At 72.4% G+C, this 55200-nt stretch carries 55 protein-coding genes and 1 pseudogene (1 of these 56 only partly in view); 26 read left to right on the forward strand and 30 right to left on the reverse strand.

What is annotated here, in order from left to right; all coding sequences use genetic code 11:
- A protein-coding gene (locus tag PV682_RS10890) for a DUF4032 domain-containing protein (protein WP_319726662.1) crosses the window boundary here: on the forward strand, positions 1–969 show its 3' portion. It extends 267 nt beyond the left edge of the window; only the last 969 of its 1236 coding nucleotides appear in the window; its start codon lies beyond the left edge, outside the window; it ends in the stop codon at positions 967–969.
- 12 nt (positions 970–981) lie between these two features.
- Here PV682_RS10890 and PV682_RS10895 read toward each other — a convergent pair whose 3' ends face one another.
- On the reverse strand, positions 982–1836 hold the full coding sequence (locus tag PV682_RS10895; protein WP_319726664.1) for a universal stress protein: 855 nt from the start codon (positions 1834–1836) through the stop codon (positions 982–984).
- 132 nt (positions 1837–1968) lie between these two features.
- Here PV682_RS10895 and PV682_RS10900 point away from each other — a divergent pair, with 132 nt between their 5' ends.
- From PV682_RS10900 to PV682_RS10930, 7 genes are all read left to right on the forward strand, one after another.
- Positions 1969–3645 (forward strand): FAD-dependent oxidoreductase, encoded by a 1677-nt coding sequence (locus PV682_RS10900; RefSeq protein WP_319726667.1) that lies wholly within the window; start codon positions 1969–1971, stop codon positions 3643–3645.
- Positions 3642–5084 (forward strand): ATP-binding protein, encoded by a 1443-nt coding sequence (locus PV682_RS10905; protein WP_319726670.1) that lies wholly within the window; start codon positions 3642–3644, stop codon positions 5082–5084. The genes PV682_RS10900 and PV682_RS10905 overlap by 4 nt, the downstream gene beginning before the upstream one ends.
- A complete protein-coding gene (locus tag PV682_RS10910; protein ID WP_319726672.1) occupies positions 5081–5434 on the forward strand; it encodes a UBP-type zinc finger domain-containing protein in 354 nt (117 codons plus the stop codon). The genes PV682_RS10905 and PV682_RS10910 overlap by 4 nt, the downstream gene beginning before the upstream one ends.
- Positions 5435–5600: 166 nt before the next feature.
- A complete protein-coding gene (locus tag PV682_RS10915) occupies positions 5601–6779 on the forward strand; it encodes a serine hydrolase domain-containing protein (protein ID WP_407705648.1) in 1179 nt (392 codons plus the stop codon).
- Between the two features lie 64 nt (positions 6780–6843).
- On the forward strand, positions 6844–8508 hold the full coding sequence (locus PV682_RS10920) for a CAP domain-containing protein (protein ID WP_319726677.1): 1665 nt from the start codon (positions 6844–6846) through the stop codon (positions 8506–8508).
- A 154-nt stretch (positions 8509–8662) separates the two neighbouring features.
- Entirely contained in the window at positions 8663–10270 is a 1608-nt protein-coding gene (locus PV682_RS10925) for a serine/threonine protein kinase (RefSeq protein ID WP_319726680.1), read from the forward strand.
- Between the two features lie 132 nt (positions 10271–10402).
- On the forward strand, positions 10403–11437 hold the full coding sequence (locus tag PV682_RS10930; RefSeq protein WP_407705643.1) for a hypothetical protein: 1035 nt from the start codon (positions 10403–10405) through the stop codon (positions 11435–11437).
- A gap of 3 nt (positions 11438–11440) precedes the next feature.
- Here PV682_RS10930 and PV682_RS10935 read toward each other — a convergent pair whose 3' ends face one another.
- Complete coding sequence (locus tag PV682_RS10935) at positions 11441–12424, reverse strand: aldo/keto reductase (RefSeq protein ID WP_319726683.1); 984 nt, start codon at positions 12422–12424, stop codon at positions 11441–11443.
- 148 nt (positions 12425–12572) lie between these two features.
- Here PV682_RS10935 and PV682_RS10940 point away from each other — a divergent pair, with 148 nt between their 5' ends.
- Entirely contained in the window at positions 12573–14246 is a 1674-nt protein-coding gene (locus PV682_RS10940) for a cholesterol oxidase substrate-binding domain-containing protein (protein ID WP_319726685.1), read from the forward strand.
- Here PV682_RS10940 and PV682_RS10945 read toward each other — a convergent pair.
- The 5 genes from PV682_RS10945 to PV682_RS10965 all read right to left on the reverse strand — a co-directional run bounded on the left by PV682_RS10945 (position 14212) and on the right by PV682_RS10965 (position 19177).
- The gene (locus PV682_RS10945; protein ID WP_407705644.1) at positions 14212–14856 is read right to left on the reverse strand and encodes a TetR/AcrR family transcriptional regulator; all 645 of its coding nucleotides are present in this window, start codon (positions 14854–14856) and stop codon (positions 14212–14214) included. The two genes, PV682_RS10940 and PV682_RS10945, sit on opposite strands and share 35 nt — an antisense overlap.
- Positions 14853–16322 (reverse strand): MFS transporter, encoded by a 1470-nt coding sequence (locus PV682_RS10950; RefSeq protein WP_319726688.1) that lies wholly within the window; start codon positions 16320–16322, stop codon positions 14853–14855. Before PV682_RS10950 ends, PV682_RS10945 begins: the two co-directional genes overlap by 4 nt.
- A 75-nt stretch (positions 16323–16397) precedes the next feature.
- Positions 16398–17582, reverse strand: a complete 1185-nt coding sequence (locus PV682_RS10955; protein WP_407705645.1) for an FAD-dependent monooxygenase — start codon at positions 17580–17582, stop codon at positions 16398–16400.
- Positions 17583–17675: 93 nt separating this feature from the next.
- Positions 17676–18383, reverse strand: coding sequence for a ribonuclease H family protein (locus tag PV682_RS10960; protein ID WP_319726692.1), 708 nt, complete (start codon positions 18381–18383; stop codon positions 17676–17678).
- A complete protein-coding gene (locus PV682_RS10965; protein ID WP_319726695.1) occupies positions 18380–19177 on the reverse strand; it encodes a VOC family protein in 798 nt (265 codons plus the stop codon). Before PV682_RS10965 ends, PV682_RS10960 begins: the two co-directional genes overlap by 4 nt.
- A gap of 310 nt (positions 19178–19487) precedes the next feature.
- Between PV682_RS10965 and PV682_RS10970 the strand changes: the two genes are divergently transcribed.
- From PV682_RS10970 to PV682_RS10980, 3 genes are all read left to right on the forward strand, one after another.
- The gene (locus PV682_RS10970) at positions 19488–20885 is read left to right on the forward strand and encodes a family 2B encapsulin nanocompartment shell protein (protein ID WP_319726696.1); all 1398 of its coding nucleotides are present in this window, start codon (positions 19488–19490) and stop codon (positions 20883–20885) included.
- Complete coding sequence (locus PV682_RS10975; RefSeq protein ID WP_319726698.1) at positions 20882–21916, forward strand: family 2 encapsulin nanocompartment cargo protein terpene cyclase; 1035 nt, start codon at positions 20882–20884, stop codon at positions 21914–21916. The genes PV682_RS10970 and PV682_RS10975 overlap by 4 nt, the downstream gene beginning before the upstream one ends.
- Positions 21917–21981: 65 nt before the next feature.
- On the forward strand, positions 21982–22860 hold the full coding sequence (locus PV682_RS10980) for a geranyl diphosphate 2-C-methyltransferase (RefSeq protein ID WP_319726700.1): 879 nt from the start codon (positions 21982–21984) through the stop codon (positions 22858–22860).
- Positions 22861–22927: 67 nt separating this feature from the next.
- Here the strand turns inward: PV682_RS10980 and PV682_RS10985 are convergent, their stop codons facing one another.
- Positions 22928–23410: a VOC family protein gene (locus PV682_RS10985; protein WP_319726702.1), complete on the reverse strand. Its 483-nt coding sequence runs from the start codon at positions 23408–23410 to the stop codon at positions 22928–22930.
- A gap of 127 nt (positions 23411–23537) precedes the next feature.
- Between PV682_RS10985 and PV682_RS10990 the strand changes: the two genes are divergently transcribed.
- From PV682_RS10990 to PV682_RS11000, 3 genes are all read left to right on the forward strand, one after another.
- Entirely contained in the window at positions 23538–24719 is a 1182-nt protein-coding gene (locus PV682_RS10990; RefSeq protein ID WP_319726704.1) for an epoxide hydrolase family protein, read from the forward strand.
- Positions 24720–24832: 113 nt separating this feature from the next.
- Positions 24833–25459, forward strand: a complete 627-nt coding sequence (locus PV682_RS10995; RefSeq protein ID WP_055720844.1) for an ATP-dependent Clp protease proteolytic subunit — start codon at positions 24833–24835, stop codon at positions 25457–25459.
- 2 nt (positions 25460–25461) lie between these two features.
- The gene (locus PV682_RS11000; protein ID WP_319726710.1) at positions 25462–26052 is read left to right on the forward strand and encodes a ClpP family protease; all 591 of its coding nucleotides are present in this window, start codon (positions 25462–25464) and stop codon (positions 26050–26052) included.
- Between the two features lie 15 nt (positions 26053–26067).
- Here the strand turns inward: PV682_RS11000 and PV682_RS11005 are convergent, their stop codons facing one another.
- A complete protein-coding gene (locus PV682_RS11005) occupies positions 26068–26427 on the reverse strand; it encodes a helix-turn-helix domain-containing protein (protein ID WP_319726712.1) in 360 nt (119 codons plus the stop codon).
- A gap of 134 nt (positions 26428–26561) precedes the next feature.
- On the opposite strand from PV682_RS11005, the gene PV682_RS11010 reads away from it, so the two are divergent.
- Both PV682_RS11010 and PV682_RS11015 read left to right on the forward strand, forming a co-directional pair.
- Entirely contained in the window at positions 26562–27341 is a 780-nt protein-coding gene (locus PV682_RS11010) for a class I SAM-dependent methyltransferase (RefSeq protein ID WP_319726714.1), read from the forward strand.
- A gap of 105 nt (positions 27342–27446) precedes the next feature.
- Positions 27447–28319 carry an RNA polymerase sigma factor SigF gene (locus tag PV682_RS11015; RefSeq protein ID WP_319726717.1) on the forward strand — a complete coding sequence of 291 codons (873 nt, stop codon included), beginning with the start codon at positions 27447–27449 and terminating at the stop codon, positions 28317–28319.
- 24 nt (positions 28320–28343) lie between these two features.
- On the opposite strand, the gene PV682_RS11020 is transcribed toward PV682_RS11015, so the two are convergent.
- Together PV682_RS11020 and PV682_RS11025 are read right to left on the reverse strand one after the other, a co-directional pair.
- Entirely contained in the window at positions 28344–28742 is a 399-nt protein-coding gene (locus tag PV682_RS11020) for an ATP-binding protein (protein WP_319726720.1), read from the reverse strand.
- Positions 28743–28882: 140 nt separating this feature from the next.
- Positions 28883–30097, reverse strand: a complete 1215-nt coding sequence (locus PV682_RS11025) for a DUF6777 domain-containing protein (RefSeq protein WP_319726722.1) — start codon at positions 30095–30097, stop codon at positions 28883–28885.
- Between the two features lie 133 nt (positions 30098–30230).
- On the opposite strand from PV682_RS11025, the gene PV682_RS11030 reads away from it, so the two are divergent.
- Positions 30231–31505 (forward strand): streptophobe family protein, encoded by a 1275-nt coding sequence (locus PV682_RS11030; RefSeq protein ID WP_319726724.1) that lies wholly within the window; start codon positions 30231–30233, stop codon positions 31503–31505.
- Here PV682_RS11030 and PV682_RS11035 read toward each other — a convergent pair.
- From PV682_RS11035 to PV682_RS11050, 4 genes are all read right to left on the reverse strand, one after another.
- Complete coding sequence (locus PV682_RS11035) at positions 31441–32343, reverse strand: serine/threonine-protein kinase (RefSeq protein ID WP_319726726.1); 903 nt, start codon at positions 32341–32343, stop codon at positions 31441–31443. The genes PV682_RS11030 and PV682_RS11035 overlap by 65 nt on opposite strands.
- Complete coding sequence (locus PV682_RS11040; RefSeq protein WP_319726976.1) at positions 32333–32878, reverse strand: hypothetical protein; 546 nt, start codon at positions 32876–32878, stop codon at positions 32333–32335. Before PV682_RS11040 ends, PV682_RS11035 begins: the two co-directional genes overlap by 11 nt.
- Positions 32879–32953: 75 nt before the next feature.
- Complete coding sequence (locus PV682_RS11045) at positions 32954–35227, reverse strand: ABC transporter ATP-binding protein/permease (protein ID WP_319726729.1); 2274 nt, start codon at positions 35225–35227, stop codon at positions 32954–32956.
- Between the two features lie 53 nt (positions 35228–35280).
- Complete coding sequence (locus PV682_RS11050; protein WP_319726731.1) at positions 35281–35691, reverse strand: hypothetical protein; 411 nt, start codon at positions 35689–35691, stop codon at positions 35281–35283.
- A gap of 299 nt (positions 35692–35990) precedes the next feature.
- On the opposite strand from PV682_RS11050, the gene PV682_RS11055 reads away from it, so the two are divergent.
- Positions 35991–36374: a nuclear transport factor 2 family protein gene (locus PV682_RS11055; RefSeq protein ID WP_319726733.1), complete on the forward strand. Its 384-nt coding sequence runs from the start codon at positions 35991–35993 to the stop codon at positions 36372–36374.
- A gap of 64 nt (positions 36375–36438) precedes the next feature.
- Positions 36439–36723: a DUF1905 domain-containing protein gene (locus tag PV682_RS11060; protein WP_063799555.1), complete on the forward strand. Its 285-nt coding sequence runs from the start codon at positions 36439–36441 to the stop codon at positions 36721–36723.
- On the opposite strand, the gene mgrA is transcribed toward PV682_RS11060, so the two are convergent.
- Positions 36713–37708, reverse strand: coding sequence for an L-glyceraldehyde 3-phosphate reductase (gene mgrA, locus PV682_RS11065; protein ID WP_319726738.1), 996 nt, complete (start codon positions 37706–37708; stop codon positions 36713–36715). The two genes, PV682_RS11060 and mgrA, sit on opposite strands and share 11 nt — an antisense overlap.
- Positions 37709–37841: 133 nt before the next feature.
- On the opposite strand from mgrA, the gene PV682_RS11070 reads away from it, so the two are divergent.
- A complete protein-coding gene (locus PV682_RS11070) occupies positions 37842–38726 on the forward strand; it encodes a LysR family transcriptional regulator (RefSeq protein WP_319726739.1) in 885 nt (294 codons plus the stop codon).
- A 25-nt stretch (positions 38727–38751) separates the two neighbouring features.
- Complete coding sequence (locus PV682_RS11075; RefSeq protein WP_055723659.1) at positions 38752–39267, forward strand: mycothiol transferase; 516 nt, start codon at positions 38752–38754, stop codon at positions 39265–39267.
- On the opposite strand, the gene PV682_RS11080 is transcribed toward PV682_RS11075, so the two are convergent.
- Together PV682_RS11080 and PV682_RS11085 are read right to left on the reverse strand one after the other, a co-directional pair.
- Entirely contained in the window at positions 39249–40328 is a 1080-nt protein-coding gene (locus PV682_RS11080; RefSeq protein WP_319726741.1) for an adenosine deaminase, read from the reverse strand. The two genes, PV682_RS11075 and PV682_RS11080, sit on opposite strands and share 19 nt — an antisense overlap.
- Before the next feature lie 448 nt (positions 40329–40776).
- The gene (locus tag PV682_RS11085) at positions 40777–41169 is read right to left on the reverse strand and encodes a VOC family protein (protein WP_319726743.1); all 393 of its coding nucleotides are present in this window, start codon (positions 41167–41169) and stop codon (positions 40777–40779) included.
- A 434-nt stretch (positions 41170–41603) separates the two neighbouring features.
- Between PV682_RS11085 and PV682_RS11090 the strand changes: the two genes are divergently transcribed.
- Complete coding sequence (locus PV682_RS11090) at positions 41604–42098, forward strand: pyridoxamine 5'-phosphate oxidase family protein (RefSeq protein WP_319726745.1); 495 nt, start codon at positions 41604–41606, stop codon at positions 42096–42098.
- Here the strand turns inward: PV682_RS11090 and PV682_RS11095 are convergent.
- From PV682_RS11095 to PV682_RS11110, 4 genes are all read right to left on the reverse strand, one after another.
- Positions 42065–42571: a GNAT family N-acetyltransferase gene (locus tag PV682_RS11095; RefSeq protein WP_319726747.1), complete on the reverse strand. Its 507-nt coding sequence runs from the start codon at positions 42569–42571 to the stop codon at positions 42065–42067. The genes PV682_RS11090 and PV682_RS11095 overlap by 34 nt on opposite strands.
- An 11-nt stretch (positions 42572–42582) precedes the next feature.
- Complete coding sequence (locus PV682_RS11100) at positions 42583–43491, reverse strand: aldo/keto reductase (protein ID WP_319726749.1); 909 nt, start codon at positions 43489–43491, stop codon at positions 42583–42585.
- Positions 43492–43531: 40 nt separating this feature from the next.
- Complete coding sequence (locus PV682_RS11105; protein ID WP_319726751.1) at positions 43532–44845, reverse strand: aldehyde dehydrogenase family protein; 1314 nt, start codon at positions 44843–44845, stop codon at positions 43532–43534.
- Between the two features lie 120 nt (positions 44846–44965).
- Entirely contained in the window at positions 44966–45403 is a 438-nt protein-coding gene (locus PV682_RS11110) for a MarR family winged helix-turn-helix transcriptional regulator (protein WP_319726754.1), read from the reverse strand.
- 77 nt (positions 45404–45480) lie between these two features.
- Here PV682_RS11110 and PV682_RS11115 point away from each other — a divergent pair, with 77 nt between their 5' ends.
- The gene (locus PV682_RS11115; RefSeq protein WP_319726756.1) at positions 45481–46548 is read left to right on the forward strand and encodes a substrate-binding domain-containing protein; all 1068 of its coding nucleotides are present in this window, start codon (positions 45481–45483) and stop codon (positions 46546–46548) included.
- A 16-nt stretch (positions 46549–46564) separates the two neighbouring features.
- Here PV682_RS11115 and PV682_RS11120 read toward each other — a convergent pair whose 3' ends face one another.
- From PV682_RS11120 to PV682_RS44295, 6 genes are all read right to left on the reverse strand, one after another.
- Positions 46565–47710, reverse strand: coding sequence for an LLM class flavin-dependent oxidoreductase (locus PV682_RS11120; RefSeq protein WP_319726758.1), 1146 nt, complete (start codon positions 47708–47710; stop codon positions 46565–46567).
- Between the two features lie 21 nt (positions 47711–47731).
- Entirely contained in the window at positions 47732–48916 is a 1185-nt protein-coding gene (locus tag PV682_RS11125) for an SfnB family sulfur acquisition oxidoreductase (RefSeq protein WP_319726760.1), read from the reverse strand.
- A complete protein-coding gene (gene ssuE, locus PV682_RS11130) occupies positions 48916–49470 on the reverse strand; it encodes an NADPH-dependent FMN reductase (protein WP_319726762.1) in 555 nt (184 codons plus the stop codon). The genes PV682_RS11125 and ssuE overlap by 1 nt, the downstream gene beginning before the upstream one ends.
- Positions 49471–49559: 89 nt before the next feature.
- On the reverse strand, positions 49560–50765 hold the full coding sequence (locus PV682_RS11135) for an acyl-CoA dehydrogenase family protein (RefSeq protein WP_319726764.1): 1206 nt from the start codon (positions 50763–50765) through the stop codon (positions 49560–49562).
- Positions 50766–50799: 34 nt separating this feature from the next.
- Positions 50800–51888 carry a dimethylsulfone monooxygenase SfnG gene (sfnG, locus tag PV682_RS11140; protein ID WP_319726766.1) on the reverse strand — a complete coding sequence of 363 codons (1089 nt, stop codon included), beginning with the start codon at positions 51886–51888 and terminating at the stop codon, positions 50800–50802.
- Positions 51889–52004: 116 nt separating this feature from the next.
- Complete coding sequence (locus PV682_RS44295) at positions 52005–52088, reverse strand: putative leader peptide (RefSeq protein WP_350284076.1); 84 nt, start codon at positions 52086–52088, stop codon at positions 52005–52007.
- 138 nt (positions 52089–52226) lie between these two features.
- Here PV682_RS44295 and PV682_RS11145 point away from each other — a divergent pair, with 138 nt between their 5' ends.
- Both PV682_RS11145 and PV682_RS11150 read left to right on the forward strand, forming a co-directional pair.
- Positions 52227–53132 carry a LysR family transcriptional regulator gene (locus PV682_RS11145; protein WP_319726768.1) on the forward strand — a complete coding sequence of 302 codons (906 nt, stop codon included), beginning with the start codon at positions 52227–52229 and terminating at the stop codon, positions 53130–53132.
- 58 nt (positions 53133–53190) lie between these two features.
- Positions 53191–53628: an SPW repeat protein gene (locus tag PV682_RS11150; RefSeq protein ID WP_319726770.1), complete on the forward strand. Its 438-nt coding sequence runs from the start codon at positions 53191–53193 to the stop codon at positions 53626–53628.
- Positions 53629–53652: 24 nt separating this feature from the next.
- On the opposite strand, the gene PV682_RS11155 is transcribed toward PV682_RS11150, so the two are convergent.
- Both PV682_RS11155 and PV682_RS11160 read right to left on the reverse strand, forming a co-directional pair.
- Positions 53653–53991, reverse strand: coding sequence for an SRPBCC domain-containing protein (locus PV682_RS11155; protein WP_319726773.1), 339 nt, complete (start codon positions 53989–53991; stop codon positions 53653–53655).
- Between the two features lie 158 nt (positions 53992–54149).
- Positions 54150–55091: pseudogene (locus tag PV682_RS11160) on the reverse strand (hydrolase); the annotation flags it as partial.
- Positions 55092–55200 lie beyond the last annotated feature (109 nt).

The raw sequence follows: 55200 nt of genomic DNA on the forward strand, positions 1-55200 counted from the left end.
ACGGGCCGTACGACCGAGGCGGGCGAGCCCCTGGAGTCGGTGCTGGTGACCCGGCACCTGGGCGGCTCGCAGCCGTACCGGTCGATGTTCGAGACGACGATGCGCCCCGCGACGATGCACCGGCTGATGGACGCCCTCGCGGTGCTCCTGGTGCGCCTGCACCTGGCCGGGTTCGCGTGGGGCGACTGCTCGCTGTCCAACACCCTGTTCCGGCGCGACGCGGGCGCGTACGCGGCGTACCTGGTGGACGCGGAGACCGGCGACCTGCACCCGCAGCTGTCCCCGGGGCAGCGGGAGTACGACGTGGACCTCGCGCGCGTGAACATCAGCGGGGAGCTGCTCGACCTGGAGGCGTCGGGCGCCCTGCACCCGTCGATCGACGCGATCGAGTTCGGGCAGGAGATCTACCGGCGCTACTGCGAGCTGTGGGAGGAGCTGACCCGCACCTCGGTGTACCCGGCGGGCAAGTACCACTACATCGAGCGGCGCATCCGGCGGCTGAACGAGCTGGGTTTCGACGTCGCCGAGATGCAGATCGAGCACTCCTCCAACGGCGACACGGTCACGTTCGTGCCGAAGGTCGTGGACGCCGGCCACCACCAGCGCCAGCTGCTGCGGCTGACGGGCCTCGACACGGAGGAGAACCAGGCCAGGCGGCTGCTGAGCGACCTGGAGTCGTGGATGGCCACCCAGGACGACTACGCGCCCGGCGACCCCCTGGCGGCCCGCCCCGAGGTGCTGGCGCACCGCTGGGTGCGGGACGTGTTCCGGCCGACCGTGCGCGAGGTGCCGCTGGAGGCGCGCGGCCAGATGGACCCGGCGGAGATCTACCACGAGCTGCTGGAGCACCGCTGGTACCTGTCCGAGCGCGCCCAGCACGACATCGGTCTCGAAGAGGCCGTCAAGGACTACATCGCGAACATCCTCCCCAAGGCGCGCGAGACCCTGGAGCCGACGATCCCCGAATGACCCGGGTGGGCCTCAGGCGTGCGGCACCACCGCCACCGGGCAGGGCGCGTGGTGCAGCACGCCGTGCGCGACGGACCCGATGCGCGCGCCGACGGCCGTACGCCGCGCCCGGCGCCCGACGACGACCAGCTGGGCCTCCCCGGCCGCCGCGAGGAGCACCTGTCCGGCGCTGCCCATCTCGATGTGCTCGACGACGGGCACCTTCGGGAACCGCTCACGCCAGGGGCGTACGGCGTCGGCGAGGGCCTTCTGCTCGAACGGTTCGGGTCCGCCGGCCTCGTCGAGAAGCATGATCGAGCCGGGGCTGTAGGCGAACACCGGGGGCAGCGTCCAGGCGCGGACGACCCGTACGCGCGCGCCGCGCGCCTCGGCCGTGCGGAACGCGAACTCCAGCGCGCCCGCGCTGTCCTCGGGCTCGCCCTCCTGGCCCACGACGATGTCGCGCCCGGCGGCCTCGTGCGCGGCGTCGTCTCCGGCGCGCACCAGGACGACGGGGTGGGCGGCGTCGGCGACGACCTGCTGGCCGACGGAGCCGAGGAGGAACCCGACGACGGCGCCGTGTCCGCGCGAGCCGAGCACCAGGAGGTCCTCGGCGCCCGTGAGCGTCTCGACGACGGGGCCTTCGACGGCCTCCCAGGTCACCGGGAGGCCGGGGTGGCGCGCGGTGATCTCCCGGGCGGCCCCGGCGACGGCGTCACGCGCCCAGCCCTCCTGCGTGGCGTGGTCGACGGTGGCGTCCGGATGGACCTCCCAGGCGTGCACGATCCTGAGCGCCGCGTCCTGCCGTACGGCCTCGCGGGCCGCCCAGGACAGGGCGGCGCGGCTCTCGTCCGTGCCGTCGAAGCCTGCCGTGATCGGGGCCGTCATGGCGCCGCCTTTCCCGGTCGTGGCCCCGCGGGGTGCCCGCGCGGCCGAGCGCTTGTTCCCCTCCGACCCTACGATGGCCGGTGTCGCCCAGGGCCGCACGCCCTGGACCTGAGCACTCGGGGTGGAAAACGTATGACACAGGCCGCCGAAACAGCGCGGACCGTCATCCTGACCGTGGACGACGACCCGGGGGTCTCCCGCGCCGTCGCCCGCGATCTGAGGCGCCGCTACGGCGCCGGGCACCGCATCGTGCGCGCCGAGTCCGGCGAGTCGGCGCTGGAGGCGCTGCGGGAGCTGAAGCTGCGCGGCGACCTGGTCGCGGTGATCCTCGCGGACTACCGGATGCCGCAGATGAACGGCATCGAGTTCCTGGAGCAGGCGCTGGACGTGTACCCGGGCGCGCGCCGGGTGCTCCTGACGGCGTACGCGGACACGAACGCGGCGATCGACGCGATCAACGTGGTCGATCTGGACCACTACCTGCTGAAGCCGTGGGACCCGCCGGAGGAGAAGCTCTACCCGGTCCTGGACGACCTGCTGGAGGCGTGGCGGCGCAGCGACCACCGGCCGGTGCCGACGACGAAGGTGGTCGGGCACCGCTGGTCGGCGCGCTCCTCGCAGGTGCGCGAGTTCCTGGCCCGCAACCAGGTGCCCTACCGGTGGTACTCCTCGGACGAGCCGGAGGGCCGGCGCCTGCTCGCGGCGGCCGGCGCGGACGACGAGCGGCTCCCGCTGGTGATCACCGCGGAGGGCGCTCCGCTGGTCGAGCCGGACGACGCGGAGCTGGCCGCGCGCGTGGGCCTGGCGACGACGCCGACGGCCGACTTCTACGACCTGGTGGTGATCGGCGGCGGCCCGGCGGGGCTCGGGTCGGCGGTGTACGGGGCGTCGGAGGGGCTGCGGACGGTGCTCGTGGAGCGGTCGGCGACCGGCGGTCAGGCGGGGCAGAGCTCGCGCATCGAGAACTACCTGGGCTTCCCGGACGGGGTGTCCGGCGGTCAGCTCACCGAGCGGGCGCGCCGTCAGGCGGCGAAGTTCGGGGCGGAGATCCTCACCGCGCGCGAGGTGACGGGCCTGGAGGTGAACGGCTCCGCGCGGGTGGTGCGGTTCGCGGACGGCTCGTCGGTCGCCGCGCACAGCGTGATCCTCGCGACGGGCGTGTCGTACCGGCAGCTGGAGTGCGCCGGGGCTCAGGAGCTGACGGGGCGCGGGGTGTTCTACGGGTCGGCGCTGACGGAGGCGCCGTCCTGCGAGGGGCACGACGTGTACATCGTGGGCGGCGCGAACTCGGCCGGGCAGGCGGCGATGTACCTGGCCAAGGGCGCGAAGTCGGTGACGCTGCTGGTGCGCGGTCCCGACCTGTCGGCGTCGATGTCGCACTACCTGATCCAGCAGATCGAGCAGGCGCCGAACATCTCGGTGCGCCCGCACACGGTCGTCGAGTCGGCTCACGGCACCGACCACCTGGAGCAGCTCACCCTGCGGGACGCGGTGACCGGGGCGAGTGAACTGGTCGACGCGCAGTGGCTGTTCGTGTTCATCGGGGCGGCGCCGCTGACGGACTGGCTCGACGAGACGGTGCTGCGCGACGGGCGCGGCTTCATCCTGGCCGGGCCGGACCTGACGCCGGACGGGCGGCCCCCGGCGGGCTGGGAGCTGGACCGGCCGCCGTACCACCTGGAGACCAGCGTGCCCGGTGTGTTCGTCGCCGGGGACGCGCGCGCGGAGTCCGCGAAGCGGGTCGCGTCCGCCGTAGGAGAGGGAGCCATGGCCGTGATGCTCGTCCACCGGTACCTGGAGCAGTCGTGAGCGGGGTCGTGCTGCCCTGCGACCCGGCGGAGATCGGGTCGCTGTTCCTGTTCGAGGAGCTGACCCCGGAGCAGCTCGGGCGGCTGTGCGCGGTGGGCCGGGTCGAGAAGTTCGAGCCGGGCCCGGTGTACACCGAGGGTGAGCCGGCGACCTGCTTCTACGTGATGATCCAGGGCACCGTCGTGCTGTCGCGGCGGGTCGGCGGGGACGACGTGGAGATCAACCGGACCTCGCAGCGCGGCGTGTACTCGGGGTCGATGCAGGCGGTCCTCGGGGAGCGGGTGCCGCAGGTGTACGCCGGGTCGATGCGGGTGACCGAACCGTCCCGGTTCTTCGTGCTGCCGTCCGAGGCGTTCGCGGCGATGATGCGGGACTGGTTCCCGATGGCCGTGCACATGCTGGAGGGCATGTTCTTCGGCTCCCGCAACACGCAGCGGACGGTGGCGCAGCGGGAGCGGCTCCTCGCGCTGGGCTCGCTGTCGGCGGGCCTCACGCACGAGCTGAACAACCCGGCGGCGGCTGCCGTGCGCGCGACGGCGGCGCTGCGGGAGCGGGTGGCGAAGATGCGGCACAAGCTCGCCGTGATCGCCTCGGGGCCCTACGACCGCGAGGCGCTGACGCGGCTGATCGAGATCCAGGAGCGGACGGCCGAGCGGGTCGGCAAGGCGCCCGCGCTGAGCCCGATCGAGGCGTCCGACCGGGAGGACGTGATCGCCGACTGGCTCGACGAGCGCGGTGTGGCCGAGGGGTGGCGGCTCGCGCCGACCTTCGTGCAGGCCGGGCTCGACGTGGACTGGCTGGAGCAGGTTGCGGCGGCGGTCGGCGAGGAGATCCTCCCCGGGGCGGTGGGCTGGCTCAACTACACGGTCGAGACCGAGCTGCTGATGTCCGAGATCGAGGACTCCACCAGCCGCGTCTCGCATCTGGTCGACGCGGCGAAGCAGTACTCGCAGCTCGACCGCGCCCCTTACCGGGACGTCGACGTCCATGAGCTTCTCGACAGCACCCTCCTCATGCTCTCCGGCAAACTCGGCCGGACCATCGCCGTTGTGAAGGACTACGACCGGACACTCCCGGAAGTTCCCGCGTATCCGGCGGAACTCAACCAGGTGTGGACGAACCTCATCGACAACGCCGTCCACGCGATGGACGGCGAGGGCACCCTGACGATCCGCACCGCGCGCGAGGGCGAGCGGTTGCTCGTGGAGTTCCGCGACACCGGCAGCGGGGTACCCGCCGACATCCGCGACCGGATCTTCGACCCGTTCTTCACGACCAAGCCGGTCGGCGAGGGCACCGGACTCGGTCTCGACATCTCGTGGCGGATCGTCGTCAACAAGCACCACGGCAGCCTGCACGTGGACTCCGTCCCCGGGGACACCCGGTTCCAGGTGCTGCTGCCGCTGACCGCACCGCTCCCCGAGGAGGACCCGACATGACCGAACTCGCCGGTGTCGACCCGGCCGTGCCGCCCAGCGGACCGGGATGCGTGGACTGCGACGCGGCGGGCGGGTGGTGGTTCCACCTGCGCCGGTGCGCGCAATGCGGGCACGTCGGCTGCTGCGACTCCTCGCCCGCGCAGCACGCGACGGGCCACTACAAGGCGACCGGGCATCCCGTGGTGCGCAGCTACGAGCCCGGGGAGGGCTGGTTCTGGGACTACGCGCGCGACGAACTCCACGAGACGGGGCCCGAGCTGGCGCCGCCGGTGAGCCGCCCCGAGGACCAGGCGGTGCCGGGTCCGGCGGGGCGGGTGCCCGCGGACTGGGCCCGCTCCCTGCACCGGTGAGATAACCCGCCGAATCCGCCCGCGCGCGGGTCATCGGTTTCCTCGCCCTCCGGGGCAATACTGAGGTGCGTCAGCGACGCACGCTGTGTGACGGCACGTCACCTGTGCGTCGGCCTCGGAGTGGTGAGGAAGCGGAGGAAGCTTGACGCGCTCGAAGTGGAGACGGCTGGCCGGTGGAGCGCTCACGGGAGCCGTGTTCCTGTCCCTGCTGAACAGCCCCGCGCACGCGGCGGCGGCACCGGGACCCGACATGACGGGTCTGCGCAACGTCCTGAACACCGCCCGCGGCCAGGGGGCGCCCGGCGCCCTGGCCCGCGTCGACGACCGGGGCACGGTCCGTCAGGTCGCCGTCGGCGTCGCCGACCGGGGGACGAAACGGGCGCTCAGTACCGCCGACCGGTTCCGGATCGGCAGCGTCACCAAGGTGTTCTCGGCGGTCGTCCTGCTCCAGCTCGTCGACGAACGCAAGCTGCGGCTCGACGCGCCGGTCAACCAGTACCTGCCGAAGCTGCTGCCGGACAACCGGATCACCGTCCGGCACGTCCTGAGCCACCGCAGCGGCCTGTACGACTACAGCAACGACATGTTCGCGAGCTCCGTCTCCGGGTTCGAGGCGGTCCGCACGAAGGTCTTCACCTACCGTCAGCTCGTCGCCCGTTCCCTGCGCCACCCGCGCACCACGAAACCGGGCGGCCCCTACCGGTACTCCAACACGAACTTCGTGGTCGCCGGAATGCTGATCGAGAAGCTCACCGGGCATTCCGTCGCGGCGGAGTACCAGAAGCGGATCGTCAAGCCGCTGAAGCTGACCGACACCGTGTACGTCCACCCCGGCACCGCGATCCCCGGCCGCCACACGCGCGGGTACCTCACCCCCGACAAGGCGGGCGCGTCCCTCGTCGACGCGACCCGGCAGACCGTGTCCTGGGCGCAGAGCGCGGGCGCGATGATCTCCAGCGCGAAGGACCTCGACACGTTCCTGTCGGCCCTCATGCGCGGCAAGCTGATGTCGGCCGCGCAGCTCGCGCAGATGCAGAAGTGGGTCCCGGCCGGCACCGGCCAGGCGTACGGCCTCGGCCTGCGCCGGCGGACCCTGTCCTGCGGCGTGTCGGTGTACGGGCACACGGGCGCCGTCCAGGGCTACTACAGCTACGCGTTCACCACGAAGGACGGCCGCCGCAGCCTCGCCGCCCTCGCGAACGTCTCCAACAGCGCGCGCGTGCACTCCACGATGCTGCGCACCCTGGAGTCCGCGTTCTGCGGCAAGCGCGCCCAGTCCCGCGTCTCCCCCGCACCGGTCCCCGAGCGGTACGACGACCTGGCGCCGGACATCGTGCTGGACTGACCGGCGGGAACCGCCACGCCGGACCGCCCGTTGGAGGGGTACGGAACGACAGCGGGGCGGCACGATGAGCGAACTGGTACCCGGGGGCAACACGGCCCTCCCGAGCGGCGCGTGGACCTTCCGGGTACCGGGCCCTTTCGACGTCAGCGCCCTGATCACCGACGACGGCGGCAAGGTCCGCGGCGACGCGGACTTCGTCTTCTTCAACCAGCCGACGGCCCCCGGAGCCCGCCTCCAGGGCGACTGCCTGACCCTGGACCCGACGGGGCTGCGGAGCGGGGCCACGCGCGTGACGCTGGTCGTCAGCCCGGCGGACCCGAGCGCCCTCCTGGCCCGCCTCCCCTCCCCCACCCTCCAGGTCACCGACCCCCGAGGCCGCGTCCTGACCCGCTTCACCCCGGCACCCGTGCGCACGGAGACGGTCCTGCTGCTCGCGGAGGTCTACCGCAGGGCGGACGCCTGGAAGGTGCGCGCGCTGGGCCAGGGGTACGCGGACGGGCTGGCCGGTCTGGCGCGGGACTTCGGGGTGGACGTCTCGGACGACGGCGCGGCGGACCACACGCAGGCGGTCACCGGGACCGGCACAGCGGCCGGGAGCACCGAGCGGCGGAGCCTCACCGGCCCCGGCGGCCTCCTGGCCCGCGCGTCGGAGGCGATCGGCGCCCAACGGCGCGGCGGCGGCCTACGCGTCCCGGGCAACGGGCTGCTGCGCACCGGCCAGGGAACCACCGGAGCCCGCCCCACACCCCCGACGCCCGCGACCGGCGGCACCGGCCCGGCACCGTCCCCCTCGACCGACAGCGCACACCCCGGGCCCACAACACGCCCACCCGGCGGCGTACACCCGGGACCCCCGACACCCCCACCCGGCAGCGCACGCTCCGGCCCCCCGACACCCCTGCCCGGAAGCACACACCCAGCACCGACACGCCCCACACCCCGCCCAGCCTCCGCCCACGCCCCCTCCCCCGACCCCGACGGCTTCCTCGCCCTCGTCAACCCCGCCCGCGCCCGCGCCGGTTCACCCCCCGTCGTCCTGGACGCCCGCCTCGTCTCCGCCGCCCGCGCGCACGCCGCCGCCATGGCCGGCGCCGGGAAGCTCGGGGTCGAGGGGCGGGACGGCGTGTCCGTGTTCCAGCGGGTCACCGCGGCCGGGTTCACGTACCTCGCGGTCGGCGAGCACCTGGTGTCCGGGCCCCGGACGCACGCCGAGTTCGTCGAGTACTGCCTGAGCGGCGGGGACACCCGCAGGACGGTCCAGGACCCGGCGTTCACGCACGCGGGTGTGGCGCGGGTCGACGCGTACTGGACCGCCGTATGGGCGAGCCCCCTCACCCCGGCCGGGCTCGACCGGGTGGAGGCGGAGGTGCTCGAACTCACCAACCGCGAGCGGATCCGCGCGGGCCTCGGGCCGCTCGCCCCCGACGGCCCCCTCGCGCGTGCGGCGCGCGCGTACTGCGTCGACATGGCGGCCCGCGCGTTCTACTCGCACACGTCTCCGGAGGGCACTCAGCCCTGGGACCGCGCCAAGGCGGCGGGGTCGGCGAAACGGTCCATCGGGGAGAACATCGCCTGCGGCCAGCGTTCGGCCGCCGAGGTGGTGGAGGGCTGGATGAACAGTCCGGGACATCGGGCCAACATCCTGAAGGCGGATTTCACCCACCTCGGTGTCGGCTTCGCGGGCGGCGGCCCCGCGGGCACGTACTGGACGCAGCTATTCGGCGCCTGAATCCCCTTTCCTCGCACATACGTTTCCCCGCGCACGCCGCCGCTTTTGAATGAAAGACAGATTCCCCCCGGAAATCGCGGATCGTTTGAACGCACCGCGCCCCGCGCGCCGTACCACTGGGAAAGGGAGAGAAACTCCGGGGGTTCAGCGAGGGATGACCATGGTCAAGGCGCACGTCTCCACGCACGAGTTGATCGCCGGCAGATACCTCCTCCTCGATGTCGTCCAACGGGAGACGAACCGCGTCAGCTGGTACGGCCAGGACGCGCAGGACGGCAGGCCCTGCCTGGTCACGCGGATCGGTCTGCCGGAGGGGACGGCGCCGGAGGACGGGCGGGGTGCCGCGCGCGGGGTGCGGCGGATGGCGGCGACGATGACCCGGCTGTGCCCGGGACGGATCGCGGCGGTGCTCGACGCGGTCGCGGAGGACGGCTCGCTGTGGACGGTCACCGAGTGGATCGACGGGCTGCCGCTGGGGCAGCTGATCGAACAGCAGGGCTCGTTCCACCCCGCGCGGGCGGCGGCGATCGTCCTGGAGGTCCTGGACGTCCTGGAGGCGGCGCACGGCGAGGGCATCACGCACGGCGAGCTGAGCCCGGGCCAGATCTTCGTCCGGGACCGCGGCCCCGTCGTCCTCACCGGCTTCGGCCTGGTCGGCGCGACGCTCGCGCCCCGGGTCGCGGCCCCCTCGTACGCCTCGCCCGAGCAGGCCCGCGACGAGCGGATCGGCCCGGCGGCGGACCTGTGGGCGCTGGGCGCGATCCTGTACACGCTGCTGGAGGGGCGGCCCCCGTTCCGGGACCGCGACCGGCCCGACGCGACCCTGCGGGGCGTGGACCGGCTGCCGTTGCGCGCGCCCCTGCGTGCCGGTCAGCTCGCCGGGACCGTCCAGGGCCTGCTGCGCAAGGACTCCCGGGAACGGCTGACGCGGACGGTGCTGCGGCAGTCCCTGACCCGGACGCTGGACGAGAACCCGCACCTCACCCCGGCGCCCCGGCTGCGGCGCGCGTACGCCGTACTGCACACCGCGCCCGCGTGGCGCGGCCGGGCGATGGCGGCGGGCACGGCGCTCGCGGTCGTGACGGTGGCCGTCGCGGCGCTCGCGGCGACGCACCAGCTGCCCGGCACGCAGGACGCGGGGACGGACACGCGGCCCCGGCCCTCGGCGACCGCGCCGGCGCCGCCCGGCGGCGGGGCCGGGCAGAGCGCCCCGCCCGCGCCCTCCCCGACCCCCACGGCCCCCGCCTCGCCGTCCACGCCCCCGTCCGCGTCGGCACCCCCCTCCGCGCCCGCCTCTCCGGACCCCGGGTTCGAGAGGTACCGCGCGCCCGAGGGCTTCACGATCGAGCTGCCGGAGGGGTGGAAGCGGCAGGAGACCTCGAAGCAGGGCGACCTGGCGTACCGGATCACCTTCGGCGCGAAGGGCGACGGCCGTACGCTCGCCGTCACCTACAGCACGCAGCTCGGCCCCGATCCGGTCGCGGTGTGGCGCGACACGGTCGAGCCGGTGCTGCGCGAGCAGGAGGGGTTCCGGCGGATCGGGGAGATCCGGGCGACGACGTACCAGGGGTTCGACGCGGCCGACATGGAGTGGGCCGTGAAGGACGGGCACGGCATGGCGCTGCGGACCTTCGGGCGGGGGTTCCTGACCGGTGGGCACTCCGGGTTCTCGCTGCGCTGGACGACGCCGGAGGCGGACTGGGAGAAGACGGCCAACGTGGAGGCGCTGAAGACGTTCTTCCGGACGTTCCGCCCGAACTGAACGGATGTTCCGGCCGAGGTGAGGTGACGTTTCAGCCGGGCCGGGCGGGCGCGCGCGGGTCTTGCCAAAGCCGTATCAACGGGTCGATATAGGCTGCCGGTCTGCACGTTCCGTTCTCTTGAGGAGTCTTCCGTGACCCTGGCGATCGACCCGTCCGAGATGCCCGCCGAGGTGGAGTTCGCCCCGCTCGCCGATGCCGTGGTGCGGGACGCGCGGGAGTTCGGCGCGTACGCGCGGACCGGCGGGTGGGCCTTCGGCCTGAAGGTGGCGCGCAGTGTGCGGCCCGGCGGTCAGGCCGCGGGCGAGAGCGACAAGGTGTCGGCGAAGGAGTTCGCCGAGCTGGCCGAGTGCTCGCCCGAGCGCGTGATGCGCTACTACAAGGCGTGGGACAAGGCCGCCGACGACGGCCTCGTACCGCAGTTCGAGGAGCTGGAGCCCGGCCAGGACATCCAGCTCCCGGACGCGGACGTCTGGCTGAGCTACTACGTCTCCCGTTCCAGCGCGACCTCCGAGCGCGGCACGGCGATCTCCGAGGCGGCCGAGGCGGAGGGCATCCGGCCGACGAAGGCCCTGGAGGTCGCCGAGAACCCGACCGCCCTGCGCGCCGCGATCCTCGCCGACCCGTCCACCGCGCGCGCGGCCCGCGCCGCCCTCCTGGACCGCATCAAGGAGGACCCGACGCTCCAGGCCGAGCTGGCCCGGGACGTCGTGCGGACCGACGACCTGAAGAAGGCCGTCGCCACCGAGAGCCGCTCCGCCGACCGGATCGGGTACGTCCGGCAGATCGCCGAGTCCGGCCAGGTGAAGACCCCGGCCGGGCAGATGATCGACGCGCCGGTCGCGCTGCGCGAGGAGGCCGAGCGGCACCTGTCCCTCATCGACGAGCTGAACGACGACGAGGACGCCGGCGAGTGGGCGACCGAGGCGTACGACACGATGAAGAACCTCGTCGTGGAGGCCGTCGAGGCCGATCCCGAACTGCGGGTCCAGGAGCGGCGCACGAAGTTCTACAGCAGCCTCCAGCGGGCCACGAAGGTCTTCGAGGAGCTGACGTTCGACGACGCGCAGGACTTCTACGAGGACGACATGGTCAAGCAGCTGGAGGAGTTGCAGGAGGCGATCGGAAGCTGCATCGCCTCCCTGCGCAAGGCCCGCGCCGCCGAGTAGCCGCTACCAGCGGTTCTCGACCTGGTCCTTGATCCGGCGGTCGTACAGGTCGCGGATCGAGGCCAGGGTGGCGGCGTCCAGGTCGGGCAGGTCCGCGGCGCTCGCGTTGGCGCGGGCCTGTCCGGGGGTGCGGGCGCCGGGGATGACGGTGGTGACGCCGGGCTGCTGGAGGATCCAGCGCAGGGCGAGCTGGGCGGGGGTGAAGCCCTCGGGGGCCAGGCCCGCGAACTCGACGGCGGCCTCGACGCCGGTCGCGTAGTCGACGCCGGAGAAGGTCTCGCCCTGGTCGAAGGACTCGCCGTGCCGGTTGTAGGTGCGGTGGTCGTTGGCCGGGAAGACGGTGTCCTTGGTGTACTTCCCGGACAGCAGGCCGGAGGCGAGCGGTACGCGCGCGATGATCGCGACGCCCGCCTTCTCGGCGGCCGGGAGGACCTCGGCGAGGGGCTTGAGGCGGAACGGGTTGAGGATGATCTGGACGCTCGCGACACCGGGCCGGGCGATCGCGGTGAGCGCCTCCGCGCACGTCTCGACGCTGACGCCGTAGTGCGCGATGCGCTCCTCCGCGACCAGGGTGTCGAGGGCGTCGAAGACCTCGTCGGTGGAGTGGACGGGGGTGGGCGGGCAGTGCAGCTGGACCAGGTCGAGCCGGTCGACGCCCAGGTTGCGGCGTGAACGGTCGTTCCAGGCACGGAAGTTGTCGAGGACGTAGTTCTCGGGGAGCTGCTCGACGCGGCGGCCCATCTTGGTGGCGACGAAGATGTCGAGCTCCGGGCGGGAGCGCAGGTACGTCGCGATGGTCTGCTCGCTGAGGCCGTCGCCGTAGACGTCGGCGGTGTCGAAGAAGGTGACGCCGGACTCGACGGCCGCGTCCAGGACCGCGAGGGCCTCCTTCTCGTCGACGTCGCCCCAGTCGGCGCCGAGCTGCCAGGTACCGAGGCCGATGACGGATGCGGACCGTCCGGCCCGTGTGAATGCGCGCTGCTCCATGGGCGCAGTCTGTCATCAGGGCCGGTCGGGGCGGAAACGGGGGCGTCGCGTGGAGAAACGGGTGCGCCGCGCGAAGATCCGTCACTCGTACGGGTGATCCGTTCGACCAGACGGCCGATATGCGGACGTATGCGCTTACCGTGATCTTGTGACCGAACACCTCGCGCATCTCCCCAGCCGCCGCGGTTTCCTCGGCGGTGCCGCCGCCGTCCTGGTGCTCCTGGCCGCCGACCCGGCAGCCGCCGCCTCGGAGCTGCCCGGCTTCCCGCCCGGGGTGGACGTGCGCCGCACCGCCTACCGCAACTGGGACGGCACGATCGTCGCCGCCGGCCTGTGGGCCTGCGTCCCCGAGTCCCCCGCGCAGGCGGTCGCCGCCGTCAACTGGGCGCACGCGCAGGGCTGGACGGTCCGCGCGCGGGGCGCCTCGCACGGCTGGGCGCCGCTGACGCTCGCCGAGGACACCCCGGCGGACGCGAAGATCCTGCTCCTCGACACCTCCCGCTTCACCGGCCTCGCCCTCGACTCCCCCGCCTCCGTCCGCGCGGGGACCGGCGTCCGCATGGAGACGCTGCTGGGGTTCCTGGAGGACCACGGCCTCGGTGTGACGGCCGCGCCGGCTCCCGGGGATCTGACGCTCGGCGGGGTCCTCGCGATCGACGGGCACGGGACGGCCGTACCGGCGACCGGTGAGACGCGGCTGAAGGGGCGGACGTACGGGTCGCTCAGCAACCGGGTGCTGTCGCTGACGGCGGTCGTGTGGGACGGGACGGCGTACGCGCTGCGGACCGTCGGCCGTGACGAGGCGGACTGCGCCGCGCTGCTGACGCATCTGGGGCGGGCGCTCGTCGTCGAGGTCGTGCTGCGGGTGGAGGCGAACAGCAACCTGCGGTGCGTGAGCCGGACGGACATCCCGGCGAAGGAGCTGTTCGGGGAGGGCGGGCGGACGTTCGCGGACTTCGTGGACTCCGCCGGGCGCGTGGAGGCGATCTGGTTCGCGTTCACCGAGTTCCCGTGGCTCAAGACGTGGAGCGTGGAGCCGGTCAGGCCGCTGCTGTCGCGGCGCGTGGACGCCCCGTACAACTACCCCTTCTCCGACACCCTCCCGACCCTCGTCGCCGACCTCGCCGGGCGGCTGGTCGCGGACGCGGCCTGGTACCTGGCGCCGGTGCTGGGCAACGCGCAGCTCGACGCGGCGGTCCTGGGGCTCACGGCGACGGCGTCGGCGGACCTGTGGGGGCCGTCGAAGAACACGCTGCTGTACGTCCGGCCGACGACCCTGCGGGTGCACGCGAACGGGTACGCGATCGTCACCGCACGGGATCAGGTGCAGCGCGTGGTGCGGGAGTTCGCGGACTTCTACCGGGGGCAGCTCGACGCGTACGCCGCGCGGGGGAAGTTCCCGGTCAACGGGGCCGTCGAGATCCGCGTGACCGGCCTCGACGACCCCGCCGACGCCGAGCACGCGGGCGCGCGGGCGCCGTCGCTCTCCGCGCTGGCTCCGGTCCCCGGCCGGCCCGACTGGGACACGGCCGTCTGGCTGGACATCCTGACGCTGCCGGGGACGCCGCACGCCGAGGAGTTCTACCGGGAGCAGGAGCGGTTCCTGCTGTCCTCGTTCGACGGGACGAACGCCCTGGCGCGGGTCGAGTGGTCCAAGGGCTGGGGGTACACGGACAGCGAGGCGTGGGCCGACCCCGAGGTGCTGGGGACGGCGATCCCCGCGTCGTACGGCGCCGGGTGGGGCGAGGCCGCCGGGACGCTCCAGCGGCTCGATCCGCACGGGGTGTTCAGGGCGCCCCTGCACCAGCGGCTGTTCCCGTGAGGTGCGCCTGGACGGTCGGGCCGTAGCGGGCGACGATCTCCTCGACCGGGGTGGCCCGGACGGCGGCGCCGCGTGCGATGCCGTTCATCACGCCGAGGCCCAGGAGGGTCGCCAGGGCGAGTTCCGCGCGCAGGGCCGCGTCCGGGCCGGGGAGGCGGGCGGCGAGGCGGTCGGTGACCTGGGCGCGGAAGTTGGCGCGCAGGACGTCGCCGTCCTCGCCCTGGTAGGAGGCGAAGACGATCCTGAGGACCGGGTCGGCACCGCGCTCGCGCTGGCTCGTGACGACATGGCGGACCAGGTGCGGGCCGAGGTCCGCCAGGGGCGCGTCGAGCAGGGCCTCCACATCGGCCTCGAAGGACATCACGCGCGCGAAGAGGGCGTCCTTGTTGCCGAAGTACTTGAGGACCAGGGGCGCGCTGACGCCCGCGCGTTCGGCGACGGCCTTGAGCGTGATGTCGGTGTGCGAGCGGCGGGCCATGAGGTGGCGGGCGGCGCGGAGGATGGCGGCGCGGGTGGCTTCGGCGTCGCGGCGGGGGGCGGTGGGCGGCCCGGTGGGGCCGCCGGGGCCGTCCACCGTCTCCGGTGCGGGTGTGGTCGTCACGCCCCTCATGCTCCCTCCCGGACCTCGTCCAACGCCGGCCGGGTCCCGCGTGGCCCGGGGTCGGACTTCTCGTCCCCCGGGATCGTCAGCGCCACCGCACTCGCCCCCAGCGCCACCGCGCCCGCGATCCCGAACGCCAGCAGATACCCGTGCAGCGTCGGCACGGGCACCCCGCCGACCGGCCCCGTGTGCCGGACCAGCACGGCCGCGACCGCCGCGCTCGACACCGCCTGCCCGATGGTCCGCATCAGGACGTTCACCCCGTTCGCGGACGCCGTCTGGTTCGCCGGGACCGCCCGCAGGATCAGGGAGGGCAGCGCCGAGTACGCGAGCGTCGTACCGACCGACACGACCGCGGCGCCGGTCATGATCATCCACAGGGAGTGGCTGTCGGCGATGCGTACGGCGTACCCGCAGGCGATGACCGCCGCGCCGAGGGCGAGCGTGAGCCGGGGTCCGCGGGCCGCCGAGACGCGGGCGGAGAGGGGTGAGATCAGCAGCATGATGATGCCGCCGGGCAGCAGGACGAGGCCGGTCTCGACGATGGTGAGGCCGAGCCCGTACCCGGTGGCCTCCGGCGCCTGGACGAGCTGGGCGGTCACCAGGGAGTTGGCGTAGAACGCGAACCCGGTGAGCAGCGCGGCGACATGGGAGAGGCCCACGCTGGGGCGGGTCACGAGCCGCAGGTCCACCAGGGGCCGCTCGCCCCGCAGTTGCTGCCACCACCACAGCGCGAGGATCACCGCGGCGGCGGCGAACAGACCGACGACGCGTCCGCTCCCCCACCCCCACTGACCGCCCTGCGACACGCCGAGCAGCAGGCACACGAGCCCCGCCGCGAGCCCGAGCGCGCCGGTCACGTCGAACCGCCCCGGCTCGCGCACCGGCGACTGCGGCACCGCCCACCGGATCAGGACGACGCCGAGCGCGCCGAGGGCCGCGGTGACCCAGAACATGACGTGCCAGTCGGCGTACTGGATGACGACGGCGGCGGCCGGCAGGCCCAGCGCGGCGCCGATGCCGACGGTGGAACTCATCAGGGCGACGGCCGATCCCCGCTTCTCCACCGGGAGTTCGTCGCGCAGGACGCTGATCGAGAGCGGGACGACCGCGGAGGCGGCGCCCTGGAGAGCGCGCGCCGCGATGAGGACGCCGATCTGCGAGGTGAGCGCGCAGATCACCGAGCCGATCGTGAGGAGCGCGAACGACAGGAGCAGGACGCGCCGCTTGCCGTACATGTCGCCGGCGCGGCCGAGGACGGGGGTGAGGACGGCGCCGGAGAGGAGGGAGGCGGTGACCATCCAGGAGACGGCGGCCGGGGAGGAGTGCGTCAGCCGGGGCAGGTCGGGCAGGAGGGGGATCACGACCGTCTGCATGACCGCCATGAGGATGCCGCCGAAGGCCAGGACCGGGATGGTGAACCGGTTGCGCGGACCGTCCGGCCTGGTGACGGGTATCGGGACGGGCGAGGCCATGGGGGCTCCAGCGGCGAAAAAATATGGTGAATGGCGATTCACCGTAGGGGTGAATCGCCATTCACCGCAAGCGGTTCACTTTCGGGACGTCAGCACCCGCGCGTGCACGCTCCGCGCCACCACCGGCCCCAGCCACCGCTTGAACCGGCGCAGCGCCTCCAGCGACCCCGCCGCCCGGTCCAGCCGGTAGTACAGCTGCGGCGGCACATACGGCAGCAGCGGTGAGTGCCGCTGCCCCAGCAGCGCGAACATCTGCTCCGGCGGCAGATCGATGTACCGCGCGAGGTTCTCGTACCACTGGGCGCTGTACCGGGCGGCGCTCTGCGTCGACAGGAGCGCCGCCTTGCGCTCCCCCTCGTACGCGGCGAGCGCGGAGGGCAGGTCGTCCGCGGAGCCGAGGGCGTCGGCGAGCGCCATCGCGTCCTCCAGCGCGAGGGTCGTCCCCGCGCCGATGGAGTAGTGCGTGGTGTGCGCGGCGTCGCCGAGCAGGACGACGTTGCCGTGATGCCAGGTCCGGTTGGTGAGCGTGCGGAAAGCGGGCCAGGGGCCGGGCTCGCGGCCGATCAGCCCGTGCCCGTCGAGGATGTGCGCGAACAGCTTCTCCAGCACGGGAAGGCAGTCGTCGCCGTCGAGGCCGAGGCCGGCGACCGTCTCGGGGGCGCACTCGATGACGCAGGTGCTGTGGCCGTCGTCGTAGGGATAGCCGTAGCACCACACCCAGCCGTGTTCGGTCTCGACGAACGCGAAGGTGAAGGTGGGGAAGACCCGGGTGGTGCCGAGCCAGACGTAGGCGTTGCGGCCGTCGACGAGTTCGGCGCCGAAGTCGGAGGCGTGCCGGGTGCGCAGAGCGCTGTGGACGCCGTCTGCCGCGACGACGAGATCGGCGTCGGGCGGGGCGTCGACCTCGGACTCGAACTCCAGGCGGACCCCGAGTTCGCGGGCGCGGGCGGCGAGGATCTCCAGCATGCGGTGCCGCCCGATGCCGTGCCCCTCGTCGCCGGGCTGGCGGGTCGCGGTGCCGCGGATGTGGGCGACGCCCTCGGTCCAGCGGACGGACGCGGCGTCGATCTCGCGGGCGGACTCGGGGTCGTACCGGTGGAGTTTTTCGAGGAGTTCACGCCAGTACGTGACGCCCCAGCCGTAGGTCGAGCCCTCCGCGTTGCGTTCGTGGACGGTGATGTCGTACGACGGGTTCCGTCGCTTGAGCAGGATCGAGAGATACAGGCCGGCGGGCCCGCCACCGACGCAGGCGACCTTCACGCACACCTCTGAAATTGACCGAACGTGGGCAAGTGACGACGCAGGGTAGCAGCCGGTGGGCGTCGTTCAGCGCACGTGCGACACGGGGTGCGGTCAGCCGGTAGCCTCCGCGCGGCACTCCGGGTGCCCCCACCCCTGGGCGTTCTTCGCGATGTCCTCGCCCGCGGCGTAGGAGCGTCCGCACAGGCAGCGGCCGGGGAACTTGGCCTTGATGGTGCGGGAGGAGGAACCCGCCGGCTTGCGCGCGGCCGGCTTCCCGCCGCGCCGCGCCCCGCCGCCACCGGACGACGGCGTCATCGAGGACGGCGGCGGCTCCGGCGAGCCGAACTCGCTGCCCGCGGCCTCCTGCACGACCGCCGCCTGGCTCGCGGCGCGGTCCGCGAAGTCGTTCAGCGGGTCCCCGTCGACCTGGTGCGCGGCGACGTACCGGAACTCGACGGTGCGCCCCCCGAGCAGCTCGTCGATGCGGACGACGAGCTCCTGGTTGGCGACGGGCTTGCCGCCTGACGTCTTCCAGCCGTTGCGCTTCCAGCCGGGCAGCCAGGTGGTGACCGCCTTCATCGCGTACTGCGAGTCCATCCGCACCTCAAGCGGCACGGCGGGGTCGGTGGCGGTCAGCAGCCGTTCCAGCGCGGTGAGTTCGGCGACGTTGTTGGTGGCCCTGCCGAGCGGCCCCGCCTCCCAGCGGGCCGGGGTCGCGGCGTCGTCGGAGACCACCCACGCCCAGGCCGCAGGTCCAGGATTGCCCTTCGAAGCACCGTCGCACGCGGCCACCAGTCGTTCACGCATGGACTCGATCATGCCACGTCGGTGAGCGCCGGCCGCTCCCCCTCCGTCGTCGTCACGTCGATCACGGAGAAGCTCGCGCCCTGGGGGTCGCTGAGTGCCGCGAACCGCCCGAAAGCCATGGTCATCGGCCCGAACCGGAGGATGCCGCCGGCGTCGACGGCGCGTTTCACGGCGGCGTCGCAGTCGTCGACGGTGAAGTAGACGTTGACGTACGACGGGATCTGCGGCGGGAACTCCTCGCCCATCCTCATGCGGCCCATGACCATGTCGTCGCCGAGCTGGTAGATACGGAAGTCGACGGCGTCGTCGGCCACCTCCTTGACCCGGTAGCCGAAGACGGCCGGGAAGAACGCGTCCGCCTTCTCGGGCTCGCGCGTGAAGACCTCGGCCCAGCAGTAGGCGCCGGGCACGGCGACCGCCTCGAACCCCTCGTGGGTCCCGGCCTGCCAGACCCCGAAGACGGCGCCGCCCGGGTCGCGCGCCAGGCACATGCTGCCGAAGTCGCCCACCCGCATGGGCTCCATCAGCACCTCCCCGCCGTGCTCGCGGATCTTCGCGGCGGTCGCGGCGACGTCCGCCGAGGCGAGGTACAGGCACCACTGGGAGGCGCCCTCCTGCCCGGGCATGGGCGGTACGACGGCGGCGACCGCCTTGCCGTCCACGTACGCCTGCGTGTAGTTGCCGAACTCCGACGCCGCCTCGCCGAAGGTCCAGCCGAGGACGTCGCCGTAGAAGAGCTTCGCGGCCTCGTTGTCCCAGAACATCGCGTCCGCCCAGCAGGGCGTTCCCTCGGGCTGTACGGCCATGACCGCGCCCCTTCCGATCGGCCGGCAGGTCTGCTCCCCACGCTAGCCACGCGCCCGCCGGACCGCGCGGCGAACGCTGTCGACAAGACCTCTAACACAGAACCGGACGTTCCACATATTCCCCTTGAGGGTGACGCGGGTGCGCGGGGGATCACGCTTTCTGCCTCCGCTGATCCGCCCGTGCGACCGCCATGCGAAGGCGCCACCCCCGAACGCCGGTGCGCGGTCCTGACACGACCGGGTTGGCTGCTGGTACGCATCCGGCCGGCGACGGCGGGAGCCTGCTCTGTCCAGATCGACGGGAGTGAATGTGTCCACACCGGACGGTGTCACCACCGCCCCGCTCACCAGCCTCGGCACCCGCGCCGCGCGCCAGCTCGCCACGGTCACCAAGTCCGAACCGCAGATGCGGGGCATCAGCTCGCGCTGGCTGATCCGCTCACTGCCCTGGATCGACGTGCGGGGCGGCACCTACCGCGTCAACCGGCGGCTCCAGCTGACGGTGGGGCGGGGCAGGGTCCGGTTCGAGCACAACGGCGCGGACGACGTCCGGATCATCCCCGAGACCCTCACCGAACTCCCCCCGCTGCGCGGCTACGGCGACGTCGAGGTGCTGCGGGAGCTGGCAGGCCGGTTCACCGCGCGCGAGGTGCGCGCGGGCGAGGTGCTGTGCGAGGCGGGGCAGCCGGTCGCCGAGGCGTACGTGGTGGCGCACGGCCGGTTCACCCGGTTCACGGCGGGGGCGTACGGCGAGGAGGAGGTCGTCGGCGTCGTCTCCGGGGGCGACCAGCTGGGCGACTTCGCGACGCCGGACCCGCTGTGGAGCACGTCGGTGCGCGCGGACACGGCCGGCGTGGTGCTGACGGTTCCGTGGGACGCCGTACGGGAGCTGACCGCGCGGGTGCCGTCGCTGGCGGCGCACTTCGAGGCGTACGCGGCGAGAGGGCGGCTGCCGGTGAACCGCACGGGCGAGGCGGAGATCCCGCTCCAGGCGGGGCACACCGGGGAGCCGACGATCGGCGCCGGGTTCGTGGACTACGAACTGGCGCCCCGCGAGTACGAGTTGTCGCTGACGCAGACGATCCTGAAGGTCCACACCCGGGTCGCCGACCTCTACAACGAGCCCATGGACCAGACCCAGCAGCAGCTGCGGCTGACAGTGGAGGAGATCCGGGAGCGCCAGGAGTGGGAGCTGGTCAACAACCGGGAGTTCGGGCTCCTGCACAACACGGACTACGACCAGCGCATCCCCACCTCCAGCGGGCCGCCCACGCCGGACGACCTGGACGAACTGCTGTCGATGAGACGCAAGACGACGCTGTTCCTGGCGCATCCCAAGGCGATCGCAGCGTTCTTCCGGCAGCTGAACCGGCGCGGTCTGATGCCGGCCCCGGCCGAGGTGAACGGGCATCACGTGCCCGCGTGGCGGGGGGTGCCGATCTTCCCGTGCGGGAAGATCCCGGTCGGCGCGGACCTGACGACCAGCATCATCGCGCTGCGCACCGGCGAGGCCGACCAGGGCGTCGTCGGCCTCTACCAGACCGGCATCCCGGAGGAGTACCAGCCGGGCCTGAACGTGCGGTTCATGGGCATCGACGAGCAGGCGATCATCCGCTACCTCGTCACCGCGTACTACTCGATGGCGGTGCTCACGCCGGACGCGGTCGGGATCCTGGAGAACGTACAGATCGGACGGACGTCGGAATGACCTACGCGATCCCGGGGCCCCCCGCCCCCTTCCGGCCCCTGAACGCGAAACGGACCGGTGTCGTGCCCGGTCTCACGTACCGCCAGGTCGAGCCCGCCGACCCGGTGAAGGCGGCGGAGGTGGACCGCCGGCTGGAGGAGTGGGCGAACGAGCTGGAGTTGTTCCCGCCGGAGTGGCACGGCGACTTCTCCGGCTTCCAGTTCGGGCGGGCCGTCGTCCTCCAGCACCCGAACGCCCTCGACATGGAGCGGCTGGTGGCGGCCGGGAAGCTGCTGCTCGCCGAGAACATCGTCGACGACTGCTACTGCGAGGAGGCCGAGGGCCGGGGCGGCTCGGCGGCCGGGCTCGGCGGGCGGCTCGTCATCGCGCAGTCGGCCCTGGACCCCTTCCACGGACCGGCGGACCTCACCGAGGAGTGGCATACGGGGATGCAGGCGGACAGCCCGCTGCGCTCCTACTTCTGGGCCATGAAGGACTACGCGGCGCTCTCCACGCCGAGCCAGGCGGACCGGTTCGTGCACGACATGGCACGCCTGCACCTCGGCTACCTCGGCGAGGCCGCGTGGGCGCAGACCGGGTACATGCCGAAGGTCTGGGAGTACCTGGTGATGCGCCAGTTCAACAACTTCCGGCCCTGCCTGTCGATCGTGGACGCGGTCGACGGGTACGAGCTGCCGGAGCAGATCTACGCGCGGCCCGAGATCCAGCGGATCACCGCGCTCGCGTCGAACGCGACGACCCTCGTCAACGACCTGTACTCCTTCACCAAGGAGCTGGCCACCGACCCCGAGCACCTCAACCTCCCGCAGGTCATCGCCGCGAACGACAAGCGGGGCCTGAAGGCCGCCTATCTCAAGGCGGTCGAGATCCACAACAGGATCATGGAGGAGTTCGAGGCGGAGTCGGCCCTGCTGGGTGCCCTGTCGCCGCTCGCGGAGCGCTATGCGCGCAGCCTGGACGACTGGGTGGCGGGCAACCACGAGTGGCACGCCACCAACACCCACCGCTACCACCTGCCCGACTACTGGTGAGACCCGGTCGGCTCGGGCCGGCCGGCGCAGCACGATCTGTTCACCGCACGACATAGGAGCAACCGTTGACCACTGCCCACGACGCCGGACCCCGTCTCGCCTCGGTGCCCGCCCAGTCCGTCTACCAGAGCCGGATCGCGGACTACTGGAACGCCGAGGAGAACCCGGTCAACCTCGACCTGGGCCGGATCGACGACCTGTACCACCACCACTACGGCATCGGCGACGCCGACTGGAGCGTCCTCGACGACCCCGATCCCGTCCAGCGCCGCGAACGCCTCACCGCCGAGCTGCACCGCCTGGAACACGCGCAGGCCGAGCTGCTGGCCTCCAAGCTGGGGCCGCTGACGGCCGAGGACCGGGTCTTCGACGCGGGCTGCGGGCGCGGCGGCGGCAGCGTCACCGCGCACTTGAGGTACGGCTGCGGCGCGGACGGCGTCACGCTCTCCGCGAAGCAGGCCGAGTTCGCCAACGCGCAGGCCCGCAAGCGCGGCATCGACGACAAGGTCGTCTACCACACCCGCAACATGCTGGACACCGGCTTCGAGACGGGCGCGTACGCGGCGTCCTGGAACAACGAGTCGACGATGTACGTCGAGCTGGAGCTGCTGTTCGCCGAGCACGCGCGGCTGCTGCGCCGGGGCGGCCGGTACGTCACGATCACCGGCTGCTACAACGACACGTACGGGCAGGCGTCGCGCGAGGTGTCGCTGATCAACGCGCACTACATCTGCGACATCCACCCCCGCTCGGAGTACTTCCGGGCGATGGCGAAGAACCGGCTCGTGCCGGTCCATGTCGAGGACCTGACGGAGGCGGCGCTCCCCTACTGGGAGCTGCGCGCGCAGGCCGACCACCTGGTCACCGGAATCGAGGAAACGTTCCTGACGGCGTACCGCAACGGCAGCTTCCAGTACCTGATGATCGTCGCCGACCGCGTCTGACGTACCGCGCGGGGCCCCGGCCGGGCCGTACGGTCCGGGCCGGGGCTTCGCCGTGCCGTGCGCCGGGTCACTCCCCGTCGGCCGCCTTCTCCAGGGCGGCGATGTCGAGCTTGCCCATCTTCATCATGGCCGCCATGGCGCGGGCGGCGCGGCCCTCGTCGGAGCCCTGGAAGATCTCCATGAAGCGGGTGGGGACGACCTGCCAGGACACCCCGAACCTGTCCTTCAGCCACCCGCAGGGGCCGGGCTCGCCGCCGCCCTCGGTCAGCTTGTTCCAGTAGTGGTCGACCTCCTCCTGGTCCTCGCACAGGATCTGGAAGGAGATCGACTCGTTGAACGTGAACTGGGGTCCGCCGTTGAGGGCCACGAACCTCTGCCCGTTCGCGGTGAACTCCGCGGTCAGCACGCTGCCGGCGGGCTGCGGGGCGCCCTCGGGGTAGCGGGAGACCTTGCCGATGCTGGAGTTCTTGAAGACCGAGACGTAGTAGTGCGCCGCTTCCTCCGCCTGGTCGTCGAACCAGAGGCAGGTGGTGAATCCGTCGGTGGTCATGGGTGCTCCCCAAAGTCGTGGACGACACGGTCATGGGTTTCGACCGGACCGCCGCCGCGAACTCATCGCTCCCCGGCGAAAAATATTCGCCGGATTCCCCCGGGCACCCCGAACTAGCATCCCGGTCATGACCATCCACCCGTTCCGCATCGCTGTCCCGCAGGCCGATCTGGACGACCTCCACGCCCGCCTCGACCGCGTCCGCTGGCCCGACCAGATCCCGGGCTCGGCCTGGTCGTACGGCGTTCCGGTGGACTACCTGCGGGAGCTGGTCCACCACTGGCGGCACGTGTACGACTGGCGGGCGGCCGAGGCGCGGCTCAACGAGTGGCCGCAGTTCACGACCGTGATCGACGGGACGCGCGTCCACTTCGCGCACGTCCGCTCCCCCGAGCCCGGCGCGACCCCGCTGATCCTCACGCACGGCTGGCCCGGCTCGTTCGTGGAGTTCCTGGACGTCGTCGGCCCGCTCACCGACCCGGTGGCGTACGGCGGTGACGCGGCCGACGCCTTCCATGTCGTCGTCCCGAGCATCCCGGGGTTCGGGTTCTCCGGGCCGACCACCGAGAGCGGCTGGGAGGCGGGGCGGATCGCGGACGCGTGGGCCGAGCTGATGACGCGCCTCGGGTACGAGCGGTTCGGGGCGCAGGGCGGTGACTGGGGGGCGGCGATCTCCCGGGAGCTGGGGCGCGCGCACCCCGAGCGGCTCGTCGGCGTCCACCTGAACCTGCTGCCGGGAGCGCAGGCGGCGACGGAACCGACGAAGGAGGAGCTGGCCGCGCTGAGCCCGGCCGAGCGGGAGCGGACGCTCACCTCCTGGCGGGGGTGGTCGGCGTGGCTGGCCGACGCGTCCGCGTACGCCGCGCTCCAGGCGACCCGCCCGCAGACCCTGTCGTACGCGCTCACGGACTCGCCGGTCGGCCAGCTCGCGTGGATCGTCGAGAAGTTCCGGGAGTGGACGGACGCGCGGGAGCCGCCCGAGGAGGCGGTCTCGCGGGACCACATGCTGACGAACGTGATGGTCTACTGGCTGACCGGCACGGCGAACTCCGCGTCCCGCGTGTACTACGAGCGGGCCCACACCACGACGGGCCGTGTCGCCCGGCCCACCGCGTTCTCGACCGTGCCCACCGGGCTCGCGGTCTTCCCGGGGGACCCGCAGATCCCGCTGCGGCACCGGGCCGCGCGCACGGACACGGTCGTGCGGTGGACGGAGTTCGACCGGGGCGGGCACTTCGCGGCGATGGAGGAGCCGGATCTGCTGGTCGGGGATGTGCGGGCGTTCTTCCGAGAGCTGCGGGAGGGCTGACTCTGCTCTCGGCAGAGCCGCTCTGCCCAGGGCAGAGAAACGGCTGAGCAGGCCTGTTCCCGGTCAAGAGTGGAGTCACCGGAACCGGAACCCACCTCAGCGAGGGAGAGGCCATGACTCCACCCATCAGGCTCGCCGACGGCGACACCCAGCCCACCCGTTTCGACGACCACCTCGCCAATCAGCTCCTCGCGCAGCGCATGGTGTTCCTCGGAACACAGGTCGACGAGGTGTCCGCGCAGCGCGTGTGCACGCAGCTCCTCGTCCTCGCCGCCGAGGACCCGCGCACGGACATCGTGCTGTGCATCAACAGCCCCGGCGGCGAGGTCCATTCGGGTCTCGCGATCCACGACACGATGCAGCTCGTCCCGAACGACGTGGCGACGCTCGCCATGGGGTTCGCGGCCAGCATGGGCCAGTTCCTGCTGACCGTGGGGGCGCCCGGGAAGCGGTACGCGCTGCCGCACGCCCGCGTGATGATGCACCAGCCGTCCGCCGGGATCGGCGGCACGACCGCCGACATCGAGATCCAGGCGGAGAACCTGGAGTACACCAAGCGCACGATCGAACGCCTCACGGCCGAGCGCACCGGCCAGCCCCAGGAGACGGTCTCCCGCGACGGCGACCGCGACCGCTGGTTCACGGCCGAGGAGGCCAGGGAGTACGGCATGGTCGACCGGATCGTCAGCTCGCTGGCGGACCTGCGCCCGGCGGCCCCGGCACGACGGATGGGACTGTGACCATGGGCAGCTACACGATTCCGTACGTCGTCGAGCGCACCCCGCAGGGCGAGCGGTCGTACGACATCTACAGCCGGCTGCTGTCGGAGCGGATCATCTTCCTCAGCACGGAGATCGACGACGGTGTCGCCAACGTGGTGATCGCGCAGCTCCTGCACCTGGAGTCGGCGTCCCCGGAGAACGAGATCGCGCTGTACATCAACTCGCCCGGGGGTTCGTTCACGTCGCTGATGGCGATCTACGACACGATGTCGTACGTCAAGGCCCCCGTCTCCACGTTCTGCGTCGGCCAGGCCGCGTCGACGGCGGCCGTGCTGCTGGCCGGCGGGGATCCGGGGCGCCGGTTCGTGCTGGAGCACGCGCGGGTCCTGCTGGGCCAGCCCGCGAGCGGGGGGCAGCGCGGGATGGTGTCGGACCTCGCGCTCCAGGCGAAGGAGATGGTCCGCATCCGCTCCCAGGTCGAGGAGGTCCTCGCCCGGCACACCGGCCACGACACGGCGACGCTGCACGCCGACATGGACCGCGACAAGGTGTTCACGGCCCAGGAGGCGGTGGCGTACGGGCTGGCGGACGAGGTCCTCAGCCGCCGATGAGCCCGTTCTGAAGAATCACGCGGCCAGGCAGAGGCCGTTGTAGGACGCGGACGGCACGGTCGCCGCGCGGCGGTGCACGGGGGTGCGGCGCGCGGTGACCCTGACCAGCTCGTCCTGGGTCAGGGAGAGCAGGTCGCCGAGGGACAGGCCCAGCGCGTGCGCGGCGGCGGCGAGGACCTCGGAGGAGGCTTCCTTGCGGCCCCGCTCGACCTCGGAGAGGTACGGCATGGAGATCCGGGCCGCGTCGGCGACGTCCTTGAGGGTGCGCTCCTGCGCCTGGCGCTCGCGCCGCAGGACGTCTCCGACCAGGTCCCGCCAGAGGGGCTCGCGGGCCGGGGCCAGGGGGATCACTCGGGCCTCGTCGTGGTTGCTCACCTTCCCAGCCTAGGAGGAGGGCGGTCGCGGGGCCCGGCGTTCCGCCGACGGCGGAAAACCGGAGGCGGGAGCGCGGGGCGCGGCGGCAGACTGCGGGGTCCTTCCCACAGGCCCGAACCCCGAAAGGCAGATCCATGCTGCGCGAGACCTTCGACACCGTGGCGGAGCGCTACGACCGGGTGCGTCCCCGTTACCCCTCGGCGCTGGTCGACACGATCGTCACGCGGGCCGGTCTCGGCCCAAACCGGCGGGTCCTCGAAATCGGGCCGGGGACGGGCCAGTTGACGGTTCCGCTCGCCGCGACCGGCTGCCGGCTGACCGCCGTGGAACTCGGCGCCTCCCTCGCCGCCGTGGCCCGCCGCAACCTCGCGGACCGGCCGCGGGCCGAGGTGGTGGTCGCCGACTTCGACACCTGGGAGCCGCCCGCAGCGTCCTTCGATCTGGTGACGTGCGCGACCGCGTTCCACTGGCTCGACCCGGCGACGCGGGTCGCCCGGACGGCGGCGGCGCTGAAACCGGGCGGACTGCTCGCCGTGGTGGTGACCGACCATGTCGCGGGCGGCACCACCGAGTTCTTCCACGACTCGCAGCCCCACTACGAGCGCTGGGACCCCTCGACCCCGCCGGGCCTCCTCCTCAAGGACGCCGCCGAAGTCGGCGCGGACATCACGGAGTTCGAGCGCGAACCGGGCTACGAGGAGGTGACCGTACGCCGGTTCACCCAGGACGTGACGTACACCGCCGACGGCTATCTGGAGGTGCTGCTGACCTACTCCGGGCACCTCGCGCTCGACGAACCGTCACGCGACGGGCTGTTCGCGGCGCTGCGCGAGCTGATCGACACGCGGTACGGGGGCACGGTCACCAAACGCTATCTCCACGAACTCGTCACCGCTCGGCGCACGTTGGGGTGAGCGGGGGCGCATGTGCCGCGCGGCTGCGGGTAGGCGCCCCGAGAGTGCCTCGTGGCTTTCGCCCGCCCCGGGGACCGGCACCACGTGAAGCGCGAGGGAGAGGGCATGCGTACCGCCGTGATCGGCTCGCAAGCAGAACCGGCCGTCCAGCAGGCGTCCGGCACGACCGCGACCGCCGGGCTCCCGGGGATCGAGGACCCCCGCGGCGTGGCACCGCGCGACGCGCGTGAACTGTCCCGGCAGTTCCTGCGCCGACTGAACGAGCTGGAGGAGGGCACCCACGCCTACCAGTACGCCCGCAACACGCTGATCGAGATGAACATGTCGCTGGTCCGGTTCGCGGCCGGCCGCTTCCGGGGACGCGGCGACGACATGGAGGACATCGTCCAGACCGGGATGATCGGGCTGATCAAGGCGATCGACCGGTTCGAGCCCGAACGCGAGGTGGAGTTCACGTCGTTCGCGCTGCCGTACATCGTCGGCGAGATCAAGCGGTTCTTCCGGGACACCACCTGGGCGGTCCATGTGCCGCGCAGGCTCCAGGAGTTGCGCGTCGAGCTGGCCAAGGCGCGCGACGAGCTGGCCGGGCGCCTGGACCGGGAGCCGACGGTGGCGGAGCTGGCGACGCTGATGAACATCGGCGAGGACGAGGTGGTCGAGGCGCAGATCGCCGCCAACGGCTACACGTCGTCCTCGCTGGACGCGGCGCTCACCGGGGACGGCTCCGAGCACGGGGAGGCGGTCCTGGCCGACTTCATCGGTGTCGAGGAGCACGCGCTGCGGCTCGTGGAGGACTTCCACACGCTGGCGCCGCTCATGGCCGAACTGAGCGAGCGCGACCGGCGGATCCTGCATCTGCGGTTCGTGCGGGAGGCGACGCAGGCGGAGATCGGCGCCGAGCTGGGGTGCTCGCAGATGCACGTCTCCCGGCTGATCAAGCGGATCATCACGCGGCTGCGGGAGGGCATGCTGGCCTAGCGTCCAGCCGCCGGCCGCCAGCCTCTAGCCGAACGGGATGACGGCCCGGACGCGTTTCCCGACGGGGACGCGTTCGGCGCTGACCTCCCTGGCCAGGGCGTGGACGATCTCCAGGCCGTGGCGGCCGACGCGCTCGGGGTCGCGGGGGAAGCGCAGCGGGAGCGCGTCGCTGCTGTCGTACACGCAGACCGCGACGGACTCCTCGGTGCCCTCCAGCTCCAGGATGTAGGGGCCGTTGCTGTGCCGGTCGGCGTTGGTGACCAGCTCGCTGACCACGAGCATCACCTCGTTCACCGCGCCCTCGTCGATGGCTGCGCACCACTCGGTTCTCAGCTGGTCCACGAAGCGCGCCGCGAAGGCGCGGGCCTCGCCGATGCAGCCGGGGTCCCCCGTGTAGTGCGCCGCCCGCCGAAGCGGTTCCACCGGTACGTCGAAACCAGTAGGTATCACTGCCCCGTCCAGATGCTCGGTCGTTCTCGTCCTCACGCGTCTCCCTGTCAGGCCCAACGGGGCAAACGCCGCTGCATCTGTGCTCGTACCCCGTGCCGGGCCGGGCAGTCCCCTCATACGCCAGGGGAAGGCGGGGGCTCCCCGGGACCGGGGGACGGCATGCCGGACGAGGGTCCGGTGGGGCTGGGGGTGGCGGTGAGCGCGGTGGGCCCGGCCGGGGACGCGGACAGGGGCGACAAGGAGGTGGAGGGGCTCGCCGCGCTGGGCGAGGGGGACGAGGGGGAGGCCGAGGGGCTCGCGGGGCTGGGGGACTCCGAGGACGGGGAGGGCGAGGGGGAACTCGGGCTCGGGCTGGGGCTCTCGCTGGGACTGGGGCTGGGTGTCACCGACGGGGAGGGCGAGGGGGTCGGTGTGGGCGTGGGTGTGGGGGTCGGGGTCGCGGGCGGTGTCGTCGGCCGGTCCCCGTGCCCCGAGTCGCCCCGGGGGCGCGCGATCCACCCGTGGTCGTGGTGGTCGTACAGCACGAAGATGTTGATGACCGTCACCGAGGGCGCCACCACGACGACGTTCGAGGACCGGTACGCCGGCCAGGAGTCGCCGGTGGGGCGGGGCGCGCCGGACTGGGCCTGGGCCCGGGTGAGGGGGTTGCCGCAGGCGCAGCGCACACGCGGGACGCCGTAGCCGTCGACGAGGACTGCGGTACCGGTCTGGAGGACGGACTGGTAGCTGGTCGCGGCGCCGTCGCGGAAGCCGTGGTTGGTGACGCGGGTGTCGGACCTGAGCTGGACGGGGGTGAGGGAGCGGAGGTACGAGGGGACCTGGGCGGGCCGGACCCCGGCGACCGTGGCGAACGCCTGGTTCTTGGCCGGGGCGGCGCTGAGGGCGCGGATCTGCTTCTCGACGTCGCAGGCGGCGACGTCGCGGCTGCCGCCGTAGAGCCCTGCCGAGCCGCCGTCGACGCTGCGGAGCGTGCCCCCGGGGGCCTGTGAGGGGGCCGGTGAGGGGGCCGGGGTGGCGGGCGGGGCGGAGCTGTGCGCGGCCGTGGACTCGGTGAACGGGTCGGGGCCGGGTTTCGCGGCGGCCTGGAGGAAGACCTCGCCGCCGCCCGCGCCGCCCTTGTCGCCGGAGTCCCCGCCGGAGCGGGTGAGGAGGAGCGCGACGGCCGTGACGGCCACGGCGGCGGTGGTGGCGAGGGCGATGCGGGGCGCGGATCTCCACCAGGGGTGGCGCGGCTCGTCCGGCGGTCCCGATGCGGGCTGGGAGGGGCCGGAGAGGGGGCCCGAGGGCGGTCCGGTGGGGTTGCCGGAGGACGGCGGTTCGACGCTCACGCACCCTCCCGAAGTGGGGTCGCTTTGTCATGGAACGTCCCTATTGTGTGCTCCGAACGGGTGTCCCCCGCAAGCGGACACCGACGGCGCACCCGGCAGGCGGGCCCCGGCGGGGCTGCTTAGCGTGGGCAGCGTGATCACTTCCGACCCCGCCCGCTCCCTCCCCTCCCGGCACGGCTGGCCCCAGGCGCTCGCCGCCGTGCTCGCCGGAGTCCTCGCGATGGGGCTCGTGGCCGCGCTGGGCCTGCTGACGGCCGGGGCGACGGACCTGCCCGGCGGCGCGTTCCCGAGCGTCGTCGCGGCGTCCGTGGTGACGGCGGTCGGCGGCACGGTGAAGCTGTCCGGCGCGGCGGGCGACCTCGCGGGCAGCCGGGCCGGGATGACCGTGCTCCCGCTGTCGGTGACGCTGGCCGGGGCGCTGGTGATCGGCGCCGGTTTCCTGCGCCCGCTGCGGCACCGGGCGGTCGCGGGGGCGGCGGAGCTGGCGGGCTGGGCGGCGCGGCTCGCGGCCGTCTGGCTGCTGGCCCTGCTGGGCATCGCCCTCGCCGCCCGGCACACGTTCCGCGTCTCGCTCGGCCAGGGCACGCTGGGCGACCTCGGCGACCTGTTCGACGTCACCCCGGAGGTCGGCTTCACCACCGACCTGCCGCTCACGCTCTCGGTGGGCCTGGTGTGGCTGGCGGGCGTGCTCCTGCTCGCGCTGCTGGTCTCGCGCGGCGCACCGCTGCCCGGCAGGCTCCTGCGCGCGCGGGAGACGGTACGGCCGGTGTCGTACGCGGTGCTGGTGCTGCTCCTCGCGTGGGTCGCCCTCGGGGTGCTCGCCGCGCTCGGGGTGCTCGTCGCCCGGGGGCACCGCCCCGAGACGGTCGCCGTCGTGCTGCTCGGCATGCCGAACCTGATGTGGCTGACGCTGACGCTCGGGCTGGGCGCGACCTGGGAGGGGCGTGTGCAGGGGCCGTTCGGGCTGCCGATGCCGAAGGTGCTGGACGAGGTGCTGCGCACGCCGGACCTCTCGGACCTGAACCTGCGCACGCTGGCCGCGCAGGACGGGCGCGTGTGGTGGCTGGTCGCGGTGGAGGCGCTCCTGCTGCTGGCGGCGGCCAGGGTGATGGTCCGGCGCTCACCGGAGGGGACGCCCGCCTGGCGGCACGGGCTGCACCTGGCCGTCGGGCTGACGCTCGCCGTCCTCGCGGTCTCCCTCCTGTGCCGCACCGAGGCCCACTACGGCCTGTCCCTCCTCGGCATCGGCGACCTCGGCGGCGGTCTGGGCGGCACGCTGCTGCTGCGCCCCCGGTGGTGGCCGGCGCTCGCGCTCGCGGCGCTGTGGGGGTTTGTCGCGGGGTTCATCGCGGGGTGTCTGCCGCGAACATCACGGCGGCCCACTCGGGCGGACGCGGCACGCCCCTGACCTCGCCGCCCCGCAGGTCCCCGGCGAAGGCGAGGCAGCCGGCGTACCGGTCCTCCGGGTCCTTGGCCAGCGCCTTCGCGAACACCGCGTCGAGGCGGGCGGGCAGGTCGGGGCGCAGGGACGTCGGCGGGGGCGGTTCGTCGTACTGGTGGGCCCACAGCAGGGCCATGTCGTCGTCGCGCCGGAACGGGGGCCGGCCGGTGAGGCACTCGTGGACGACGCAGGCGAGCCCGTACACGTCGCACCGCCCGTCCACCGGTTTCCCGGCGATCTGCTCGGGCGCCACGTAGTCGAGCGTCCCGACGAACTGCCCGACCGTCGTGAACCCCGTCAGCGACAGCGACTTCTTCGTCAGCCCGAAGTCGGTGAGGTAGGCGTGCTCGGGGTGCTCGTCGTCCGGTCCTGGCGCGATCAGGACGTTCCCGGGCTTCACGTCCCGGTGCACGAGCCCGTGCGCGTGGGCCGCGTCCAGCGCGGAGGCGATCTGTACGGCGATCCTGGCGGTCGTCGCGAGCGGCAGCGGGCCCTCGCGGTCGAGGAGCCGGCGCAGGTCGCTGCCCTCGACGTACCGCATCGCGATGTAGAGCACGCCGTCCGACTCGCCCGCCGCGAAGACCGGCACGATGTGCGGGTGGTCGAGCCCTGCCGCGACCCTGGACTCGTGGGCGAAGCGCCGGCGGAAGGTGTCGTTGCGGGCGAGTTCGGGGGCGAGGAGCTTGAGGGCGACCGTGCGGTCGAGGGCGAGGTCGCGGGCGCGGTAGACGACGGCCATGCCGCCGCGCCCGATCTGCCGCTCGATCCGGAAGCCGGCGACGAGGCGGCCGGTGTCATCGGTCATCGGGGGTCACCACTCGGGTGGGGGCATGCGAGGGCGGGGCCTGATCCGAGGGGGCGGGCGGCATGCCGGGAGGCGGCGGTGTGCCGGAAGGCGGCGTCCGGTTCGGCGGCCCGTCGGCCGTGTACGTACTCGCCCGCGTCCCCTCCGCGTACACCCACCTCCCCCGCTCCTGGTCGTACAGCCACACCGACTCGCCGTCCACGACGACCCCGACCCGCAGCCCCTTCGTCCGCCGCCGGAACGCCTCCCCGTCGAGACCGGCCGCCAACTCCCCCAGCGCCGCCCGGTATTCGGCCAGGGCGCGTTCCGCGCGGGCCAGCAGGGGTCGGGGGTCGTCGGCGGGGGCCGGGGCGCCGGGCGGTACGGGCGGGTCCTGGGGTACGGCGACCAGGTGGCGGCCGTCCACCCAGGCGCTCCAGCCGTTGGCGCACAGGACGTGTCCCCAGTCGCCGCGCAGTTCGAGGAGCTGGACGGGGAGGAGGGGGTCGAGCGGGACCGTGGGGCGCGCGGGGTCGGGGGTCTGCCAGGCGGGCATGCCGTGGGGCGGGACGACATGGGTGGGCCGGAAGGCGCCGGAGGCGTTCACCGTGGGGACGTCCACCGTCACCGCCTACTTCCGCATGATCGCCGGTTCGTGCCGGCGCAGGAGGCGGGAGACCCCGTACAGGAACACCACCGCGAGGACGGCCAGCATCGCGATGTCCAGGAGCCAGACGCCCGTGGTGTGCTCGTAGAGCGGGTCGGCGGGGACGACGCGGCCGAGGTCGAGGGTCGAGGCCATCGCGGCGAGCGCCCAGCGGGAGGGGACCAGCCAGGCGAGCTGTTCGAGGACGGGTACGCCGTCCAGCTCCAGCAGCGCGCCACAGAACACGACCTGGACGATCGCGAGGAGCACCAGCAGCGGCATGGTCACCTCCTCCTTGCGGACCAGCGCGGAGACGAGCAGGCCGAGGGTCATCGCGGTGAAGGAGAGCAGGGCCACGGCGAGGGTGATCTCGACGAGGGGATGCGTGAGGACGCCTCGGCCGCCGGGCGCGCCGAGGTCGACGCCGAGCAGCCCGACGAGGGTGAGGACGACGGCCTGGAGGACGGTCACCGTGCCGAGGACGACCACCTTGGACATCAGGTAGGCGCCCCGGGAGAGGCCGACGGCCCGCTCGCGGCGGTAGATGCCGCGTTCCTTGACGAGTTCGCGTACCGCGTTGGCCGCGCCGGTCAGGACGCCTCCGACGCACAGGATCAGCAGCGCGTTCATCGCCGTCTTCTCGGTGAGCCGCCCGCCCGCGAGGGCGCGGGCCATGCCGCCCATGACGAAGGGGAGGGCGATCATCACGGCGAGGAAGGTGCGGTCGGAGGAGAGGGCGGCGGTGTAGCGCCGGACCAGGGTGGCGAGTTGGGCCCTCCGGCCGCGCGGTCGGGGCGGCGGCGGGACGGCGATCCGGTCCTGGCGGGGCAGCCGGGGCTGGGCGGTGGCGTCGCGGACGTACCGGCGGTGCAGGGGTGAGAGGCGGTACTCCCCCGCCCAGTCCCGGTCCTGTTCGAGGGACTCGAAGACCTCCGGCCACTGTGCGGCGCCGAAGTAGGCGAGGGCGTCCTCGGGCGGGCCGTAGTAGGCGGTCCGGCCGCCGGGGGCGAGGACCAGGAGGCGGTCGCAGACGTCGAGGCTGAGGACGGAGTGGGTGACGACGATGACGGTGCGGCCGTCGTCGGCGAGGCCGCGCAGCATGTGCATCACCGAGCGGTCCATGCCGGGGTCGAGGCCCGAGGTCGGCTCGTCGAGGAAGAGCAGCGAGGGTTTCGTGAGGAGTTCCAGGGCGACGCTGACCCGCTTGCGCTGGCCGCCGGAGAGGCTGTGCACGGGCTGGTCGGCGCGCTGGCCGAGGCCGAGTTCGTGGATGACCTCGGTGACGCGGGCGCGGCGCTCCTCCCGGGCGGTGTCCTGCGGGAAGCGCAGTTCGGCGGCGTAGGTGAGGGCGGCGCGTACCGTCAGCTGGGCGTGCAGGATGTCGTCCTGGGGGACGAGGCCGATGCGCTGGCGCAGTTCGGCGTAGTCGCGGTACAGGTCGCGGCCGTCGTAGCCGACCGTGCCGTGGTCGGCGGGGCGCTGGCCGGTGAGGGCGCCCAGCAGCGTCGACTTGCCCGCGCCGCTCGGCCCGACCACCGCGAGCAGGCACTTCTCGCCGACGGGGAAGGAGACGTGGTCGAGCAGGACGCGGCCGTCGCCGAGGGTGACGGTCAGGTCCTGGACGTCGAGGGAGACCTCGCCGGTGTCGGCGTACTCCTGGAGCCTGCCGTCCGCGAGCCGGAACGCGAAGTGGCCGATCCCCACGACGTCGTCGGGGCCGACCCGGGCGCGGGTGACCGGAGCGCCGTTCAGATAGGTGCCGTTGTGGCTGCCGAGGTCGGCGATCTCGTGCGTCCCGTCGGGCAGCGCGCGCAGTTCGGCGTGGTGCCGGGAGACCACGAGGTCGTCGAGGACGAGGTCGTTGTCGGCGGCGCGCCCGATGCGGACGGTCGTGGCCGGGAGGCGGTGTACGGCGGTGGGGCTGCGGAAGGCGCCGGTGCGGGCGGCCTTGAGGCGGGCGTGGGGGCCGTCGTCGGGGCTGCCGAAGCACAGGACGCTGCCGGGGCCGACGTCCTCGGCGTGGACGCGGTGGCCGTCGGTGTACGTGCCGTTGGTGCTGTGCTCGTCCTCGATCCGCCAGTGGTCGCCCTCGGGGCGCAGGACCGCGTGGTGCCAGGAGACGCGGGAGTCGTCGAGGACGATGTCGCTGAGGGGGTCGCGGCCGACGCGGTACGCGTGGGCCGGGGTCATCACGGTGGAGCCCGTCTCGGTCTCCAGGACCAGGTCGGGCGCGGTCGGGAGGACCGACGGCTCCACCATGACCGAATTCTACCGATTAGCCCATCCGGGTGCCCGACGGAACCGGTGCGGGTTCAGCCGACCGGCAGCACCAGGGCCGGGATCGTCCGCTGCATCCGCAGCGCGTCCACCGACTCCGCGAGCAGCTCGTACTCCGTCGTCTCGTCGCTCAGGGCGATCCGCACGAGCCGGCCGACCGCCAACTCGTCGGCGACCAGCTCCTGTTGGCCCATGTCCGCGCACCAGGCACGCAGGGCGCCGGGGACGTCGGGGACGGTGGGGGCCACCGGGACGAGCGCGCCGGGCGGGCACAGGCCGCTCTCCGGCTGGGGGTCGAGGCGCTCGGCGATCCAGGAGGCCCGGTCGCGTAACCACCACAGGGCGAGCGCGAGGGTGGGTGCGCGGTAGGTGCCGAGCGGTACGCCGATGCGGCGGCCGTCGCAGACACCGTACGCGGTGACATGGCACAGGAATTCGTCGTGCACGTCTCTCTCCCCCGTCGATCGATGCCGGGCGGGCGGCCTCGCTTTCTATGCGGTACCTGAGAGTGAGCTACCCATGACGACGAGTATGTTCACTTCTAAAACACTGTCACCATGTCTTTCCGGCCGGTCTCCTGGCATATTCGGCGCCCGGCTTGGCCGGAATGCACCCGGCATCGAGGCATCGCTTCATGACCTCGGAGGTAATCGACCCCGGGGACCTGCGCGGGGAGAGTTGAGGGCACCGGAGAGCGATCCGGGTCCCGACCGGTTATGACACCCGCACAGGAGGCCGATTCCGTATGTCCGCGCACACCCAGCGTCACAACATCGCCGTCACTCGTTACTTCGAGGCGTGGAACGCACGCAATCCCGAGGCCCGCGCGAAGGCGGTCGCGGCGGCCTGGACGGAAACAGGCAGTTACACGGACCCCCTGGCGGACGTGACCGGCCACGCCGCGATCACGGCCGTGATCGCGGCGGCGCACGAGCAGTTCCCCGGGTCCGCCTTCCGCCTCACCGGGACGGTCGACGGCCACCACGACACGGCCCGCTTCTCCTGGGAGCTGGTGAACGAGACGGACCGTACGGCTCCGGTGGCCGGATCGGACGTCGTCACCCTGGACGAGGACGGCCGGATCGTCGCCGTGCTCGGTTTCCTGGATCGGGTGCCCGAGGGGCGATGAGTTCTCCCGCCCGTCCGGGTCTACCGGGACGACCCGAGAGCGACCCGAGCGAGCGGAGAGAGCCATGAGCAGCGAACCCCTGGACGTCGAGTTCACCGCCGTCCTGCGCAGGAGCCCGGCGAAGGGCGGCTGGACGTACGTGGTGTGGCCCGAGTCGGTGGCGTTCTTCGGGACCCGCGGCCGGGTGAAGGTCCGCGGGACCGTGGACGGTCAGCCGTTCGAGAGCTCCTTCATGGCGCTCGGCGACGGCACGCACAAGCTGCCGGTCAGGGCCGGGCTCCGCGCGGCCTGCGGAAAAGCCGAGGGAGAGCCAGTGACCGTACGGCTGACCGAACGCTTCAACCGTTGACGATCTTGTCGATCTGCGCCAGCTCGGCGTCCTCGAAGTCCAGGTTGGCGAGGGCGCCGACGCTGTCCTCGATCTGCTGGGCGCTGCTCGCGCCGACGAGCGCGGAGGTGACCCGGCCGCCGCGCAGCACCCACGCGAGGGCGAGCTGGGCGAGGGTCTGGCCGCGTCCGGCGGCGATCTCGTTGAGCGCGCGCAGCTTGGCGACGAGGTCTTCCGTGAGCGCGTCGGAGTTCAGGAACGGGCTCTCGCTGGCCGCGCGGGAGCCCTCCGGGATGCCGTCGAGGTAGCGGGAGGACAGGACGCCCTGCTCCAGCGGGGAGAAGACGATCGAGCCGACCTCCAGCTCGTCCAGCGCGTCGAGCAGGCCGCCGGTCTCCGGGCGCCGGTCGAGCATCGAGTAGCGCGGCTGGTGGATCAGCAGCGGGGTGCCGAGCTCACCGAGGATGCGGGCGGCCTCGCGGGTCTGCTCGGCGGAGTAGTTGGAGACGCCGACGTACAGCGCCTTGCCCTGCTGGACGGCGGAGTGCAGCGCGCCCATGGTCTCTTCGAGCGGGGTGTCGGGGTCGGGACGGTGCGAGTAGAAGATGTCGACGTAGTCGAGGCCCAGCCGCTTGAGGGACTGGTCCAGCGACGACAGCACGTACTTGCGGGAGCCCCACTCGCCGTACGGGCCCGGCCACATCAGGTACCCGGCCTTCGTCGAGATGATCATCTCGTCGCGGTAGGGCGCGAAGTCGGCCTTGAGGAACTCGCCGAACGCGGACTCGGCGGCGCCGGGCGGCGGGCCGTAGTTGTTGGCGAGGTCGAAGTGGGTGACGCCGAGGTCGAAGGCGCGGCGCAGGATCGCGCGCTGGGTCTCGATCGAGCGGTCGGGGCCGAAGTTGTGCCACAGACCGAGCGACAGGGCCGGGAGCTTGAGTCCGCTGCGTCCGGAGCGGCGGTAGGGCATGTCCGCGTAGCGGTCGGGGTGGGCGGTGTAGGACAACGCGACTCCATCACGAGGGGTGGGGCACAGCTTTCGAGCGATATCCACCTTTCCCGACCTGCGGGCAGAGGTCCAACAGAAGAATCCGATGGAATTCAGCGACCGGGCTTCTCAGTGGCTAAGCTTCCCGCTCATGGAACTGCGCCACCTCCAGCACTTCGTCGCGGTCGCCGAGGACCAGCACTTCACCCGGGCCGCCGAACGCCTCATGGTGTCCCAGTCCGGCCTGTCCGCGTCGATCCGCGCCCTGGAACGGGAACTGCGCGCTCCGCTGTTCGTGCGCACGACCCGCCGGGTGACCCTCACCGAGGCGGGCCGCGCCCTGCTGACCGAGGCCGAGCGGATCCTCGCGCAGGTCAGGTCGGCGCACGAGGCGGTGGCGGCCGTGCAGGGCGTCCTGCGCGGGACCCTCGCGGTCGGCACCGAGCAGTGCATCGCGGGCGTGCACCCGCCGGGGCTGCTCGCCGCGTTCCGCCGTACGCACCCGGACGTGGAGGTGCGGCTTCGGCAGTTCGGGTCGGGGACGCTCGCCGAGGAGGTCGCCGCGGGGCGGCTGGACCTGGCGTTCGCGTACCGGACGCAGGACGACACGGACCAGCTCAGGTCGGTGTCGCTGGCCGTCGAGCCGATGTACGTGCTGTGCCACCCCGACCACCGGCTGGCGGGCGCGGCTGCCGCGCTGAGCTGCGAGGACGTCGGGGACGAGGTGTTCGTGGACTTCCACCCCGACTGGGGCCCGCGGCGGGCGACCGACGCCGCGTTCGCGGAGGCGGGGGTGCGGCGGACGGTCGCGCTGGAGGTCAACGACGTGCACAGCCTCCTCGACCTGATCGACGAGAACCTCGGCGTCGCCGTCGTCCCCCGGCACTTCCGGCACAAGCGGCCCGCGCTCACCGCGCTGCCGCTGAAGGGGTCCGGGGAGCAGGGCTACGAGACCGTGGCGCTGCTCCCGCCCGACGGGGCGAGGAGTCCGGCGGCGCGGGCGCTCATGGGGTTGCTCGAAACCGGGGGCGCGTGAGCCGCGCGCGGGGCATGGTGGTCGTATGCATGCGAAGGACATTCTCATCGACGGGTACGGCCGCATCCGGGAAGAGGTCCACGCGGCGGTCGCGGGCCTCGACGCGGACGGGCTCAACCACCGGCCGGCCCCCCAGGCCAACTCGGTGGCCTGGCTGATCTGGCACCTCACCCGGGTCCAGGACGACCATGTCGCGGACGCGTTCGGCCTGGAGCAGGTGTGGCACGCGCAGGGCTGGGAGAAGCTGTTCGGCCTCGACCTGCCACCGCACGACACCGGGTACGGACACGGGCCCGACCAAGTCGCCCGGGTGCGGGTCGCCGGGGCGAACCTGCTGACCGGCTACTACGACGCCGTCCACGAACAGACGCTGGAGGCGCTGGCCACGGTCGCCGCCGAGGACCTGGAGCGGATCGTCGACATCCGCTGGGACCCGCCGGTCAGCCTCGGGGTACGCCTGGTGAGCGTGCTCGCGGACGACCTCGAACACGCCGGCCAGGCGGCCTATCTGCGCGGGATGATTCAGAGCGCGGAGGAGTAGCCCGGCAGGACGACGTCCTCGATCAGCTTCTTGCGCTCGTCGAACGGGATGAACGCGCTCTTCAGGGCGTTCACCGTCACATCGCGCAGGTCGGCGGTGGTCCAGCCGGCCTGCTCGACCAGGAGGGACATCTCGCGTGTCATCGTCGTACCCGACACCAGGCGGTTGTCGGTGTTCAGGGTGACGCGGAAGCCGAGGTTCTTCAGCGCGGTGATCGGGTGCTCGGCGATGGAGGTCGCGGCGCCGGTCTGGAGGTTGGAGGTGGGGCACATCTCCAGGGCGACGCGGCGGTCGCGGACCCAGCCCGCGAGGCGGCCGAGCTTGCCGGTGGCCAGGTCGGCGATGTCGTCGGTGATGCGGACGCCGTGGCCGATGCGCTGGGCTCCGCAGATCTGGAGGGCCTGGTGGATGCTGGACAGGCCGTCCGCCTCGCCCGCGTGGATCGTGAACGGCACGTTCTCGGCGCGCAGGTACGCGAACGCGTCCGCGTGGTCGGCGGCCGGGAAGCCCGCCTCGGCGCCGGCGATGTCGAAGCCGACGACGCCCGCGTCACGGTAGGCGACGGCCAGGTCGGCGGCCTCGCGGACCCGGCCGAACATGCGCATGCCGCACAGGATCGTGCCGACGCGGACGGGGGTGCCGGCGGCAGCGGCCTTCGCCATGCCCGCGGCGAGCCCTTCCTGGACGGTCTCGACGACCTCGTTCAGGGTCAGGCCGCCGCGCGTGTTCAGCTCCGGCGCGTAGCGGACCTCGCCGTACACGACGCCGTCCGCCGCCAGGTCGAGGACGTACTCCTCGGCGACCCTCAGCAGGCCCTCGCGGGTCTGGAGGACGGCGAGCGTGTGGTCGAAGGTCGCGATGTAACGGACCAGGTCACCGGAGTTGGCCGCCTCGAAGAACCAGGCGGCGAGGGCCTCGGGGTCGGTGGTGGGGAGGGTGTGGCCGGCCTCGGCGGAGAGCTCGACGAGGGTCGCGGGGCGCAGGCCGCCGTCGAGGTGGTCGTGGAGGACGGCTTTGGGGAGGCGGCGGAGGGTTTCGGTGTCTACGCGCGTAGTGGTCATGGTGCGGGCTCCCTTGGTCGGAATTGGTGGTGGTGGTGGTTCGCCGGAAGGGGCTGGGGTGGGGGTGCTGCCGGGGGCCTTCGGCGGGATGCGCTCGGGTGGGGCGGTGAGGCGGGCTCGGCGGGGTGCTGCCGGGGCCGTTTCCGGTGGGTCGTACTCGGGTGGGGCGGGTCAGGGGCGGGGGCAGCGGGATTCTGGCGGCGTCTTTGCCGGTGGGTCGTGTTTCGGCGGGTCGATCAGCAGGTCCGTCCGGCTCGGCGAGGTCTCGTCGGGAGCGGGTTCGCCGGTGGTGCTCGGGGGGCGATCAGCGGGTGCGGTTTCCGTGGCTGCGAGCCGGCCCGGTCCGCCGCCGGGATCAGTCGGCGGGGCCCACATCCCGGGGCCGGCGGTGGAGTTCGTGCGGGACCGCTCGGCCTCGCCGCCGTCATCGGTCGGGCTCGCGGCCCGCTCAGTCCGCCGGCTGGAGCAGGTCCCACCTGTTTCCGTACAGGTCCTGGAAGACCGCGACCGAGCCGTACGGCTCGTGGCGGGGCTCCTCCAGGAACGTCACGCCCGCCTCGGTCATGCGGGTGTGGTCGCGGGTGAAGTCGTCCGTGTGGAGGAAGAAGGCGACCCGGCCGCCGGTCTGGTCGCCCACGTGGGCGGACTGGGTGTCGTTCTTGGCGCGGGCCAGCAGGAGTCCGGTGCCGCCGCCCGCCGTGCCGGGTTCCACCACGACCCGCCGCGAGCCGTCGGGGCGGGGCTCGTCCTCGGTGAGGCGGAAGCCGAGGGCCTCGGTGTAGAAGCGGATCGCCTCGTCGTAGTCGTCGACGACGAGGGTGACCAGGGCGATGCGGGACATCGGGGCCTTTCGGGAAGATCGGCGGGGCTGGTTAGCGGAAGAGGTTATACGTAAAACCCACTCGATGCCAATCCTATTTCCGGGGTGCTTGGACAGGACGGCGAGGGGTGGTTTCCGGGGGCCGGGGTGGGCCTGCTCCCAAGGGCAGTGCCGGACGATACCGAAGACGCGACGCCGGACGGACTCCCCGGGTCGATGCCGGGCGGTACCGAAGACGCGACGCCGGGCAGACTCCCCGGGTCGGTGCCGGGCGGTATCGACGGGGCGACGCCGGGCGGCCTCCCGGCAGCCGGATGCCCTCAGCCCTTGTTCCCGGGCGCCTGGTCTCCCCGTCCCCTGGCGCCCGCCCTCCCCCGGTTCTAGGCCCCGAGACCGACCCTCACCCCGCCCCGCGCCCGAGGCGCCCGCACCCCGGCCCCGGATACGTTCCGCTCATGACGATCACCACCGGCCCCATCCGCGACTTCGGGCAACGCAAGCACGACACCCTGGCCCGTCTCGAACGGGAGATGGACATCTGGGTGGCCACGGCGGGGCCGGACGGGGTGCCGTGTCTTGTGGCTCTCTGGTTCGTGTGGCATGGGGACGCGCTGTGGCTGGCGACGCGGTTCACCAACCCGACGGGGCGCAATCTCCAGGGCGGCGGCAAGGTGCGGCTGGCGCTCGGAGATACGCGGGACGTCGTGCTCGTGGACGGCGAGGCGACGGCGTACACGCGGGAGTCCGTGCCCGAGGACGCGGCGCGGGCGTTCGAGGCGAAGACGGGGTGGGACCCGCGCCGGGACGCCGCGTCGTACGGGTTCTTCCGGGTCCGCCCGCTGGAGGTGCAGGCCTGGTGCGAGCAGCGGGAGCTGCCGCGCCGGCATCTGATGCGGGACGGGGTGTGGCTGGCGGATCAGAGCGTCGGGTCGTCGCGCAGGATGCTGTAGCGGACGACGTCGCGCCAGTGTCCGTCCCGGAAGACGGCGCTGCGCAGGACGCCCTCGCGGGTGAACCCGAGCTTCTCCAGGGCGCGTTGCTCGGCGAGGTTGCCGATGTCGGTGTCGGCTTCGACGCGTTGGGCGGTGCTGTGGGCGAACAGGTAGCGCACCAGGAGGCGTTGGGCCTGCGTGCCGATGCCGCGTCCGCAGGCGTCGGGCAGGAGCTGGATGCCGATGTTCCAGTAGTGCGCGGCGCGGGTGACGCCGGCCTTGTGCCAGGCGACGAAGCCGACGGGGTCCCCGTCGGCGGCCACGGTGAGGTGGCCGCCGTCGTCGGTGAGCATGCCGTTCTCGGCCCAGCGGCGCCGGAACCTCGCGGGGTCGGCCCAGCCGAACCACTGGAAGGGGCCGGTGAGTCCGGCGTCGACCAGGAACGCCTCCAGGACCGGGAGGTCGTCCTCGCGGACCGGTCGCAGCGTCACGGAGTCACCATTCACCCCGCTACTTTACGGTGGGCCTCCTGGAGTCGGGCCAGCTCTCCTTCGGTCAGCCGCAGGGCGCCCGCCGCGACGTTCTCGGCGAGGTGGTCGGGGTTGCCGGTGCCGGGGATGCCGAGGACGTGGCCGCCCTGGGCGAGGGTCCAGGCGAGCCTGATCTGTGCGGGGCCCGCTCCGTGGGCGGCGGCGATCTCCCGTACGGCGTCGTCGTGGTCGGTGGCCGCGCCCTGGGGTCCGGCGTCGCCCGCGATGGCGAAGAACGGCACGAACGCGATGCCCGACTCGCCGCACAGGCGCAGGACTTCCTCGGTCGCCGGGTTGTGGCTGCCGAGGCCGTAGCGGTTCTGGACGCTCACGACGGGGGCGATCTCCCGCGCCTGGGCGAGGTGTCGGGGTTCGACGTCGGAGACGCCGAGGTGGCGGATCAGGCCCGACTCCCTCAACTCCGCGAGGGCGCCGAAGTGTTCGGCGATCGAGTCCTGGCCCATCCGGCGGAGGTAGACGAGGTCGAGGTGGTCGCGGCCCAACTGCCGCAGGTTCTCCTCGACATGGCTGCGCAGGTCCTCGGGGCGGGCCGAAGTGTCCCACTCCCCCGCCCAGTTGCGGAACGGGCCGACCTTCACGGCGATGACCAGATCGTCCGCGTAGGGCGCGAGCGCGCTGTTGATGAGTTCGTTCGCCGAGCGCAGGGCGGAGAAGTAGAAGGCGGCCGTGTCGATGTGGTTGACGCCCAGCTCGATCGCCTTGCGCAGGACGGCGATCGAGCGGTCGCGGTCGGCGGCGGTGCCGAGGTGGAAGGCGGCGCTGCCCGTCAGCCGCATCGCGCCGAAGCCGACGCGGTTGACGGTGAGATCGCCGAGGGTCCAGGTGCCGGAGGCTGCCGCCGTGATCTTCTCTGTGGTCATCGGCGGAGTCTCGCACAGGCACCGGGCCCTTTCGCAGGTCTTACCCGAGCGGCTTGTCCAGGATCGCCTTGCGGTGGCTGAACGTCTCGATGGAGTACCGGCCGTGGTAGTTGCCCATGCCGCTCTCGCCGACGCCGCCGAAGGGGAGGTCGGAGACGGTGAGATGGGCGAGGGGCAGGCCGTAGCCGACCGCGCCGGAGGACGTCTCGGCGGCGATGCGCTCACGGGTCTCGGCGGACTCGGAGAAGACGTACAGGGCGAGGGGCTTGTCGCGGTCGTTGATGAACGCCAGCGCCTCGTCCAGGTCCGCGACGGTGACGATCGGCAGGATCGGGCCGAAGATCTCCTCGGCCATGACCGGGGACGCGGGGTCGACGTCGGCGAGGACGGTCGGGGCGATGTACTTGTCGGCGCGGTCGTGGACGCCGCCGACGACCGTGCGGCCGGAGTCCAGGAGGCCGGTGAGCCGGTCGAAGTGGCGTTCGTTGACGATCCGCCCGTACTCGCCGGACCGCTGCGGGTCGGCGCCGTACGTGTCCTCGACGGCGCTCGCGAGGAGCGGCTCCAGGGCGGCGGCGGTCGCCGGGTCCGTGAGGACGTAGTCGGGGGCCACGCAGGTCTGGCCGGCGTTCAGGAACTTGCCGCGCGCGAGGCGGCCGGCGACGGCCTTGAGGTCGGCGGTGGAGTCGACGAACGCCGGGGATTTGCCGCCGAGTTCGAGGGTGACCGGGGTGAGGTGCTCGGCGGCGGCGCGCAGGACGACGCGGCCGACGGCGCCGTTGCCCGTGTAGAAGATGTGGTCGAACTTCTCGGCGAGCAGGGCGGTGGTCTCCGGGATGCCGCCCTCGACGACGGCGACGGCGTCGGTGTCGAGGTAGGCCGGGATCAGGCGGGCCAGGGCCTCGGAGGTGGCCGGGGCGAGTTCGCTGGGCTTGACGACGACCGCGTTGCCGGAGGCGAGGGCGCCGACGAGGGGGGTCAGCAGGAGCTGGGCCGGATAGTTCCAGGGGGCGATGACGAGGACGACGCCCAGCGGGTCGTACTGGGTGCGGGCGGTCGCGTCGGAGCCGAGGTGCGGGGGGACGGGGGCGGGCTCGGGGGTCAGCCAGGCGTCGAGGTGGTCGAGGGTGTGGTCGATCTCGCGGACCGTGAAGCCGATCTCGGTGCGCTGGGACTCGGCGTCGCTCTTGCCGAGGTCGGCGTTCAGGGCGGCGGCGAGGTCGGCGCCCTTCTCCGTGAGCAGGTCGCGCAGGCGGCGCAGTTGCGCCGTACGCCACTCGACGGGCTTGGTGCGGCCGGTGCGGAAGGTGGTCCGCAGGCGGGTGACGACGTCGGCGGGTCGCTCGGTGGTCACGGGGATGCCTCGCTCGGGTAGACGGTGCCGGTCTGACGGCTCTCGATCAGATGTATATAGCAACTATCGACCGCGGGCCAACATTCCCGGGCCGTACGACTACTTTGCGCCAGGGCGCGATCACACGCGCGTGGAGCCGTCCACCGTCTCCGCGAGGCGCTCCAGCAGCGCCTTCAGCAGTTCCTCGTCACCCTCGCCGAGGGCGGGCCAGTCGCGGCGTACGGCGCGGTCCACGCGGCGCCAGTGGTCGCGGCCCCTCGGGGTGAGGTGGACGAGGATGCGGCGCCGGTCGTGCGGGTCGACGCGGCGGTGGACGAGGTTCTGGTCCACGAGCTGGTCGACGAGTTTCGTGAGCGTCGGCGGGGGCAGGAACGCGGCTTCCGCGATGGCCGACATGTGGTGGCCCGCGTCGTCGGCGAGCAGCGTCAGCACCCGCCAGGCGTCCAGGGAGCAGCCCTCCTCGTCCAGGACGGCCTGGAGGCGGCGCGCGGCCAGCCGTTCGGCCCTGGTGAGGAGGCGTATCAGGTCGTTGGGCCGGCGGGCGGACGAGGTGGGCATCCTGCTCCTAGCTCCGAGAGGTGTACATGGTATGAGACGGACTGGAGTTCGAAGCGGGGACCCTGGAGCATGGCGCCATGTTCCGCCCCGACCCCGCCGTCTTCGGCGTCGCCCTCGTGTTTCCGCTCCAGGGGCCCGCCGGCATCTTCGGGCCCGCCTGCGAGCTGTGCGCGCGGCTCGCGGCGGAGGAGGTCAACCGGGCGGGCGGGGTGCTCGGCCGCGAGCTGCGGCTCGTGCCCGTCGACGGGGGCGCGCCGCCCCGCGAGGTCGCCGACCGCGTCGAGTCCCTCGTCGACCTCGGCGCCGTCCAGGGCGTCACCGGCTGGCACATCTCCTCCGTACGCCAGGCCCTCGCGCCCCGTGTCGCCCACCGCGTGCCGTACGTGTACACCGCGCTGTACGAGGGCGGCGAGGACCGCGCCGGGGTCTTCCTCACCAGCGAGACGCCCCGCGACCAGCTCTCCCCGGCGATGGTCCTGCTCGCGCGGGAACGCCGGGTGCGGCGGTGGTTCGTCGTCGGCAACGACTACGTCTGGCCCCGGCGTACGGCGCGCGCGGCCCACACGTACGCCCGGCGGACCGGCTCCCGGGTCATCGGCGAGGCGTACCTCCCGCTCGGCACCCACGACTTCGCCCCCGTCCTGCGCCGTATCGAACGCTCCGACGCGGACGGCGTCCTCATGCTGCTCGTCGGCAGCGACGCCGTCCGCTTCAACCGGGCGTTCGCGGCGTACGGCCTCGACGCGCGGGCGCTGCGCCTGAGCACGTTGATGGACGAGAACATGCTGCTGGCGAGCGGCGCGTCCGCCACCACCGACCTGTACAGCACGGCGGGCTTCTTCACGTCCCTCGCCACCCCCGACACCCTCGACTTCCACGGCCTCTACGCCCACCGCTACGGCCTCGACGCACCGTCCCCCGGCAGCCTCGGGGAGTCGTGCTACGAGGGGGTGCTGCTCCTGGCGGCGCTGCTGCGGCGTGCGGGCACGGGAGACGTCACGCGCATCGGGGCGACGGCGCCCTCGGTGTCGTACGAGGGCCCGCGCGGCCTGCTCCACCTGGAGGGCAGCCACGTCCGCCAGCGCATCTACCTGGCGCGCGCGGACGGGCTCGACTTCGACGTGCTGACCGAGCTGCGTCCCTGAGGAGCGGCGAGCGGGCTCAGGAGGTGAACGGCACCTGGGCCGACGGGGCCTGTGCCGTCCCTGCGGGGTGCGTCCACAGGCCCCCGTCCGCGAGCCTCGGCAGGACGCCCTCGCCGAACCAGTACGCCTCCTCCAGGTGCGGGTACCCGGAGAGGACGAACTCCTCGATGCCGAGGGCCGCGTACTCCTTGATGAGGGTGGCGACCTCCTCGTGGGAGCCGACGAGGGCGGTGCCGGCGCCGCCCCGGACGAGGCCGATGCCGGCCCAGAGGCCGGGGTGGATCTCCAGCCCGTCGCGGTCGCCGCCGTGGAGTTCGAGCATCCGGCGCTGGCCTTCCGACTCGCTCCGGGACAGGCCCGCCTGCACCGACTTCACCGTCTCGGGGTCGAACCCGGCGAGCAGGCGGTCCGCCTCCGTCCAGGCCGCCTCGGACGTGTCGCGGGTGATGACGTGCAGCCGGATCCCGAACCGCAGCGTACGGCCGTGGCGCGCGGCGAGCGACCTGATCCAGGCGATCTTCTCCGCGACCTGCGCCGGGGGCTCGCCCCACGTGAGGTAGACATCGACGTACTGGGCGGCGATCTCCCCGGCGATCGGCGAGGACCCGCCGAAGTACACCTCGGGCACCGGGTCGGGCACCCGCGCCAGCTTCGCGCCCTCGACCCGGAGGTGGTCCCCCTCCCGATCGACGGACTTGCCGTCCCACAACTCCCGTACGATCTCCAGGAATTCGCCCGTGCGCCGGTACCGGTCGTCCTTGTCGAGGAAGTCCCCGTACGCCCGCTGTTCGTGGCTCTCGCCGCCGGTGACGACGTTGAGCAGGAGCCGCCCGCCGGTCTGCCGCTGGAACGTGGACGCCATCTGCGCGGCGAGCGTCGGTGAGACGGACCCGGGGCGGAAGGCGACGAGGAACTTCAGCCGCTCGGTGTGCTGGCTGACCATGGCCGTGGTGAGCCAGGCGTCCTCGCACCACGCGCCGGTCGGGGTCAACGCGCCCACGAACCCCAGGTCTTCGGCCGCGCGGGCGATCTGGCTCAGGTAGCCGACGGTGGGCGGCCGGTCGCGTCCTGAGGCGGTCGCGGGGGTGCCGTGGCCGCCGCCGACGACGTGGCGGCTGTCGCCGTTGGTCGGGAGGAACCAGTGGAAGGTCAGGGACGACATGTGAGGGGTCTCCTAGGGAGGTCAGAGCAGGCCGTGGCGGGGCGGCCGGGTGCCGTTGAGGACGTACCGGCCGATGTGCTGCACCTTCCAGCGCGTGGGGTCGTGCAGCGTGTGGGTGCGGGCGTCGCGCCAATGCCGGTGCAGGTTGAGGGAGTCGAGCGCGGAGCGGGTGCCGGAGACCTCGAAGAGGGCGGCGGCGACGTCGACGGCGGTCTGCGCGGCGGTCACCTTCGCGGCGGCGACCGCGATGGACGCCTCGGCGGCGGTGTCGTCGGTCAACTCGGCCCGTGCGGCGTCGACAGCGCGGGCCGCTTCCTTCAACAGGGCGTCCGAGGCGCGGACTTGGATCGCCAGCTCCCCGAACCGCTGGATCAGCAGCGGGTCTTCGGCAGCGGTCTCGTACCCGCTCTCGAACCAGGGCCGGCTCTTGGTGCGGACGAAGTCGACGGCTTCGACGAGCGCGCCGCCCGCGATCCCGGCGTCGATCGCCGCGTGCAGCAACTGGGCCACAGCGCCGTGGAGTTGGGGGCCCTCGAAGGTGAGGTGGTGCGGGAAGACACGGTCCGCCGGGACGGGGACCGCGTCCAGGAGGACGGTTCCGCTGGCGGTCGTGCGCTGACCGAGGCCGTCCCAGTCGTCGACGATACGCACGCCGGGTGCGTCGGCGGGGACGTACGCGACGTACAGCTTGTCGTCCTCGGCGCGGGCCAGGACCGGGATCCAGTGGGCGAACAGGGCGCCGGTGCAGTAGTTCTTGGTGCCGGTGAGGGTGTACGAGCCGTCGGGGTGGCGGTCGAGGCGGGTGCGGATGTCCTGGACGTGTCGCGTGCCGGCCTCGGACTGGGCGTTGCCGAGGCGGCGGCCGGCGAGGAGCTCGGCGGAGAAGAACTTCCGCTGCTGCTCGGTGCCTTGGCGGCGGATGACGTTGACGTAGACGAAGTGGCTCTGCGGGATCTGGGCGACGCTGGCGTCGGCGGTGGCGAGGAGGCGGAAGATCTCGGCGAGGGTGGCCGCGTCGACGTCGGCGCCGCCGTGCTCGGCGGGGACGGTGACGGCGAGCAGGCCCGAGTCGGAGAGGCGGTCCAACTCGGCGCGGGGCAGGCGGCGTTCGCGGTCGCGGGCCGAGGCGTCGGTACGGAACTCGGCCGCGAGGGCCCGCGCGACCGTGAGCGCCTCGGCCGCGTCGGCGATCACATGCGCGGCCATCAGCTCGCCGCCGCCAGGTACGGGGTGCGGCCGAGGGCCGCCGAGAACTGGTCGACGACCTGCGCGAGGGCCCCGGCGGAGGCGGGGGCGATCGTGACCGTGCCGTCGTCGTGGGCGGTGATGTCCTTGTCGAGGGTGAACCAGCCCTGCACGATGTGGGCTGCGCCCATCGAGGTGAGGACCGGGCGCAGGGCGTAGTCGAGGGCGAGGACGTGCGCGGTGGAGCCGCCGGTCGCGAGGGGCAGGACGGTCTTGCCGGTGAGCGCGTACTGCGGGAGCAGGTCGAGGAGGGCTTTGAGGACGCCGGAGTAGGACGCCTTGTAGACGGGCGTGCCGATGACGACGCCGTCGGCGTCCGCGAAGAGGCCGGTGGCCTCGACGATCGCCGGGTGCTTGAAGTCGGCGCCGAGCAGCGCCTCGGCGGGGATCGTGCGGACGTCGAGGGGGATCACGCGGTGGCCCTGCGCGGTGAGGCGCTGGTCGAGGTGGCGCAGGAGGCGGCCGGTGCGGGAGGAGGGGGACGGGCTGCCGGAGACGGACAGGACGGTGGCCATGCTGGCCCTCTTTCGGAGTCGAGGTCGGGGCGAGGGCGGGGCGCCCGGGCGGGCGGTTCTTCACCCACGCGGGCGCCCCGGGGAAGCGGTCAGGAGTACCAGGTCGGTTCGGGCAGTTCGCCGTCCAGGACCCAGCGGCCGACCTCGCGGCGCTTGTAGGCGACGGGGTCGTGGAGGGTGTGCGTGCGGACATTGCGCCAGAACCGGTCCAGGCCCTCGGCGGCGGCCGTGGCCCGCGCGCCGGTGACCTCGAAGATGCGGTTCGTGGCCTCCAGGGCGACGTCCGTGGCGCGCGCCTTGACCGCCGCGACCCGTACCTCGAACGCGCCGCGCGTCTCGGGGGTGACCGCGTCGGGGTCGTCGTGCAGCCGCTGCCCCTCCCGGGCGACCGCGTCGGCGAGGGCCTCGGCCGCCCAGAGCTTGGCGGTGAGGTCACCGTAGATGTCGATGACGTACGGCTCGTCGGTCGCGCGGTCGTGGCCGCCGTGCAGCCAGGCGCGGGACTTGGTGCGCGTGTAGGCCGCGGCGGTCTCCAGGGCGCCGGACGCGATGCCGAGGTAGAAGTTGACGAAGACGAGCTGGATGGTGGGGACGTTGAGGGTGTTGTACGTGCGCGGCTGGAACTCCTTGCCGACGTAGCCGAGGGCGTCGGTCCAGGGCGCGCGGACCGCGTCGATGGTGACGCTGCCGGACTCGGTGAGGCGCTGGCCGATGTTGTCCCAGTCGTCGTGGAAGGTCAGGCCCCGGCTGGTGGAGGGAACGACGGCGAAGACGTGCGACTCCGTTCCGTCCAGGACGCCTTCGAGGACGGTGACGTCGGAGACCCTGCTGCCGGTGGAGAAGGTCTTGGCGCCGGTGAAGACGAGGTCGTCGCCGTCCTCGGTGACCGTCACGTCGTGGTCGCGGGGGTTGACGGCGCCGCCGAAGAACCAGGTCTCGCGGGTGGCCTCGGCCTCCAGGCGCTCCCACTGCTCGCGGGTGCCGACCAGGCGGGCGGCCCAGAACCACAGGTAGTGGTAGCCGAGGAGCTGGCCGATGGAGCCGTCGGCCTTGGCGATCTCGCGGACGGCGCGGTAGGCGGTCGGCCAGTCCTGGCCCGCGCCGCCGTGCTCCGTGGGGCCGAGCAGGGTGACGAGGCCGGCGTCCTTGAGGAGTTGTACCTCCGCGTGCGGGGTGGCGCCTGCCTTGTCGCGGGCGGCGGCGTCGGTGGCGAGGACGGCGGCGGCCTCGGCGGCGCGGGCGATCCATGCGTCGGCGGTGGCGGGGGTGGTGGTCCAGCGGGTTGCGGTGCTCATGGCGGGTACGACCTTTCGGCGGGTGGGGGGGTGGTCAGGCGGTCTGCTGGGCTTCGAGTTCGCGCACCAGCGGGAGCACCTTCTTGCCGAAGTACTCGATCTCCTCGTGGTAGTGGAGGAAGCCGAGGAGGAAGAGGTCGACGCCGAGCTTCCGGTAGGCGACGATCCGCTCGGCGATCTGCTCGGGGGTGCCGATCAGGCCGGTGCGGAAGCCGTCGTTGTACTGGACCAGGTCCTCGAAGGTGGAGTCCTGCCACATGCCCTTCTTGTCGGCGGTGGACTGCCCCGCCTGTTTCACCGCCGCGCCGAACCCTTCCACGGCTTCGCGGTCCGCCTTGGCGACGATCTCGCGCAGGGTGTCGCGGGCCTCGGCCTCGGTGTCGCGGGCGATGAGGAAGCCGTTGAGGCCGAACTTCGGTGCGGTGCGGCCGACTTCGGCGGCGGACTTGCGGATGTCGTCGATCTGCTCGGTGACGCCGTCGAAGTCCTTGCCGTTGGAGAAGTACCAGTCGGAGACGCGGCCCGCCATCGCGCGGGCGGCGGTCGAGTTGCCGCCCTGGAAGATCTCCGGGTGCGGGCGCTCGGGCGTGTTGAGCGGCTTGGGCTTCAGGGTGAAGTCCCGCAACCGGTAGAAGTCCCCGGCGAGTTCGGTGTGGTCCTCGGTCCAGATCGTGCGCAGCGCGGTGATGAACTCCTCGGCGCGCCGGTAGCGTTCGTCGTGCTCCAGCCAGGGTTCGCCGAGGGCCGTGAACTCGCCCTTGAACCAGCCCGATACGACGTTGACGGCGAACCGGCCCTGGGACAGGTGGTCGGCGGTGGCGCCGAGTTTGGCGAGGACGCCGGGGTGCCACAGGCCGGGGTGAACGGCGGCGATGACCTTGAGGCGCTCGGTGGCGAGGAGGAGCGCGAGGGAGAAGCTCGTGGACTCGTGCTGGAACTCGGCGCCGTAGCTGGCCATGTAGCGGACCTGGCTGAGGGCGTACTCGAAGCCGTTGTTCTCGGCGAGTACGGCGAGTTCGCGGTTGTAGTCGTACCCCCAGTCGGTGCGTTGTTCGATGGAGCTGGTGACGAGTCCACCGCTGACATTGGGGACCCAGTAGGCGAATTTCACGGGTGCGGGCACGCGGAACTCCTGTGGCGGGTGGGCGTTTTCAGGCATGCCGAATTCAGGGGCGCGCGAAAGGCGCGGGGAATTCAGGCTTCAGGAAAGGGAACTGCGGCGGATCTGCGGGGAGTCGATCAGGCCGCGGCGCGACAGGAGGCGCTGGAGACGCGTGCGAGGTCGACATGGCGTCGCCGCGTGAGGTCCAGTCGCATCTTCATACGCTCGATCGTGGCAGCCGTCCGGCGAGGCCGTCAAGGAGAACCCGACCGGTCTCGGATCGCGGACCATTGAATTTCACGAAGGTGTGACAGGGAAACCCTTGAACGCGGCGGTAATCGGCCCGCATTCTGCCGGGCATGCGGACGGAACAGCTCGAATACATCGCGGCGGTCACCCGGCTCGGCTCCCTGCGCCGGGCGGCGGAGGAACTGCGGCTGTCCCAGCCCGCGTTGAGCGAGACGGTGCGGAATCTGGAGCGGGAACTCGGGGTGGACCTGCTGGAGCGCAAGCGGTCGGGGGCGACGATGAGCGCGTCCGGGCGGGAGCTGCTGCCGCACATCATCGGGGTGCTCGACGCGGTCGACCGGCTGCGGTCGGCCGCCGGTGAGCAGCATCGGATCAGCCGGATGGTGCGGGTCGGGACGGTCAACGCGGCGACCGTGCCGCTGCTGATCCCTGCCGTGCGGGAGTTCAGGCGGGCCCATCCGCTGACGCAGGTCGAGGTGGTGGGGGCGCAGCAGGCCGACATCCAACGGGCCCTGCTGGAAGGGGGGTTCGACCTCGGGCTCGTCAACCATCTCGAAGGGGACGACATGCCGGCCGAGTTCGCGTCCACGGAGTTGCTGCGAGGGCGGCCCGTCGTGGTGATGCATCCGGGGTGTCCGCTGGCGTCGCGGGAGGCGGTCGGGGTGGCGGAGCTGGCGGGGGTGCCGCTGATCGGGATGCGGTCGGGGTACGTCATGCACCGCTACGTCCATCGGCTGCTCGGGGGGAGCGGGCCGTCGTTCTCGTACTCCACGGACGGGGCGGAGATGGGGAAGCTGATGGTCGCGGAGGGGCTCGGGGTGACGGTGCTGCCGGAGTTCAGCGTCGCCGGGGATCCGCTGGAGCGGCTGGGGGCGATCACGTACCGGCCACTGGCGGGGCGTACACCGCAGGTGCTGTTGATGCTGCGGCGGCGCCGGGCGGAGGCGGTGCCGCAGGCGGCGCGGGATCTGCATGACCTGTTCGTCCGCACAGCACTACACATAAAGGGAAAATAAGAGCAGAATGGAGAGTAAAGCGGCGTTATCACCGCGATCACGTCGAAGGAGACGAATCATGGCCAACGTCTCGCACACCCGAGGTGACCTATCGACTCACCCCGATGTCTCCGAGATGCGGGAGCGGTACGCCCGCATGCTCGGCGGTCGTGATGTGGCGCTCGTGGACGGGCCGGTGTTCCTGCTCGGTCTGTACTGCGCCGTATCCCCCTGGATCCTCCACTACACCGCCAACCAGCCCCCGCTCATGACCCACAACCTGATCGTGGGCATCGCGATCGCCCTCCTCGGCGTCGGCTTCACGGTGGCGCCCGCCCGCATGTACGGCCTCAGCTGGGCCATGTGCGCGCTGGGCGTGTGGATGATCATCGCCCCGTGGGTCGTCGGCAGCAGCCCGGACAACGGGGTGAAGCTGAACAACATCATCATCGGCGCGCTGGCCGTGATCCTGGGGGTGATGTGCGCCCTCACGGCGGCGAAGAGCACGAAATCCTGAACACCCCGACCCGACCGGGCCGCCTCAGCCCTCCGGAACCGTCCAGGGTTCCGTCGCCAGGGGCCGCCCGGTCTCCAACGCCGTCTTGAGGTTGGACAGGACGGCGGGCCAGCCCCTGGACACATCGCCGAGTTCACGGGCGTCGCGGACCTCGGTGTGCGTGAGGGTGAGCCGGACGACGCCCTGGTACTCGGTGATGTCGAAGGCGGACCCGTCCGCCCGCACATGCTCCCAACGGGAGCCCTCGGCCCAGTCCGACACATTGCGGTGCCCCCAATAGGCGGCGGTCGACTCGGCATCGGTGAGCGCATCCCAGACCTGCTCGGCGGAAGCGCCGACATAGAGGACGTACGAGTACTCCATCGCTGGCCTCACTCCGGTTCCCGGCGGTACGCGACCACGTCACGCTCCCACAGCGCCACCATCGCCGCATCCCCGGCACGGGCACCGGCCTCGGGGGCGGGTGAGGGGGAGCCGGGGTGAGACGTACCGCCGCTCCCCCTCATAGGCGCAGGCGATTATGAAGCCTTCGACAGCCAGGCCGTCGCGTTCAGGGCCAGGGGCGCGTTCGTGGCGTTCGGGTCGTTCCAGCCGTCGTAGAGGGTGTTGCCGGACTGGCCGGTGCCGTCGTCGATCGGGGAGCTGTCGCCCCAGAAGGCGATGCGGCCGGAGCCGAAGGTGGAGGTGAGGAAGAAGGCGCCGGTGGTGCCGGAGTAGCCGGAGCGGTAGAGGAGGCCCTTGGCGGTGGAGTTGTCGGACGGCTTGATCGTCGCCGTCGTGCCGCTCGCGATGAGGCTCTTGGTGACCGTGCCGAAAGAGCCGTGCAGGACCGGGTCGGTCGCGTCCGTGATGGCGGCCGGGTAGCCGGAGCTGATGTTCAGGGAATCGATGGAGAAGCCGAAGGGGTCCGTCGAGTCGACCGTGTTGTTCGTCATCAGGTCGTTGAGGATCTCCACCGCGTCCTCGCCGTCGTTGTTGCGGTCGGCGCCCGTGTGGTCGGAGATCATGAAGAGGCCGCCGCCGTTCTTCACGAAGGTCATGATCGCGGTCTTCTCGGCGGTCGTGAAGAGGGTGTTCGGCTCCGGCAGGACGAGCGTGTCGAAGTTCTTCAGGTCCGTCGCCGATGAGCCCCCGTAGCTGAGGCTTGCACCCGACGGCAGCGTCTTGAGGCTGTAGTCCCCGGTCTGCTGGAGCGCCACGCCCCAGGAGGACAGCGCCCCGGTCCAGTCCGTCTCGGCGGACGGCGCGGAGTCCTCGCCCAGGGGGTCGGGCTGGCTCGTGGAGATGATCCAGTCCGCGTTGCCGGCGGTCTCGGCGTGCGCGTTGTCGAAGAGGACGCGGTGGGGGGTGGCCGCGTGCGAGGGCGTGGCGGCGGTGACCTGGAGCGTGACGCCGGCGGCGAGCAGACCGAGTGCGGCGAGTGTGCTCGTGGTCTTGGCGCGGGGACGTGCGATACCGGGCATCCGGCGGACCTCCGTGAAGGATGGGGGGAAAGTGGCGGGTGCGGGTACGGGCTGCGTACGCGTAGGCCCAGGTCGGACGGCTCTACGCGCATTGATCGCTTGAAAGGTA

The sequence above is a fragment of the Streptomyces niveiscabiei genome (assembly GCF_033794345.1).
Classification (GTDB): Bacteria; Actinomycetota; Actinomycetes; order Streptomycetales; family Streptomycetaceae; genus Streptomyces; species Streptomyces niveiscabiei.

Bases quoted from the DNA above. Each gene is read 5' to 3' on its own strand.
- PV682_RS10965 (WP_319726695.1), bottom strand. From the start codon at position 19,177: ATGGCCGTACAGCCCGAGGGAACGCCCTGCTGGGCGGACGCGATGTTC.
- PV682_RS11080 (WP_319726741.1), bottom strand. From the start codon at position 40,328: ATGACCACTACGCGCGTAGACACCGAAACCCTCCGCCGCCTCCCCAAA.
- PV682_RS10995 (WP_055720844.1), top strand. From the start codon at position 24,833: ATGACTCCACCCATCAGGCTCGCCGACGGCGACACCCAGCCCACCCGT.
- PV682_RS11055 (WP_319726733.1), top strand. From the start codon at position 35,991: ATGTCCGCGCACACCCAGCGTCACAACATCGCCGTCACTCGTTACTTC.
- PV682_RS10925 (WP_319726680.1), top strand. From the start codon at position 8,663: ATGACCATGGTCAAGGCGCACGTCTCCACGCACGAGTTGATCGCCGGC.
- PV682_RS11075 (WP_055723659.1), top strand. From the start codon at position 38,752: ATGCATGCGAAGGACATTCTCATCGACGGGTACGGCCGCATCCGGGAA.
- PV682_RS11060 (WP_063799555.1), top strand. From the start codon at position 36,439: ATGAGCAGCGAACCCCTGGACGTCGAGTTCACCGCCGTCCTGCGCAGG.
- PV682_RS11155 (WP_319726773.1), bottom strand. From the start codon at position 53,991: ATGGAGTACTCGTACGTCCTCTATGTCGGCGCTTCCGCCGAGCAGGTC.
- PV682_RS10950 (WP_319726688.1), bottom strand. From the start codon at position 16,322: ATGGCCTCGCCCGTCCCGATACCCGTCACCAGGCCGGACGGTCCGCGC.
- PV682_RS10975 (WP_319726698.1), top strand. From the start codon at position 20,882: ATGACCTACGCGATCCCGGGGCCCCCCGCCCCCTTCCGGCCCCTGAAC.
- PV682_RS11100 (WP_319726749.1), bottom strand. From the start codon at position 43,491: ATGACCACAGAGAAGATCACGGCGGCAGCCTCCGGCACCTGGACCCTC.
- PV682_RS11145 (WP_319726768.1), top strand. From the start codon at position 52,227: ATGCGGACGGAACAGCTCGAATACATCGCGGCGGTCACCCGGCTCGGC.
- PV682_RS10935 (WP_319726683.1), bottom strand. From the start codon at position 12,424: ATGGAGCAGCGCGCATTCACACGGGCCGGACGGTCCGCATCCGTCATC.
- PV682_RS10985 (WP_319726702.1), bottom strand. From the start codon at position 23,410: ATGACCACCGACGGATTCACCACCTGCCTCTGGTTCGACGACCAGGCG.
- PV682_RS11070 (WP_319726739.1), top strand. From the start codon at position 37,842: ATGGAACTGCGCCACCTCCAGCACTTCGTCGCGGTCGCCGAGGACCAG.
- PV682_RS10990 (WP_319726704.1), top strand. From the start codon at position 23,538: ATGACCATCCACCCGTTCCGCATCGCTGTCCCGCAGGCCGATCTGGAC.
- PV682_RS11110 (WP_319726754.1), bottom strand. From the start codon at position 45,403: ATGCCCACCTCGTCCGCCCGCCGGCCCAACGACCTGATACGCCTCCTC.
- PV682_RS11150 (WP_319726770.1), top strand. From the start codon at position 53,191: ATGGCCAACGTCTCGCACACCCGAGGTGACCTATCGACTCACCCCGAT.
- PV682_RS10945 (WP_407705644.1), bottom strand. From the start codon at position 14,856: ATGAGGGGCGTGACGACCACACCCGCACCGGAGACGGTGGACGGCCCC.
- PV682_RS11035 (WP_319726726.1), bottom strand. From the start codon at position 32,343: ATGACCGATGACACCGGCCGCCTCGTCGCCGGCTTCCGGATCGAGCGG.
- PV682_RS11000 (WP_319726710.1), top strand. From the start codon at position 25,462: ATGGGCAGCTACACGATTCCGTACGTCGTCGAGCGCACCCCGCAGGGC.
- PV682_RS10960 (WP_319726692.1), bottom strand. From the start codon at position 18,383: ATGATCGAGTCCATGCGTGAACGACTGGTGGCCGCGTGCGACGGTGCT.
- PV682_RS11135 (WP_319726764.1), bottom strand. From the start codon at position 50,765: ATGAGCACCGCAACCCGCTGGACCACCACCCCCGCCACCGCCGACGCA.
- PV682_RS11120 (WP_319726758.1), bottom strand. From the start codon at position 47,710: ATGTCGTCCCTGACCTTCCACTGGTTCCTCCCGACCAACGGCGACAGC.
- PV682_RS44295 (WP_350284076.1), bottom strand. From the start codon at position 52,088: ATGAAGATGCGACTGGACCTCACGCGGCGACGCCATGTCGACCTCGCA.
- PV682_RS10920 (WP_319726677.1), top strand. From the start codon at position 6,844: ATGAGCGAACTGGTACCCGGGGGCAACACGGCCCTCCCGAGCGGCGCG.
- PV682_RS10895 (WP_319726664.1), bottom strand. From the start codon at position 1,836: ATGACGGCCCCGATCACGGCAGGCTTCGACGGCACGGACGAGAGCCGC.
- PV682_RS11090 (WP_319726745.1), top strand. From the start codon at position 41,604: ATGACGATCACCACCGGCCCCATCCGCGACTTCGGGCAACGCAAGCAC.
- PV682_RS10900 (WP_319726667.1), top strand. From the start codon at position 1,969: ATGACACAGGCCGCCGAAACAGCGCGGACCGTCATCCTGACCGTGGAC.
- PV682_RS11015 (WP_319726717.1), top strand. From the start codon at position 27,447: ATGCGTACCGCCGTGATCGGCTCGCAAGCAGAACCGGCCGTCCAGCAG.
- PV682_RS11045 (WP_319726729.1), bottom strand. From the start codon at position 35,227: ATGGTGGAGCCGTCGGTCCTCCCGACCGCGCCCGACCTGGTCCTGGAG.
- PV682_RS10910 (WP_319726672.1), top strand. From the start codon at position 5,081: ATGACCGAACTCGCCGGTGTCGACCCGGCCGTGCCGCCCAGCGGACCG.
- PV682_RS11040 (WP_319726976.1), bottom strand. From the start codon at position 32,878: ATGCCCGCCTGGCAGACCCCCGACCCCGCGCGCCCCACGGTCCCGCTC.
- PV682_RS11125 (WP_319726760.1), bottom strand. From the start codon at position 48,916: ATGGCCGCGCATGTGATCGCCGACGCGGCCGAGGCGCTCACGGTCGCG.
- ssuE (WP_319726762.1), bottom strand. From the start codon at position 49,470: ATGGCCACCGTCCTGTCCGTCTCCGGCAGCCCGTCCCCCTCCTCCCGC.
- PV682_RS11115 (WP_319726756.1), top strand. From the start codon at position 45,481: ATGTTCCGCCCCGACCCCGCCGTCTTCGGCGTCGCCCTCGTGTTTCCG.
- PV682_RS11085 (WP_319726743.1), bottom strand. From the start codon at position 41,169: ATGTCCCGCATCGCCCTGGTCACCCTCGTCGTCGACGACTACGACGAG.
- PV682_RS11010 (WP_319726714.1), top strand. From the start codon at position 26,562: ATGCTGCGCGAGACCTTCGACACCGTGGCGGAGCGCTACGACCGGGTG.